This window comes from Acidovorax radicis N35 (assembly GCF_000204195.1).
Taxonomy (GTDB): Bacteria; Pseudomonadota; Gammaproteobacteria; order Burkholderiales; family Burkholderiaceae_C; genus Acidovorax; species Acidovorax radicis.
Map to the genome: position 1 here is coordinate 1 of NZ_AFBG01000006.1, position 56290 is coordinate 56290.

The following is a 56290-nucleotide window of genomic DNA, read 5'->3' on the forward strand; positions in this document are numbered from 1 at the left end:
CGTACCGTACGTACGTAACCGTAACGTACGTACGTCGTTCGTGTTTTTTATGGGGCGACCTGCTGGAGGTCACTGCACAGGCATTAGGCGCCCAGGGCCACTTCCACGCGGCGCGCTTCGGCGTTGCTGCCGGTGGCGGTGGTTTCTTCGGGCTTCTTCAGCTCGATCTTGTCTTCCGCCACGCCCAGGCCCTTGAGGGCGTCGCGCACCGCAAAAGCGCGCTGCTTGGCCAGCTCGGCGTTCAGGGCAGCGTCGCCCGTGGCGTCATGAAAGCCGGAGATCACAGCCTTCTTGCCTTCGGCCACACCCTTGACCACGTCGGCCAGGGCTTCGTTGGCGCCAGTGGCCAGCTCGGCCTTTGCGGTGGCAAAGTAGAACTTCACCACACCGTTTTCTACACGCACGCTGGCGGCGTCGTCAGCGACTGCTGCCGCTGGCGCGTTGCTTGCAACAGCGGTTGCAGCAGGCTTGGCGGCGCCCGAAGCGCCCACGCGCTTGACCACCACGGTGCCGACCACCACCGAGATCACCAGCGCAATCAGCGCAAACAGGAAACCCAGGGCAAAACGTTGTTGGCTATCGTCGTCAGAACTAGACATTGGAGATTCCTGCAGTGATTAAGAAAGAATGGTGGGACTGCTGCGGGACCTGCAAGCACAAGTCCCCAGGGCGCTGAAGCAAAGCTTTCGATTGTAGAGTGAACCCATGACGAATCTTCCCGCTCCGCTTCGCGATCCGGCCCCCATGCTGGAGCGCGCCCTGAATGAATGGGGTGGCCACGCGGACCTGTGGATCTTTGGCTACGGCTCGCTCATCTGGCGCCCGGATTTCGACTACGCAGAGCGCCGCCCCGCCAAGGTGCACGGCTGGCACCGGGCGCTCAAGATGTGGAGCCGCATCAACCGGGGCACGCCCGAATGCCCGGGCCTGGTTTTCGGCATGCTGTCGGGCGGCAGTTGCCGGGGCATGGTGTTCCGCGTGGACAAGGCACACGCCCGGCAGGTCATGATCAATCTGTGGCAGCGCGAGATGGTCACCGCCGTGTACGACCCGCGCTGGCTCACCTGCCACACCCCGCACGGCCCGGTGCGTGCGCTGGCCTTCACCCTGTCTCGCAAAAGCCCCAACCACACGGGGGAGCTGCCCGACCATGAGTACTGCCGTATTTTTGAGCAGGCCCGCGGGAGGTTTGGCACCACGCGGGACTACGCCCAGGCCACCTACGATGAGCTGCGCAGGCACGGCATCCATGACCGGGCCCTCGCCCGTTTGATTGCACTGGCCCAAAAAGAGGCATAGTGCACACTTTCCGCAGCCCGGCAGGGGTGCCTGCGCAGGTCACTGCGCGCAGGCCCGCACAATGCCGCGTCTTTTAACGTGCAAAGGAGTCTGAGTCATGAAGAATGTTCGTCTTGCTGGTGTCCTCTCGATGGTCGCTGTAGCCACACTGGCCGGGTGCGCCGCGTATTCCACCGGCCCCACCGCCACGGCCAAGCTGGAACCCACACGGGGCAACACCGCCGCTGGCGCGGTCACCTTTGTGCAGTCGGGCGACGTGGTGAAGGTGTCGGGCTCCATCACCGGCCTCAAGCCCAATGTCGAACATGGCTTTCATGTGCATGAAAAAGGCGACTGCTCCAGTGGCGATGGCATGAGCACGGGCGGCCACTTCAACCCCGGCGGCAAGTCCCACGGCCACCATGGCATGGGCGACCACCATACGGGCGACCTGCCCAGCCTCAAGGCCGATGCCAACGGCGTGGCCACGTTCAACTTTGAATCCAGCACGATCCGCGTGGGCAGCACCGCCAACGACATCGTCGGCAAGGGCCTGATCGTCCACCGCGACCCCGACGATTACAAGACCCAGCCCACCGGCAATGCGGGCCCGCGCCTGGCCTGTGCCGTGATTGCAGCCAAGTAACGCGGTCTTCGCCGCTACCCGCGCGCTGCCAGCAACTGCGCAGCGCGCTCCAGGTCCTGCACAGTGTCCACATCGGTCACCGTGCCCACATCGTCCACATCCATCCACCGTACCCTGCCCCGCTGCGCTTGCTGGCGCACCACGCTGGCAGCGCCGTGCTCGCCTGTCAATGCCAGCAGCCCCGGTTGGCATTCGGCGGCAAAACCCACGGGGTGACCGCGCTCGCCCTGGTACACCGGCATGGCCACGGCACAGTCCGCCTTCGCAAGGGCAGCAGCAATGGTGCGCAAGGTTTCGGGTAATACCAGCGGCAGATCCCCCGGCAACACCAGCCAGCCCGGCGCATCCGCCGTGGCGCGCACGGCTGCCGCAATCGAATCCCCCATGCCCGAGTGCCCGGCATCCTCCAGATGCCAGGGCAGCCCGCTGGCACGCACGGCGGCCAGGGTGTGCTCCAGCACCGTTTTGTCACCCAAGGGGGTGCGCAGCTTGTGCACCGTGCCGCCCGATGCTGCAAAACGCTCGCCCCGGCCAGAGGCCAGCACCAGCACCACGGGAGGCGAGGGATTGAGAGACATGGAGATAGAACCTGCGTTGGGCAATGGGCCGTGCGGTGCACAGCGGGCGCGATTCTAGGCCGTTCGCCGCACTGCGACTTGACTCAGGCCAGCGTGTACCCACCATCCACCACCAGGTTGTGCCCGCTCACAAAACTGGCCGCGTCCGACAGCAAAAACAGCACCGGCCCGACCATCTCGGCCGGTGCTGCTGGACGGCCCGCCACCGATGCCTGCAAGGTGCTGCGCATCGCATCCTCATTGCCAAAGGCAGCCAGTGCCATGGGCGTGACCGTGGGCCCTGGGCTCACGGCGTTCACGCGGATGCCTTGCTGAAAATATTCCATCGCCGCGTTGCGCGTGAGGCCGAGGGCCGCGTGTTTGCTGGCGGTATAGGCACTGATGCCGTTGAACCCCACCTGGGACGAGATGGACAGGTTGTTCACGATGGCGCCGCCGCCGGTCTTCAGCATGGCCGCAATCTGGTGCTTCATGGCATAGAAGATGCCCATCGTGTTGGCCTGCAGCACCGCCTGCACATCCGCAGCGTTCAGGGTGTGCAAGGGGCCGGCGACCCCCAGGGCACCTGCGTTGTTGAAGGTGCCATCCAGGCGGCCAAAGTGCTCCACTGTGGCCTCGACACTGCGCTCCATGCTCGCCTCATCGGTCACGTCCAGGGCCGTGACCCAGGCCTGTCCACCGGCGGCGCGCACCCGCTCTGCCACGGCCTCGCATTCGGCCGTGCGGCGCGCGGCCAGCACCACGTTGGCCTTGTGGCGCCCCAGCGCCAGGGCGGTTTCGGCACCAATGCCCGAGGACGCCCCACTCACCCAATAGGTTTTGCCGGCAAGGTTCCATTCGCTGTTTTGCATGTTCTCTCCTGTGGTTTTGCAAGTCAGCGGTCAGCTTATTGTTGAATTAATAATAGATAAATGGCCTGAAAATGCACATATCAATGAATTAATTTCACCAATGAGCCTGGACCTCGCCGATCTCAAACTCCTGAGCACCATCGCCCGCCACCTGAGCTTTCGGGCCGCCGCGCAGGACCTGGGCCTGTCGGCTTCGGCCATCAGCCATGCTGTGCGTTCGCTGGAAGAGCGGGTGGGCGTGCGCATGTTCAGCCGCACCACGCGCAGCGTGGCGCTGACCCCTGCGGGGCGCCAATTGCTGGACCGCGTGGGGCCTGCCCTGCAGGACATTGCTGCGGCCATCGACGACATCAACGCGTTTCGCGACACCCCGCAGGGCCAGCTGCGCATCAACGCGCCGCGCTCCGCGGGCGACCTGGTGCTGGGGCCGCTGATTGCGCAGTTTCTGGCGCAGCACCCGCAGGCCGAGGTCGAGCTGGTGCTGGACGACGGGCTGGTCGATATCGTAGAGAGTGGCTTTGATGCCGGCGTGCGCTATGGCGAACGCCTGCAGCAGGACATGGTGGCCCTGCCGTTGGGGCCACCGCAGCGGCTGATGGTGGTGGCCGCACCCGCCCTGCTGGAGCGCGTGGGCATGCCGCACACCCCGCACGATCTGCTGCAGATGCCCTGCGTGCGCATCCGCTTTCCGAGCGGGGCGCGTTATGCGTGGGAGTTTGAAAAAGCCGGCGAGAAGATGGCCGTCGATGTGCAAGGGCGCCTGACCGTGGGCGACATGCCCCTCATCCTGCAGGCGGCCCTGGCGGGCGTGGGTTTTGCGTACCTGTACGAACCCTACGCGCGCGAAGCCCTGGCCCGCGGCGCACTGGTGAGCGTGCTGGACGATTGGTGCCCGCCCATCCCGGGCTTCTACCTGTACTACCCCAGCCGCAGACAGCCCACGGCCACGCTGCGGGCGTTTCTGGCGCTGGTCAAGACGGCCACCGCATCAGCAGCACCCGGGAGAGGGGAAGCGCCCTCCCCCCGGGTGCGCGCCGCACTCAAGCCAGCTTGAACGGCAGCTCGCGCGGTGTTTTGCCCGTGAGCTGGGCAATGGCATTGGCAAAAGCCGGTGCCAGCGGTGGCAGGCCGGGCTCACCCATGCCCTTGGGTGGGTCGGCACTGGGCACGATGTGCACCGTCACCTGCGGCATGTCGGTGATGCGCGGCACGGCAAAGTCGCCAAAGTTGCTTTGCTCCACCACACCGTCCTTGAGCGTGATGGCGCCGCCGGGCAGGCACATCGACAGGCCCATCAGCGCCGCGCCCTGCACCTGGGCTTCCACGCTTTTGGGGTTGACCACCAGATTGCAATGAACGCCGGCCGTGATGCTGTGCAGCTTGGGCGTGCCGTCTTTCACGGACGCCTCGACCACATAGGCCACCACCGATTCAAACGACTCATGCACCGCCACGCCCCAGGCGCGGCCAGCAGCCAGCTTCTTCTTGCCATAGCCCGACTGGGCCACGGCCAGCTGCAGCGCGGCCTTGTGGCGCGGGTGCTTGTCGCCCATCAGGGCCATGCGGTAGGCCACGGGGTCTTGCTTCGTGGTGCGCGCCACTTCGTCGATGAGGGTTTCCATGGCGTAGGCCGTGTGGGTAGAGCCCACACTGCGCCACCACAGCACCGGCACGTTCACGTCGGGGTGGTGCACCGACAGCTTCATGGGCACGTTGTAGGGCTCGCCCATGCCTTCGGTGGTCGTGGCGTCGATGCCGTTCTTGACCATGAAGGCCTCGAACGGCGAGCCCTTGGTGATGGACTGGCCCACGATGGTGTGGTCCCACGCCAGGATCTTGCCCTGGGCGTCGAACCCGATTTCGGCGCGGTGCACGTGCATGGGGCGGTAGTAGCCGCCCTTGATGTCGTCCTCGCGGCTCCACAGGGTGCGCACCGGGGCGGTGATGCCCGCCGTGCGCGCGGCCTTGGCCACGCCGCAGGCCTCCACCACGTAGTCGCTGGTGGGAATGGCGCGGCGGCCAAAGCCACCACCGGCCATCTGGGTGTGGACCTTGACGTTCTGCGGCTGCAGGCCCAGCGTCTTGGCGGCGGCCATCGCGTCCAGGCCGGGCATCTGCGTGCCCATCCACAGCTCGGCCTTGTCACCATCCAGCTTCACGGTGCAGTTGAGCGGCTCCATGGGCGCGTGCGCCAGGTAGGGGAAGACGAACTCGGCGCTGATCTTGTGGGCAGCGCTCGCCAGCGGCGCCATGTCGGCCTGCATGGCCACGTTGCCGGGCTTGGTGGCCAGCTCGCGGTACTGGGCCAGCAGTTGGGCGGTGTCGGGCTTGCCGACCGCGCTGGTGTCCCATTCCACCTTCAGCGCATCGCGCCCTTGTTTGGCGGGCCAGTAACCATCGGCCACGATGGCCACACCTTCGCCGCCCCGGTCGGTGGGCACGCGCAGCACGGCTTTCACGCCCTTGATGGCTTTGGCGGCGCTGTCGTCCAGCGACCTCAGCTTGGCGCCAAACACCGGCGGGCGCGCCACCACGGCCGTCAGCATGCCAGGCAAGCGCACGTCAATGCCGTAGTCCTGCTGGCCGCTCGATTTGGCCTTGGCATCGAGCCGGCCCGTGGGCTTGCCGATGAGGCGGAACTGCTTGGGGTCCTTCAAGGTGACCTTTTCGGGCACCGGCTGTTTCATGGCCGCTTCGGCCAGCGCGCCGTAGCCCAGCTTCTTGCCCCCGGGGCCGACGACGAAGCCGTTGCTGGTGCGCAGTGCCGACGCATCCACGCCCCACTGCGCGGCAGCGGCCGAGACCAGCATGGCCCGGGTGCGGGCACCCAGTTCGCGGTATTGGGTGTACGAGTTCTTGATGGAATTGGAGCCGCCCGTGAGGTGCATGCCCATCATTGGATCGGCATAGGCTCGGTTGGCATCGCCGTGCACGCTGCGCACCTTGCTCCAGTCGGCATCCAGCTCCTCGGCCAGGATCATGGGCAGGCCGGTCTGCACGCCCTGGCCAAAGTCCAGGCGGTTGATGGTGACGGTGACCGTGCCATCGGCGTCGATGCGGACAAAGGCTGAAGGCTGTTCGAACGGTTTGAGGCCTGCGGGGGCTGCTGCTGCGGCACCCTGCGCGGCAGCCACCAGCGGAAACGCGCCCAGGGCAAAGCCCGACGCCGCCGACACCTTGAGGAAGGTGCGGCGAGCCAGGCCTTCAATACCCTCTATTGCGTCGTTTACTCCTGAATTAGTAGCTGCTTGCGCTTTATCCATAAGCGCTAGCAGGTGTTTTGGCATAAAAATATGGGCTTGGCCCTGCAGGGCATGAGCATCAAAGTGCATGGTGTTCTCCTTCAATCAAGCCAGGGTTTTGGCAGCGTCATGGATGGCCGCGCGGATGCGCACATAGGTGCCGCAGCGGCACACGTTGCCTGCCATGGCCGCGTCGATGTCGGCGTCACTGGGCTTCTTCTTGCCCTTGAGCAAGGCGGTGGCGCTCATGATCTGGCCGCTCTGGCAGTAGCCGCATTGCGCCACATCGTGTTTCACCCAGGCCGCATGCACGGCCTTGCCCACCTTGTCGCTGGCCGTCACAGCCTCGATGGTGGTGATCTTCTGGCCCGCTGCCGCCGAAATCGGCGTGATGCACGAGCGCACTGGCGCGCCGTTCAGGTGCACCGTGCAAGCCCCGCACAAAGCTTGGCCACAGCCAAACTTGGTGCCGGTCATGCCCAGTGTGTCGCGCAGGGCCCAGAGGATGGGGGTGGATTCATCGGCATCCACAGCCGTGTCTTTGCCATTGATGTTGAGGGTGGGCATCGTGGGGTTCTCCGTGGGAAAGGTGTTGTAGTGTTGGGGGCGGTTGAGTAGACAGGGATGGCGTCAGCGACGCCATCGGCCATGAAAGGGTTGGAGCGTGGTGCGTGGCATTTTTAAGAGAATATAAATTCGATTAAAAGATCAACCTCGGGCAAAAAAAGCTTCGCTGTCTCCCACTCAGGCCTTCAATGCGTCCCAGCACAGCCCAAAAGCCATCTGGTGTACGGCTTCTTCGTCGGGCAGCACCTTTGTGCGGATCAGGTTGCCCGTCTCGCGCACCGACCCCACCAGGCTGGCCGTGAGCAGCGGGATCGGCACGGCCTTCAATATTTCTTGCTGCTGGCCTTCTTCCATCAACGCAAAAAAACCGGCCATCAGGCGGGTCGAGAATTCGCGGTTCCCATCGGTGAACCAGGGCGAGTTGTAGTACTGCTCCTGGAACACCACTTCGGCATACTGGTCCAGCCGGTGCCGCAACAGGTTGCCCCAGGCGCGCCGCACGCGGGCGCGGTAAGGCATGCCAGGCGCGATGCCTTCCATGATGCGGGCGGCCGTGACCGTCTTGGCATCTTGGTAGAGCTGGCTGATGAGTTCATCCTTGGACGGGTAATACACATACAGCGTGCTGGTGGCAATGCCCGCTGCGCGGGCGATGTCGGCCAGGGTCAGGCCGCTCAGGCCTGTCTGGGCCACCAGCTCGAAGGTGGCCTGGGCGATGGCACGCTGTTTTTCGTCGTCTTTGGGTTTCATCGATGCGGCAATATAAGCGAATAGTTATTCGGTGACAACCGGGGTCATCGAAGACCCCACGTTACCCAGATCCCGCCTGGCCGTCACGCTCTTTGCAGCGTGCCCACCCTTGCTGGCAAGCGCCCTGCCCCGCATGCACAATCACCCCATGACCACCTCCATCGCCGACCTTCGCAAGAGCTACGAGCGCGCCGAACTCAACGAAGACGCCTCGCACGCCGCCCCCCAGCAGCAGTTTGACCAGTGGCTCAAAGAAGCCATCAGCGCCGAAGTGCCCGAGCCCAACGCCATGACTCTGGCCACCGTGGGCAGCGACCTGCGCCCCAGTACCCGCATCGTGCTGATCAAGGGTTATGACGAGCGTGGCATCGTCTGGTTCACCAACTACGACAGCCGCAAGGGCCGCCAGATCGCGGGCAACCCCTACGCGGCCCTGCAGTTCCACTGGGTGGAACTGGAACGTGTGGTGCGCATCGAAGGCGTTGTGGAAAAGGTCAGCGATGAAGAGAGCGACGAGTACTTTGCCAGCCGCCCGCTGGACTCCCGCATCGGCGCCTGGGCCAGCCCGCAAAGCCAGGTGATCTCCGGGCGGGGCGTGCTGGTGGCCAATGCGGCCAAGTACGGCGCGCAGTTTTTGCTCAAGCCACCCCGCCCACCGCATTGGGGCGGGTATCGCCTGAAGCCTGATCAGTGGGAATTCTGGCAAGGGCGCAAGAGCCGGTTGCATGACCGGCTGCGGTACCGGATGGACGGCGGCGAGTGGGTGCGGGAGCGGCTGGCGCCCTGAGCTTTCACCCCCGGTGGCTCAAGCACGGACGAGGAGCAGCATGTTTTCGCACATCTTTGTGGGCGTGACGGATTTTGATCGCGCCATGGCGTTCTACCGGCCAGTCATGGCAGCCCTGGGTATCGCGCAGCGTTTTGTGGACCCATCCCGTCCCTGGGCCGGCTGGCAAAGCAGCCCCGACCCGCGCCCCCTCTTCCTTATCGGCCGCCCTTTTGAAGGTACGCATGCGCCGGGCAATGGCCCCATGACGGCCTTTGCCGCCAGCAGCCGCGCGCAGGTGGATGCCGTGCACGCTGCGGCCTTGGCGCACGGTGGCCATTGCGACGGGCCGCCCGGCCTGCGGCCGGAGTACCACGCCAACTACTACGGCGCGTACTTCCGAGATCCCGACGGGAACAAACTCTGTGTGGCCTTCCATGGGGCCGTAGACGCCTGAGCCGAAGGCGCCCCCGGCGTTTTTTGACTATCTCGCCGCCACGAAATTTCTCGACCCAGCAGTCCGGAGCGTTGGGGCCTGGACGCCGCAGTCGTTCCCAAGAATGATCCTTGGACGAACAAGTTAGAAAATATGATGATCGTAATAATTTCTGTTATAGTTGCGGTGTGAAAAACGCTGTCCCCTCTCGCAAAGAACTGAGCCATGAGCGCATCGTGGCTGCTGCTGCACGCGCCATCCGGCGCAATGGATTCAGCGGAGCGGGAGTGGCGGACATCATGAAGGACGCAGGCCTCACGCATGGCGGCTTCTATTCCCACTTCCCTTCTCGGGAAGCGATGCTCGCGGAGGCCGCAGACAGAGCGGGCGCGGAAACCGTAGGCCTCGCCGAGGCGGCAGCGGCGGCAGCCCCTGCAGATCAGGCGCTGGAGGCCATGCTGGGCGGCTATTTGTCGGAAGAGCACATCAACAATCCAGAATCTGGCTGCCCCATGGCGGCGTTGAGCTCGGAACTGTCCCGGCAAGCCCCTGAGGTGCGACGGGCTGCCACCCGGCGGATGAAAGAGATGGTCGATGTGGTCGCGCGGCAGTTACCCGGCTGGGGATCTCCAGACGCTCATGAACGGGCACTTTTTCTGGTGGCCACCATGGTGGGTGCCGTCTCCCTGGCCCGCGCGGTGGACGACCCATCGCTGGCTGAAAGGCTTTGCAAAGCAGCCTTCAAGTACGCCCGCTCCAATGCTGAAGAGTCGCAAAAATGACTTCCTTTTTTGGGCATTTAATTATGATAGTAATCATATTTACTACCGTAAAATGGAGCCCAAAGGCTTTCAGACAGTCAAGTAATCGTGAGCTTGACCGAAAGGAAACTCGGGCTTTTTTTGAGGTGTAAATATGATGATCGTCATTTTTTCATGTCGAAAGCTAACCTTCAAAGGACCAAACGATTGATTGCAACGACCTAAACCCCTTTCACCACAAACCCCGCAAGGTGACTCGCCGCAAGGCCTGGCACCGTGCATTTTTCGAGGCACGTGAGCCTCATTTCCTTGGAGATATCCACCATGAACACCTTCTCTCGCTTTCTCTCCGCAGCCGTTGTTGCAACGCTCGCCTCGGCCGCAGCCCAAGCAGCTGAATTGGACCCTTCGCAATTTGCAACCAAGTTTGAAACCAACCGCACCCGTGCCGAGGTAGCTGCCGAGGCCTCTCAGGTGCCAGCGACCCGAAGCCAGATCCCCTCCGGTTCCAAAGCTGAGTCCTACAAGTCAACAGCCGATCGAGCCGCCGTCCAGGCGCAGGCTGCCGACGCCGTCCGTACTGGCCAGATCTCCTCTGGCGAAATTGGCGCACGCTAATTCGGCTGCGGGATCGCGCTTTCTTGCTCGGATTTAAATATGATAAACATCATATTTTTTCGACTAAACCGCTCCAACACTTGGCTGCGGCACTTGCGTGCGTTCCCGTTGGCACTGATCGTGGCGATGACACCGCCGTGAGTCCGGACAAGAAGCGCAGCGTGCGCGGGGTTCCAGGCGTTCCTGTGTTGGGCCGTTCACAGACCTGGGTACGCCAGGAGTAAGGAAAACCATGAAAGCATTTGTTCTTGATCGCTACGGCAAAAAAGCGGCTCTCAGATTGGAGGAGCTGCCAACCCCGGAACTGCGCGATGACGAAGCCTTGGTCCAGATCCACGCTGCTGGCGTGAATCTTCTGGACTCGAAGATCCGCAGTGGAGAGTTCAAACTCATCCTGCCTTACCAATTGCCGCTCGTGCTCGGCCACGACGTCGCCGGCGTGATCACCAAGGTTGGCCCAGGCGTGAAGCAGTTCAAGGTGGGTGACGAGGTCTATGCGCGACCGGATGACTTTCGCATCGGGACGTTCGCCGAATTCGTCCCAGTGAAAGAGGCTTCCTTGGCGCTCAAGCCAAAGAACATCACCATGGAGGAAGCGGCGTCCCTTCCCTTGGTGGCTCTGACGGCCTGGCAGGCGCTGGTCGAGAAGGCCAAGCTCAGGAAGGGCCAGAAGGTCTTCATCCAGGCGGGCTCGGGTGGCGTGGGAACCTTTGCCATCCAGTTGGCCAAACATCTCGGGGCCACTGTTGCCACGACCACCAGCACGGCCAATGTCGCACTGGTGAAGGGCCTCGGGGCCGACGTCATCGTGGACTACAAGACGCAGGACTTCGAGGAGATCTTGCACGACTACGACGTGGTGCTGAACAGCCAGGACGGCAAGACCCTCGAAAAATCCCTGCGCATGCTCAAGGCCGGTGGAAAGCTCATTTCCATCTCCGGCCCCCCCGATCCAGATTTTGCAAGGGAGATCAAGGCCCCCTGGTTCGTGAAGCTGGTCGTGCGGCTGCTGAGCGCTGGCGTCAGGCGCAGGGCATTGGCCCGGCAAGTCGGCTTTTCGTTCCTCTTCATGAGGGCCAATGGGAGTCAGCTGCGCGAGGTCACGCGCCTGGTTGAGGCTGGGGTGATCCGGCCTGTGGTGGATCGGATTTTTTCCTTCGATTCCACCAATGACGCACTTGCGTACGTTGAGTCAGGCCGTGCTAAAGGCAAGGTCGTCATCAAGGTCCGTTAGCAACACAAGGGGCAGACATGGCAAGGCCGTTTCAGCCCTGAACCACGAAATTCTGAATCTATCGACTGGAGCTTTTTATGAAGATCGAAAACGCTGTCGCCCTCGTCACGGGCGCCAATCGTGGCATCGGCCTGGCCTTTGCACGTGAACTCTTGAACCGTGGCGCGCGCAAAGTCTATGCCGCTGCCCGAGACCCCGCGTCCATCAGCCTGCCCAGTGTGCATGCGCTGAGGCTCGACGTGACCAAGCCCGAGGAAATCGCCAATGCCGTCGCTCAGGCCGGGGACGTGACCTTGCTCATCAACAACGCGGGCATCGCCCAGCCAGGGGGATTTCTCGCTGACGACAGCGAAGAGGTCGCACGCCGCATCTTCGAGACCAATTTCTTCTCCGTGCTGCGCATGAGCAAGGCTTTTGCGCCCATCCTGAAGAGTAATGGCGGCGGCGCTCTGCTGAATGTGCTGTCCGTTGCCTCCTGGGTAAACGGCGGAGAGCTGGCCGCCTACTCCGCCAGCAAGTCTGCCGCCTGGTCACTCACCAATGCCCTGCGCAACGAGTTGCTGGCCCAGAAAACCCAAGTGTTCGGCCTGCACATGGCGTACGTGGACACCGACCTCACCCGGGGATTCGATGTGCCCAAGTCAAGCCCTGAAAAAATCGTTCAGCGTGCGCTGGATGGCCTCGAGGCGGGTCTCGATGAAGTCCTTGCGGACGAACTCACCATGCTGGTCAAAAACGGCATGACGGCAGCCAGGCCGAGCTACCTCCACCCACTGGGCTGAGCATGCCCCGATACCCCGCCCTTGTGTCTTTGGCCTAGCGAAAGCCCTCCCATGACTCCACTGCTGAAAAAAGCGGCAGCCACGCTGCTTGCGCTGGCCGCCCCTTTTGCCTCCACCCCATCGCATGCCCAACAGGCTGCGCCCGATGGCACAAGCCGTGCCGTGCCAGTCGCAAGCCAAGAGCGGCCGACCTGGGTCAAGGTTCCCACGCAGACCATCTCGGCGGGCGGGGTGGACTTTGCCTACCGTGAACTGGGCAAGCACCACGGAGGGACACCTCTGATTCTGCTTGTCCATCTGGCTGCGGTCTTGGACAACTGGGACCCACGGGTCGTGGACGGGCTGGCCGCACAGCGCCATGTGATCGCATTCGACAACCAGGGGGTGGGTGCATCCAGCGGCGCGCCATCGAACACCGTGGAGCAGATGGCCGACGATGCGATCACCTTCATCAAGGCCAAGGGCTACCAGCAGGTCGATCTGTTCGGTTTCTCGATGGGCGGAATGATTGCCCAGGAGATTGCCTTGAAGGAGCCAGATCTCGTTCGCAAGATGATCCTCGCCGGCACGGGCCCAGCGGGTGGTGAAGGCATCAGCTCCGTTGCGGGGGTCGCCAATCTGGATCTTTTGCGAGGCCTTCTCACGGGCCAAGATCCCAAACAGTTCCTGTTCTTCACCCGTACGCCGGGCGGCATCGAATCCGGCAAGGCGTTCCTGAAACGTCTGTCGGAGCGCACAGACGATCGTGACAAGGACATCACGGTGAGTGCCTACGTGGCCCAGTTGCAGGCCCTGAGCGCCTGGGGCAAGAAGGCGCCCGCCGATCTCTCCCGGATCAGACAGCCGGTGCTCGTCGCCAACGGAGACAACGACCGGATGGTCCCGACGATCAACTCGCACGACCTGGCCCGGCGCCTACCGAACAGCCAACTGATCATCTATCCAGACGCGGGTCATGGAGGGGTCTTCCAGTTCCATGCTGACTTCGTATCCAGCTCGCTCGAATTTCTTGCCCGATAGATCAGATCGAAGCATTCGCTGGTCAAACGCTTAAATCAAATCAATTCAATTGGAAAGCTATCAATGACAAACCCCCATCCTAAAAAAGTCGCCCTTGTCACCGGGGCCTCCTCCGGCATCGGGGCCGTCTATGCAGACCGCCTCGCCGCGCGTGGATACGACCTCATTCTTGTCGCCCGGCGCGCCGACCGCCTGGAAGCCCTCTGCGCCCAGATCGCAAAGGCGCACGGCGTCACGGCCGAGCCCATCGTGGCCGATCTGACCCAAGATCACGATGTGGCGCGCATCGAAACGGTTCTGGCCACCAATGGGGATGTGCAAATCCTGGTGAACAACGCCGGTCTTGCGCGCCTGGCACCGGCCGCCCAGATGGAGGCAAACGACGTGCTGTCCCAAATTGCCCTCAACATCACAGCCCTGACGCGCCTGACGCAAGCTGCGGTGCCTGCCTTCGTGGCGAGGAAGCAGGGCCTGATCATCAATATCGCATCCGCCCTCGCCGTCCACGCGCTACCGATCAGCGCCGTCTACAGCGGCACCAAGGCCTTCGTATTGCAATACAGCAGAGGCCTGCAGCAAGAACTGGCGGAAACTGGAGTGAAGGTTCAGTTGCTCCTGCCCGCATCGACAGCCACCGAGATCTGGGATCTTTCAGGCGTCCCGCTGGCTGCCCTCAACAAGGAGACCTTGATGACGACCGAACACATGGTCGATGCGGCGCTCGCGGGCCTGGACCAGGGCGAAACGATCACCTGGCCATCCGTCGCCGATGCCAGTCTGTGGGAAAAGTACGACGCCGCTCGCTCCGCACTGTTTGCGGGCACCCAAGCTGGAAAGCCCGCCCCTCGTTACCAGATCGCTTGATGCCAGCGAACTGACCGCTGGCTGCTTTTCCCCTTCTCTCTCCCTTCCCCTCTTTGCATTTTCCAAGGACAGCCCATGCTTTTTGAAGCCTTCTCCCTGCGTGCCACCCCGCTCAGCAATCGCACGGTGATGTCGCCACTCACGCGCAGCCGCGCGAGCGACAGCAACACGGCCAATAGCCTGATGGCCACCTACTACGCCCAGCGTGCAAGCGCTGGCCTCATCATCACGGAAGGAACCTCACCGTCACCCAACGGCTTGGGCTATGCCCGCATACCGGGGCTGTTCAATGACGCCCAGGTGCAAGGCTGGAAGTTGGTGACCGATGCGGTTCATGCAAAGGGCGGCAAGATCGTCGTGCAGCTGATGCACACCGGCCGGGTGTCCCATCAGGCCAACCTGCCGGCAGGTGCCGAGGTGCTTGGACCATCGCCCGAAACCTGCCCTGGCGAAATGTGGACCGATGCGCAAGGCAGCCAGCCACACACGCCGCCGCGCGCCATGACAGAGGCCGACATTCAGACCGTGGTCGGCGAGTACGCCACGGCCGCGCGCCTTGCCATCCAGGCTGGCTTCGACGGCATCGAATTGCACGCAGCCAACGGCTATCTGCTGGAGCAATTCCTGAACGCCAATGTCAACCGCCGCACCGATGGTTACGGCGGCACGGCCGAAGGGCGCAACCGGCTGGTGCTGGAGGTCGCCCACGCGGCCGTGAAGGAGATCGGTGCTGAGCGCGTCGGCATCCGCCTTTCGCCCCATGGTGTGGTCAATAGCACTGGCGCATTCGAGGGCGTGGACGAGCAGTACCTGGCGCTGGTCAAGCAACTCTCCGCACTCGGCCTCATGTACGTTCACGTTCTGGACCATTCGGCCATGGGTGCCCCGCCGGTTCCGTCGCAGCTAAAGGCCAATTTGAGGGCTGCGTTCGACGGCCCTTTCATCCTCGCAGGTGGACAGGACAAGGCGAGTGCACAACAGTCTCTGCACGAGGGCCGCGCAGACCTTGTCGCCATGGGCAGGCCTTTTATCGCCAACCCAGACCTGGTCGAACGCATGCGCCAAGACGCGCCTTTGAACGCACCCGACCCCGCCTCGTTCTACACGCCCGGTGCCAAGGGCTACACGGACTATCCGACGCTCGCAGGTTGAGCATCGCATCCAGCGTTCCCGACTGCGCTGGCAGGCCGTGGGATTCCTGGGCCGTTCTACACGACAAGGAGAAGGCTTTGGGTACCTGCTCAACCAGCAACATCGGGAAACGGGCGCAGGTGACCGGAGCGTCCAGCCGCATTAGTGCGGCCTGCTGTGGTTTCACCGCCTGACGGACCTCCTGTTGTCGCAAAAGTGAGGGCAGCATGAACCGCCTGAATGCGCAGAGTTTCCCCGGAGGCAAGGGGCAGCGGAAAACCGCCGTGCAGATCATCCCCTCAAATTCAGTTCGCCACCCAGCGCGTCACTGCCAAGATCACCACCGGCATCGTCACCAGCCCCAATGCCGTAGACACCGCCACACTCGCCGTCACTTCATCCTCGGCCACCGCGTAACGCTGCGCAAACAGGAACACGTTGGCCCCCACCGGCAGCGAGGCCGCCACGATCATGACCGCCAGCGGCATGCCTGCCAGGCCCAGTGCCCAGCCCAGGGCGGCCAGCACGATGGGGTGCAGGACGCATTTGACGAGTGCAATGCGCAGGGCGGCCTTGAAGTGGTGGCCGACCTTGGTAAACGCCAGCGTCACCCCCACCAGCAGCAGTGCAATCGGCCCCAGCGCCTGGCCCAGCAGCAGCAAGGGTTTGTCCACCACCTGTGGCACGACCAGACCGGTCTGTGCAAACAGCAGGCCCGCAATGATGGGAAGTGGCACCGGGTGCACGATGCCGTTGCGCATGGCCTGCAGCACGGTCCGCCACAGGGGCTGCTGCGCCCCGCCCTCGCGGCCTGCATGTTCGCGTGCGGCGGCCAGTTCAAACACCACGGTGGCAGCGGTCAGCAGGATGAGCGAGTGCACCGAGATCAGCGTGAACAGAGTGACCAGCCCCGCGTCGCCAAACACCAGGCCCACCAGCGGCACGCCGATCATCAGCGTGTTGCTGAAGGTGTTGGCCAGCGCCCGCGCCGCTGCCAGCGTGTTAAAGCCCTGCAGTGCCAGCGTGGCCGCGTACACCATGCCAAATGCCACAAAGTAGATGCCCACCGGGCCGAAGTCGAGGTCCTGGATGTGCACCGTGCTCATGGTGCGAAACAGCAGCGCGGGTGTGAGCACCATGAACACCAGGTTGGCCAGGTCCTTCACCGCCGCCGCCCGAATCCAGCCGCGCCGTCCCACGTAAAAGCCGATGGCGATGAACAGGATGACGGGGATCAGCGAGGTGAAGACAGCGGAGTTCAAGGTACAAACCGGCAGGCGAACAATGGGCGGGCCCCTATTGTGGCTTGACTGGCGAAGCACTGCCTCCATTTGCTATTATTTTAATAGCTATTGGCGCAATACCATAAAGCGCTGGAGGGCTATTTTCTTCCAATTCAATCCAATCCTCTCCGAACTGGAAGCAGGACCCGCTCGCGCTTGCACCGATGGCAGCCGATGTGGCGCCGTGAGGTATTCTGAAACACCGCCCTGTTCCTTCCGCCCATGAAGTTCGCCGCCTTCTTCCGCAATCTGAACCTGGGCCATGGCAATGCGCCATCGCGTGCCGCGCTGGAAAGCGCATTTGTGCAAGCCGGGGCCGATGAAGCCGCCTCGTTCCAGACCAATGGCACGGTCGCCTTCAGCGCGCGCGGCGTGCGGCCCGCGCGCAAGATTGCACGGACGGTGCAGCAGGCGTTGGCCACCGGGCATGGATTTGACGAACCCGTATTTGTGCGGACCATGGCCTACCTGCACACGCTGATGGCTCGCGATCCGTTTGTGGGCATGGACAAGGCGCCGCCCATCTACGACTTCTACGTGACCTTTCTGCACGACGACGCGAAGGTATTGCCCGCGCTGCCTACCTGCAATGCCCGCAGAGACGTCCAAGTGCTGCTCTACACCGACGCCGAGCTGCTGTCGCTGAGCCACCTGACCGGCAAGACTCCGGGAAACCCGAACGTGTTTGCCGAACAGCTGCTGGGCCTGCCCGCCACCACGCGCACCTGGGGCACGGTGGCCCGGCTGGTCCGCAAATTTGGCTGAGGCAGGGCCTGCATTTGCGCGATGGCCGCTGCGTTCAGGCCCGCGCGGGCAAGGCGTTCGCCTGCCGCTGGCCGGCCGGCGACAACAGCTTCAACACGCCTTCCAGCCCTTCCACCTGGTGGTCGGCCAGCTCCCAGGGCTGCACACCGGGCCGCACGGTCTGCACGGTGGTGGCCCCCAGAGCGCGCCCAGCTGCCAGTTCGGACAGAGGGTTGTCTCCAATCACCAGGGCCTGCTGCGGTGTGCAGCCTTCGCGCGCCAGGATCTGCTCGAAGAGGGGCCGTTTGCCGTGCAGGGCACCGACTTTGTCCTGGGGGTCATCAATGGCGTCGATGAGCACCTGTTCAAACCACGGCCGGATGCCGAGCGCATCGATCTTGCTGTCCTGCAGGCGCCGAAATCCACTGGTGACCAGGTAGCGCCGCAAGGGAATCCGCGACAGCAGACCGATGTCGGGGTAGCCCTGCAGCGGCGCGCGCACCTGCATCTGGCTGAACTGCTGCCAGCCCGCCGCGCGCATGGCTGGCGTGAAGCGGTAGCGCTCCGCCACCAGGTCAAACGCCGTGAACCAGCATTGGTGCAGGGCCTGCTCCAGCACGGCGGGGGTCAGCGTGTGCCGATTGGCCTGCCGGATGGCTTCAAAAGCAGGCTCGAACAACGGCCCCACGGCCCGCGCGTCGAGCAGGCAGTTGTCCAGGTCAAAGATCGCAACGGCGTAGTGCATGCGGATAGCGCTCCAATAGAAAAATGGAATGGACGAATGGCACTGCGCCTCACCTGCCGACCACGGAGACACCGTGGTCGGCCAGCGTCAGGCTCACGGGGGCCCCCACATCCAGCTCCAATTGCACCTGGGGCGAGACCACGAAGATCTCGCCCAGCGCGCTGGCAAATGTGTATTCCATGATGCTGCCCAGGTAGGTGCGTTTGGTCAGCCGCGCCGCCACCCCGGTAGACGTGGCAGGCCCGATGACCCAGGCCTCAGGCCGCACCGCGATCTTGACGGGGCCAGGCGCCAGCGTGGCGGGCGACGGCACGCGCAAGGGGCCGAGCTGGGCATAGCTGCCGCCTGCCGGGTTTGCCGGATCTGCCGCGTGGTTGTGGCCCTCGAACAGCATGGCCTCGCCCATGAAGCCCGCCACAAACTCGGACGCAGGCTGCTCATACAGCTCACTGGGCGCGCCGCGCTGGGCGATGGCGCCCTTGTTCATCACCACAATCTGGTCGCTGACCGCCAGCGCCTCGCTCTGGTCGTGGGTGACATAGGCCACGGTCAACCGCAGGCGCTGCTGCAGTGCGCGGATTTCCTCGCGCATGGAGCGCCGCAGCCGGGCGTCCAGGTTGGACAGCGGTTCGTCAAACAGCAGCACGGCGGGTTCCAGCGCCAGTGCCCGCGCCAGCGCCACGCGCTGTTGCTGCCCGCCCGACAGTTCGTGGGGCCTGCGCAGGTTAAGGCCATGCAGGCCCACGGTGTCGAGCATGGCGCGGGCCTTGTCGCGCACCTGCTCCTTATCGAAGGGGGCCGTTTGCAGCCCGTAGCACACGTTGTCGATCACATTCATGTGCGGAAACAGTGCATAGCTCTGGAACACCAGGCTCACATTGCGTTGCGCCGGACCGAGGGTGGTGACCTCCTGGCCGTCGATGAAGATGCGGCCCGCCGTGGGTGATTCGAGCCCGGCAATCATGCGCAACGTGGTGGTCTTGCCGCAGCCCGACGGCCCCAGGATGGTGGTGAGCGTGCCACGCGGCACCGTGAAGCTGATGTGGTCCACCACCAGCGGGTCGCTTTCAGAAGCGCCGTAGCGTTTGCACACGCCCTGGAATTCAATGCCGTAGGAAGCAGCGGGGTTCGTCATGGGGCACGCGGTGAATGCGTCAAACACGGAAGGGTAAAAAGCGGTGGATGAAAAACGGACTTGAAATGCGGGGCGGCATGCTGCGGGCTGCGGATGGGTTCTGTGAGCGAATGGGGCTTAGTTCCACGCCACCACGGCGTCCACGCCAATGACCTGGCCTCCATCAAGGCGGTTGAACAGCGTGACCTCGGCACCCATCGACTCCGCGATCTGCCGACAGATCGACAGCCCCAGGCCCACGCCGCCCTTGCCCGCAGAAAACGGCTGGAACAACCGCTGCCGCACGGCATCGTCTATGCCAGGGCCTTCGTCCCACACCAGCACCTCCCGCCGGCCGGTGCAATTGCGCAGCAGCACCCCCAGCCGCCCGTGCGCGGGCGTGTGGTGGATGGCGTTGGCCAGCAGGTTGCGCATCAGCTCCCCCAGCAAGGCCGCATCGCCGGGGGCCGACAGCTCGGGACCTTCCAGCGCAAAGTCGAGCCGCTTGGCGGCGATCAGCGGCGCCAGCTCCATCACGGCCTCGCGCGCAATGGCGTTCAGGTCCACGCTGGGCAGCTCGCCCATGCGCTTGAGCTGCTCCACCTTGCTCAGGCTCAGCAGCTGGTTGGCCAGGCCCGAGGCCCGGTCCACCGTGTGCAGCATCTGGTGCAACGCGTCGGCCACCAGCATGTCGCCAGAAATGGCCGACTGCAGCTGCGTGCGCAGCACCGCCATGGGGGTACGCAGCTGGTGCGTGGCATCGGCCAGAAAGCGCCGCTGCTCCTCGATCCAGCGGTTCTGGCTTTGCTGCAGCTCGCCAAAATGCAGCACGGCCGGCGCAAGTTCGGACGGGCCGTCATACCCATGGCCCGGGCTGCCAGCGCCCGGCTGGGTCAGTGACACATCCGCGTGCCGCAACCATCCCGAGGCCGTGCGTGCCAGCACCACCACCACGGCGGTCATGGCCAGTGCCAGCAGGTACACCGTGCGCAAACCGGCGCCGCCGCCCAGCAGGCGGGACACGCTGGGCACCCGTTCGCTCAATGGGCGGGCGACCTGGCGCACCACGGGCTCGCCGGCGCCCTGCCCGTCCCCCGTTGCCGCAGGCGGCTGGTGCAGTGTGACCGCCACCCGCACCAGTTGGTCCCCCACTTGCGCCAGGTAGAAATGCACACTGCCCTGCCCCTGCGCCGCCTCGGTAGGCGGCACACGCGGCAAGGCGGCGCTGCCAGCCAGGCGCTCGCCATCCACGCGGCTTTCGCGAAACCACGCCGCTGGGGCCGGCCCCAGGGGGGATTCATCGGATGCACCAGGCAAGACCTCTGGCCAGTGCGCCAATGCGGTGCGCAGGGCTTCGTCCTGCGCTGCGGCGCCGTGCCGCACCTGCTGCACCACGTGCGCGGCGGTGATCAGGGCCACCAGCGCCCACAGCGGCCCCAGCAGCCACACCAGCAGCAGCCGTTGCAGCGAGCCGCCGCGCGGGTGCCAGTGCCTCCAATGCACGCTCACCGGGGGGACCCTCCTTTTTCGGCTTTGTCGCCCTTGTCGCTTTTCTCCCCTTTTTGCGCGGCCATGCTGTCGGCATCGCACAGCAGGTAGCCCACGCCGCGCAGCGTGACGATTTCGGCATTGGTGCCCACCAGTTTCTTGCGCAGCCGGTGCACCACCACCTCGACCGCATCGGCCTGCACCTGCTCATCCGTGTTGGCAAACACCTGGGTGCGCAGCTCTTCCTTGCTGACCACCCGGTCGATGCGCGACATCAGGAGCCGCAGCAGTTCAGCCTCGCGCTGCGACAGCTCCAGCGGCAGCGCATCGTTGTAGAACACGCCACTGGCCGGGTCGCGGTACAGCGTGCCGCAGCGCAATTGCCCGTCGCGCCCCACCCGGCGCGTGAGCGCCCGCAGGCGCGCCACCAGCTCGTCCAGATCAAAAGGTTTGGCCAGATAGTCGTCGGCCCCGGCCTCCAGCCCCGCCACCCGGTCGGTCACCGCGGCGCGGGCCGTCAGCGCCAGCACGGGCGTGGTGCTGCCGCCATCGCGCAGGCGCCGCAGCACCTCCAGCCCATCGAGGCCCGGCAAGGACAGGTCGAGCGTGATCACATCAAAAGCCGTGCGCCGCGCCGCCGCCAGGGCCTCTTTGCCGTCGGCACAGCACAGCACTTCAAAACCGCGCGCCACCAGGCTGCGGCTCAAGGCACCGGCCAGATCAAAATCGTCTTCGACCAACAGCAGTTTCATGCTGCGATCATGCCGCCTGCGGGCGGGCTCCGGCCACTGTGCTTTTACCGAGGGGGGATGAAAGCAAGTCGAAAGCCGCAGTGCGCCGAGGCCAGACTATCGGGTCACGCCACCGAATCTGGTAGCCGCCAAACCGGGTGCACCACCGCATGGGACGGTGCGGAGAAGCGCTTTGTCCAGTGGCTGATCTCTCGCAGGCGCAGGCTTTCACGCAATGCATCACCCGCATGGCGGACGTTCTGGGCGCATTGCACGGGGTTGTTTTCGAAAAGATGGAGTTCAGAGGCGATGTGCCCGGCGTCTTGAAGCAGCGCGGTGGCGGCCCCTTCGCGATAGGCCTTGTGGATCATGCGAAGGTCGATGACCACGCACCGATGGCCTGCGCGGAGCTTGGAGACCAGGCCTGTGTAGTGCCTGGAATCCCTGAAATGGGGAGAATCCCCCGCCGCCTGATCCTGAAAGTCGTCGTAGAGCATCCAGCCCAGGGCCTCCAGGCGCCTAGCTGCATGAGACTTGCCTGAACCTGGGAGCCCCCCAAAAAGCACAAGGCGCGTAGCCCCGTGGGGGGAAATCCTGGCACTCTGCGCACCGATCACCACAGACCCCTCCATCAGCGCGACATCCTGCACTGCAGGGCGAACCAATTATTCTTGGCCACGCTGGTTTGGGGAAAGGTCGCCAAAGATATTCGGAGTGAAAAATTAGTCATCGATGTTGATCAACACAATCACCGAAAGATATTGTATTTTACGATGCAGTAGAGGGCTCTTACACCGTCTTTCCATCCGATTTTCTTGCCTTCATCGTAGGTTCTTCCGAAATAGGAAATTCCAACCTCGTAGATGCGGCAGCGCAATTTCGAGACTTTGGCCACGATCTCCGGTTCGAATCCGAATCTGTTTTCTTCAATGCGGATGGATTGGATTATTTCACGTCGGAAAGCCTTGTAGCAGGACTCCATGTCCGTCAGATTCAAGTTGGTGAATACGTTGGAGGCCAATGTCAGGAACCCATTGCCCACGCGATGCCAGAAGTACAACACGCGGTGGCAATTTCCACCGATGAAACGCGAGCTGAACACTACGTCAGCCCTGTTGGATAAAATAGGTTCTATCAAAATCGGATATTCATCTGGGTTGTATTCAAGATCGGCATCCTGAATGATGACGATATCCCCGGTGGCATGTTGGATGCCAGACCTGAGCGCCGCCCCCTTGCCTTGATTGGTTTCATGAAGGACAAGCCTGTCAATCTTGCCAGCCAACTCAGTCGCAAGTATCTCTCTGGTTCCGTCCGTTGAAAAATCATCGACAACAATGATTTCTTTCATCGGAAAAGGTGCCGCGCGCACCGCATCCACAATGGCCCGAATTGTGTTTTTCTCGTTAAAGCACGGAATGACAATCGTCAGCTTCGTCGAGGAAGGCATGCGTTGCATTTCTGAGATTATTTGTGTTTGCACGTTATTTTCATTGGCAACAATAGACCATTATCAAAAATGGCAGCGATTTTTTTTACGCCAAAATCACAAAAACGACCATGCCGATGCCGATGCCCGCGTAAAGCACGCGATAGCGCGCCTGTAGGCGACGCACAGCCTCGAACGTGAGGCCTTCGCGCAGCGCCTGCAGCATCCAATACAAATGCACGGGGTAGATCGCTGCAACAAGAAGGGCCAGCAACTGCGGGACCGTCCCCTTCATGGCCAGCGCGATCAACAGGGCATCGGCCAGCGTGAAAAGCACGAAGCTGGCAATGAAACTCTGTTTCTTGCCAAATTTCACGGCATTGGTTTGAATGCCGTTGCGGAAATCTGCATCGCAGTCGCGTACTTCTTGCGTCAGGTGTCCTGCACTGAATATGGTGGCAAAAAATAATCCGATCTGAAGGCCATTCATGTCAGGGTTTTTAAATACCGAGTAGCCCAGCAAAAAGTGCAGCAACCCACTGACCATATGGAGCAGTGAGTTCGCAAGCGGGATGCCCTTCATGTAGACATGGGGGACGGAATACAGTGCGCTCGCGACCGCGATCATCAGCCCAATCACCAGCGTTGTACGGCCCAACTGGCTGAAAGCCATCAGGCTCAGCAAGAGCAGGATGAGCAGCAACGCTCCGATCTCATTGCGCCGGATACCACGATTCAGAAAAACCCCTGCCGATCGGGTCGGGTCCCGAAGATCCTGGTGAACGCCAGACCAATCGTTGAGCATGAAGACGTGGGCCACCAGGAAGGCGTTTCCAGCAGCCAGCAGCAACAGCAGCGCCGCGCTCTGGTGCGTGAAGTGGCCCATGGCAAACACGGCGCCCAGCAAGGGCGCACCCTGGAGCACCAGCACCTCGTCGAATCGAATGCACGACAACAAGCGCAAAAACCACCGGGCTCTTTTGGGGCTGTCCATCATGGCGTTTTCTGAACCGTGCGCGCGCCATCGGCTGCATTGCTGTTGTTGTTGCTGTCATTGGCGGCCAGAAGGCCCAGGCGCACGCTTTCCAGATACAGCTTCAGCCAGATCGCATACCCCACGTCTTCCGACCAATAGAACCTGCGTACCGAGGCGGTGAGATCGTTGTGGTACAGCAAAGGCGGATTCAGCTTGACCAGCGAGAAGTCATTTTTCGACAGCTCCTGCAACAACCCAAGAACCTCCGCTGACGTGGGCGCCTTGCCGGTGCCCCCCTCCAGCCGCTGCAGCATGTGGCCCGCGTTCAGCCAGATTTCTTGCCCTGGTACGGCCGTTTGCAAACGCGATGGGGGCAGGTGCAAATCACAGCCAACGGCTTTCATGTCGGCCTGGCGCATGGCGGGTACCAGCGGAGCCCTTCGGTAATAAACCCAGAGGCGGTCCTGGTCGATGGCGTGGCGAAGTGCGCTGCACAGCGGCTGGGCCGCCGGTGGGTCGGCCTGCGCCAGCCACATCAGCACATGCATCTGGATGGCCACGTCGGTGGGATTCGGGTCGGCGCCCGGGTCGATGCACCGGTATTCATTGCGTTGCCCCAGCCAGGTTTTGTACAGGCCTTCGGCGGTGCGGTACTGCATCAGCGCCGCCAGGGCGGGTGATCGCAGTGCATCGGCGCCGGGCGCCAGCCTCCAAACCAGGGCGGTATCGTCGGAATCGGGCGTGATGGGGCACAGCCCGTGTGCGGTCATGGCAGCGCCGTCAGGCCGGCCGTGGTATCGAACGAGTCCGTTGGCCTCGATCTGGTTGCGCAGATGGGTGCGTGCCCGTTCCAGGCTTCCTCCCAGCCCGGCGGGGCCAGGCTTTGGGCCGAGAACATCGACCACCATCGATGTGACGTAGGTGTTCATCTCCAGCTTCGGCTTTTCAAAGCGCTCTTCGCTGGTGTAGGAGGTCAGCCAGTAGCCTTCAACCTGCTGGCGGCGGCTGATCAGGCCCACCGCCTTGAGCGCGCTGTGTGCCAATTCGCCGTGGCGCGTGGGGCTGGGGTCTTGCCCCCCTTTGTCGGGCGAAGTTGACCGCGTCGCGCCCGCGGCCGCAACTTGCGCCTGTTCGATGCGAATCTCGTGAAGGCCGATCACCAGGTTCCGGGTATCTCCATTGGGCAGCGGCTTGATCGTGGCGGTATCCGTTGCAAAGAAACTGAGGGTGTTCCGCCCCGCATGGAGACGGGTGCGTGCCACGACGGAAGCCTTCCCCCGGAAGGTGTGTTCACCACTCACAGGGATGCCGCCATGCAGCACCATGACCCGGCGGTCGGGCGCCGTCAGGCCGTGGCCCGGGGATACATCGAACCGGATGTCCACATCGCGGTCTTCCCGGGACCACAGCGCGAACTCGATGCCCTCGGCATGCCCCTGCCCCATCCACAGGAACCCATGCTCTCTGCGCCCAAGATTCTCAATGGGCCACGGTGTCTCCAGTGAGGCTGGGTCGATCCCCACCTTGGTTTTGAGGGCGTCGTCGATCCTGATCAATGGCGCAGCGGGGGGCGCTTCCGCCGTCTGGAAGGGCCGCTCGTTCACCAAAGCGGTGCCGCTGACTTCGAACAACCGCATGCTGGGTGTCTTGAGGGGGATGGCCTTCAGTCCGGCTTGTACGGTCAGCCACTTCACCATTTCGCGGGTATCGACGGTCGGGAACCACTCGAAGAACACCTGGTTGTCGTTCTGGATCAAGACGTGGGTCACTTTTTCCGCTGCAATCAACCGGCCCATTCGTTCCGGATCAAAAGGCCCCGTGCCCCAAGGGATCACCGCATTGGAAAAACCTGTTTCTGGTGAAAAGAGTGAATAGTCGCGGGCATCCTGGTTTCCTACGAAAAGAATGCGGGAGCCCGTCGGCATCATCGACCCGGTAATTTCCTCGAAAGGCTCGCTGCGCAGTTTTTCCGACGCGGGTGCTGCAATCGCCTGTACGGCGTCGTAAGCCAGCGCCCTCATGGGTTGGTATGCAGAATAGGCGACCACCATCGCAACGAGAGCCTGGGCAAATTTCTTTGTCGAAAGGTGCGGTGCGACCAAGGCAATGCCGATGGGCAGCAGCAATGCATAAGGGCCGATGAGAAATCGCCCAGGCACTTCAGACTGGGCCATCCACCGCGCGCCAAAAAGAACGGCTCCCAGCAACGGAATGGCCAGCAGCGTTTGTGCTGAAACCGCAGTCAGCCTCACGTGTGGCCAGGTTGTCACCACGTTGCGAATCAGAAGCGGCGCGGCGATCAGCAACACAGGAATCCACAGCAGCCCCCACAACGAAAACCGTGTGGAGTGCTCTGGCAACGAATACACGAAACTACCTGGCCACGAGCCCTTGTTTTCACCCGCCAGGGGGGCACCTGCGCCCACGGAATAAATGAATTGGTTGGCTGCGCTGCTGATGCGGGACCGTGTTTCGGACGAAGCCGGAACGTCCGGCAACTCCAGGAGCAAGAATACAAAACGAACGGCGTGTGTGTAAATCACCTGCGGTGTGATATCCGCCTGCACAACCCGCCAGACTTCCTGGGGGCCCAGGGGATGCTGGTACAGCGCCGTGTTGAATGCCAATGGAATGAGCAGCGAACTCAAAACACCCGCACACACCCATCCTGCGGCGAGGGCCTTGAATCGCACCGTGAATGGAAATGGACCCGGTGCCCACCACAAGATCAGCAGCAAGCTGGGGATGATCGATACAGGAAAAGACCGGACATTGATGCTCAATACCGTAAAAATCCCCAGGAAAAAATACTTGAGCTTCGATCCGTCAGGCTGGGTGCAAATGGAAACCACCCAATAGGCAACACCCAGCAAGGTGACGATGGACCAGATTTCTGGCTTGAGCCCCGTTGCACTGAATGCTACAAGCGGCGTGGATATCAAAATCAGCACACCCACCAGAGCAACCGTCTGGCTTAATTTCAACGCACGCAATAGATAATATTGGCCCATTGCGGCCAGCGGGAATGCCAGCCAAAACACAAGGCGGCCCACGGCCTCGGCTTTCGTCAGCAGCACCGGCCACAGAAAAAACAACTCACTGCCAAAGGGAATCATCGTCTGCCGGATGTTGTGCGTGTCAAACGGGAATACCGTCTGGTGCTGAATCCAGTAGATGACCCGTGAGGCGTGGTACATCCTGTCGTCGTAATTTTGAATAGGGGTTGCGGCCTGCATCACCAGCGACACGAAGAGGATCGCGCAAATGGCAACCAGTGTTATCACCCCCCACTGTGACAATCCCATCCAAAATGCTGCCAGCCTTGCGCGCTGCCCTCCCCACGCCTCCAGAAAACCACGAAGCGTGGGCCGGCCCATACTCTTGGTGAATTGCAAGGTGGCAATACAAACAAGCACTTGAAGCAGCATCCACGCCGCTGGATTCAATTTGTGAACCAGGGAAGTCAGGCTTGCAAGCGCGCCAACCTGAAGCATCACGCTTGCAATAAAAATCCAGAAACCGTCGGCCGGCGACCTGGCAAAGCGTGAGGCCCAACGCTGCGAAGGCCATATAATCAACAGAAAAGAAATGAAGAAAATCATATATTCATGCGATATTTATATCAATTCGCATTAATATAAAATTATCAATCAGCACTGTTGATTTTATAAAACAGATGGTTACCAGTGTGAATATAACATGCCGCCTCACTGCGCATCATCTCGTGGTTATCCGAAAGATCGGCGCAAATACTCCGCAAGCATGCCGTGAGCGGGTGCGAAAGGCCATGCCCGTGGGGGAAACCCACTCCATCGGTCCCGCAATTTGGCACTGGCACATGAACGAAACGGCCGATCTGCGCCAACCGTCCCCGGGAAAGCACTTCCTTGCGTCGCACCCGGTCTGCAAGACCGCGCCGCTCAGCCGGTGTAGGGTCCTTTGACTTCGCCCCATCCCCACCGGGGCATCGGGGCGTTCTCGTCGACGGATGCGCCCGGCTGCGAATTGATCACGGCCAGGCGCGAACCCCATTCCAGGTAGCCCACCAGCGCGGACCGGAACTCCGGGTCTTCCGGCATGCCCAACTCGTCTGCCGTGTCCAGCAGAAGGCCCACCCATTGCCGCCGCTGCGCCTGCGTGAGGTGCCGGTTCAGGTGCTGCTGGATCATGTGGGGGTGCCCGCCGTGGTGCGCGGAATAGGCCGCCGGGCCACCCAGCACCTCCGCCAGAAATGCCGCCACATGGGCCGGATGCTCGGCCCCCATGTGTGCGAAGACCGGCGCCAGCACCGCATCGTCGTGAACACGCTCGTAGAAACGGGTGGTCAAGCGGGTGAGTGCCTCCATGCCGCCAAGCCATTCATAGAGGGTGGGGATCTGTGGATCGGTCATGTGCGGAAATGGGTGGTGGTGAGGACGAACGGGGGAGATCGCTCAGCAGGCCGGGACAGCCTCTCCGAAACATGGCGTTTTTGGGCGAGGTGCGGCGGGATCGCTCCCCCGAGCTTCGATGATTTGCACCTGTCGAGCCACCAGCTCCGCCAAAAGAGGTGCGCTGAACGGATGTGCGACCAGCACCGTATTGTTGTTGTTGTTGTTGTCAGCGCTGCCCATGCGCCAAGCGCTTGCCGTCACGGCGCTGCAGCCGCTGAAATGCAACTATCACCATCCACCCCGCCATGGCCATCAACGCCCACTCGGAAAGGGTCGGTATGGAGGAAGCTGCCACCGCAGCAGACCACACCAGCGAAACAGGGATTGCAGAAGAGGTGCTGGTATCGCTGCCGGCGAAGCCGCATGAATCTGCCACGCCGGCGGTGGAAACAGCGATCCCACTGCAGAACATGTTGTGCCTTGCAGCTGTGGTGCTGGTCTCGAAGAAGGAAAACCGGTCGCCGATGTTGTGGGGCGCTGCGCCCGAAATCCAGCGCTGGATAAGAATGTTCACCCCCGTAATTGCCCCGCTCGCATCGGTCGTGACCCGGAAGTTCCAGACCCGGGTATTCGGGTCTGTATGGGTGTATGTGGTCAGGCCATCTGAAAAACTGAAGGCCGACACCAAGGCGCCCAACTGCGCAGACGCCAGGTTGGCTGCCAGCGGCGCGGTGGTGGTGAACGAGCCAGACGTGCTCATCGCCGCGGTGAAGTTCTGGCACGGTGGCGTGCCGCACACCGTGAAGTTGGTGAAACCCGTGTAGTTGCCTGCAGCGGTGGCCACGTAAGTGGTGGACTGCGCTTGGGCAGCCCCCACTGCGCCCAGCAAACAAGCAAGTGATCCCAGCCACTTCCAGACACTTTTTTTGAACATTTTTTGGTTTCCACGGTTGTGAGCACGTTGCGCCGCCCCGGGTACTTGGTCCCCGTTGACTGCTCCGATCGCTGCCCCTGCCAGCCTCGGCGCCTCAATATGTTACCCGTGCGGGCCGCGCGCGTGCCCCTCCGGATTCGGGCTCGGCGTATCCCGCTTGACCCGCCTCTGCTCTGGGCATCGTGACCGGTCTTCCAACCAGCATCTTTGAATTCGTCGCAGACGTGCTGGTGTTCAGGTGCCAGCGCGCCAAACTCTGGAGAGCCAGTTTTTCGTCCTGATCAAGGCAAGGCCCCTTGGATTGGCTGGCGCCAAGCGTGCCCCATCCGTCAAGGCCTGCCACGGTCAACGCAAAGCCGGGGTACTATTGTTTGCTATGTTTACGATAGCTAATGGCGCTTGATGAACAAGCGCAGAAGTCCAAAAACATGTTCGATTACCGGCATCCAATGGAGGCAGCAGCCATCGACCAGCAATAACCCCCTGGTCCCAGGCACAAGCGCACTGGAAGCACCCCAGCGAAACCACCGAAAACCAGAAGGGGATGAGGAAGGCAAGCCATGCGACAGCCTCGCAGGCAATTGTCCCTGACACGCTTTATTGAAACACGCACACGCCCAATGACTGACTTTTGGCCCGGTACATGGCGGTGTCTGCAGCGCGCAGGTAGTCGTCGACCGTCGCCAGCCTGGATGCGCTGCTGGCCAATCCGATACTCGCACCACTGATCACGGTGTGCCTGCCAATCACGTAAGGCACTTCCAGGGCGGCGGCAATCTGCCCAGCGCGTTGGCTGGCTTCAGCGGGATCAATGGACTCCAACAGCACATTGAACTCGTCGCCACCCATGCGGGCGACCAGATCCACCGCCCGCACGCAGGATTCGAGCCGCCGTGCCACCTGTTGCAACAGCTGGTCGCCCACATGGTGCCCGTAGCTGTCATTGACGGCTTTGAAACTGTTGAGATCCAGCAGCAGCACGGCGAACATCGTGGCTCCATCGCGTGCCGGCACGCCATCACCGTTCACCACCTCGTTCTGGTGCAGTGCGATGAGATGCGCGAGGCGATCGCGGAACAACGGCCGGCCGGGCAAGTTGGTCAGCGCATCGTAGGAACTGCCACGTTCGGCCAGATCGCTCAACGACCCTGCCATGCGCACCGCAACGCCGTCTTCGAACTCGGCGAGCCCGCGCCAATTGACCCACACCAGCCGCCCCGCCCCGTGGAACGCGCGGAAATCCACCGAAAAGTTCGGGCTGTTCCCCGATAGGTGCCTGCGGTAGGCCTCCTGCACGCGCACGCGATCCTCGGGATCGATAAGCTGCTCGAGAAAGCGCCAGCCTCCGTCATGCACATGATCGCGGCTACCCAGCCCGACGATCTGGAGAAAACGCCCGGACACATGCAGGGCGTCCGTTCGCAAGTCCCAATCCCAGATGCCGTCATTGGATCCGCGCGTCGCCAGCGAATAGCGGTTTTCGGAGCGCAACAACTCGAGTTCGGTGTTCTTCTGCTGGGTGACGTCGATCATCAGGCCGATCATGCGGTTCGGCCGCCCCGGCTCGACCACTGCACGGCACAGATCACGCACCCACACGACCTTGCCGGACTTGGCAATCAGCCGATAACTCATCTCGTAGGCATGGCTGTGCGTGGCGTTGTATGCGGCATCGTCGATCAGCAGGGCCTGCTCCAGATCATCGGGATGCACATGCGCCCGCCAGAAGCCCGGGTCAGACCGCCACTCCTCCACGGAGTAACCGAACAACCGTTCGACCTGCGGGCTCAGGAAGGTATTGCCCACGCCGATTTCAGCTTCCCACACCACGCCATCAATGGTTTCCAGCAAGCGCAGAAAGCGCTGGCGAATTTCCACCAGCACCTGCTCGGTGACCTCGGTGATCTCGATCAGGACACCCTGGCGGCTTATCACCCGATCCGCCGCATCCGTCTCCGGGTGGAGCTGCAGACGCACCCAGCGATAGTCCGCGTCGGCAAAGCGCAAGCGGAATACTGGCATGCCCGAGCGCATGGTGCCGATGTCGTCGGGATGCACGAATTCAAGCAATGACCTGCCAAGCGCCGACGCCACCGAATGGCCGGTGAGCTTGTGCCACGCCGGATTCAGATAAGTGATCTCCCACAGCGCATCGGTTTGCACCACCGCCTCGGGTAACAATTGCAGCAGTTTTGCGGACGGCGTGGGAGTGGTGGGCATGCAGGGCTATTGCAAATGGGTCAGATTCATGCAGGGCCGCGCCGAACAAGTCCTTCGCGCGTCGCGCAACCCGGCGTTGGGCGGCCTGCTGCGGTGCCAATCCCATTTCCGAATCGGGTGCGCGTCATCACCGGGACTGAGGCAGCGTCGCCTTGGCGGATCGAAAAATCAACCACGTCAAAGCGAGTATGGCATGCATCCAAGTCACCTTTGGACTCGGTGGCTTGGGTGGTTTGGGGCCGGGAGGCGTGCGAGCCAGTAACGCCCTCCTCCGCCGCTGGCTCGCTCACATCACGACGGCATCCCCGTCAAAACGCCACCTTCACCCCCACCGTCAAATTCCGCCCCATCAACGGCGCAGCATTCTTGATGAAGGAGGTGTGCGCATACGCCAGGCGGTCCGTCAGGTTGTTGGCCTTCAGGTACACCTGCCACGGCGTGCCACTGCTGAACTGGCCGTTGTAGCTGACGCCCAGGTTGAGCATGCCGTAGCCGGGTGTGGCGGTTTCAAACTCTGCCACGCGGTTCTGGCGGGCCACTTGCACCCATTCGACCTGGCCTTCCCAGGCGTTCCAGTTGCCGTCCAGGCGGAGACCGGCGCGGGTGGCGGGGATGCGGGGCAGCAGCCCGCCGCCAACCAGACGGGCGCGCACGGTGTCGCCGAACAGGGTGATTCCCAGGTTGCGGTTCAGGCGCTGGCGCACCTGGCCTTCGATGCCGGTGAAGGTGGCGTCCGCCTGGCTGTACTGCAGCAGTTGCAGGCCCTCCACTTCATCGAGCGTGCGGCCGTAGATGTAGTTGTTGATGCGGTTGCGGAAGACGCTGACGCCGAAGGTGGTGTCGCCGCTCGTTTTCTTCAGGCTCAAGTCGATGTTTTGCGAGATCTCGGACTTCAGGTCCGCGTTGCCGCGTTCGTACGTGCTGGTGGCCATGTGCAGGCCGTTGGCGTACAGCTCTTCGGCCGACGGCGCGCGGCTGGCGCGGGTGAACGAGGTGCCGACCTGGTAGCCGGGCGTGAACTTCCACACCGCGCCCAGCGACGCGGACGTTCCGTTGTGGCTGCGTTCGATGCTGCTGGTTTGGGCTTCTGCCGTCTGGCGGTCGTGGCGCAGGGCGGCTTCGAAGCGCCAGTCGCCCAGGCGGTATTCCTCCAGCGCAAAGAAGCCCAGCTTGCGGGTGATGGTGGGCTCCACATAGGCCTCTTCGCCCTCGGCGCTGAACTTGCGCTGCGAGGTCTGCAGGCCGATCAGGCCCTTGAAGCCACCAATGGGCTCGTGCTGCAGCTCGATGCGGGTGTCGTAGGCCTTGTTCTTGAAGGTGGTGCTGATGGCGCCGTCCTCGACCTCGTCGTGCACGTAGTCGGTGACGCCGGCGCGCAGGCGAAGGGCCGAAAAGCCAGCGAACGGGTTGCGCAGCTCGCCGCGGATGTCAAAGCGTTCGCTGCGCAGGTCGACCACGGGCACATCGCCCGCCTCGGCGCCGTGGTCGTGGCCGTCTTCCTCGTCACCTGCATGCGCACCGCAGTGCAGGTGGTCGCCGTGCGTGTGGCAGCCTTCAAAGCTGTGGTTGTGGCCCGGCAGGCCGTACTTGGCGGTCTGGCGGGTGTAGGCGGCGCCCAGGTAGCCCTGGTCGCCCACCCACGACAGGCCCACGCTGCCGGTGTCTGTGCGGTTGAAGCTGCCCAGCACCTTGCGGGTGGGTTCGCCCTCGGGCGCCCAGCCTTTGCCGACGCGGTAGTCACCGGCGTCGCGCGCCACGCCTTCCACGTGCACGGCCAGGTTGCCGGTGCCGCCGGTCAGTGAGAAGGCGCCCGCTTTTTCACCCGCGCCGGTGTTGGCGCGCAGCTCGGCACTGCCCTCGTAGCCCTTCTTGGGGATGGCGGTGGGGATCTTGCCGTCGAGCACATTGACCACGCCACCCACGGCACCGTTGCCATAGACCAGGGCCGAGGGGCCGCGCAGCACTTCGATCTGTGTGGCCAGCAGCGGCTCGGACACCACGGCGTGGTCGGGGCTGTTGGTGGAGGCGTCATGCAGCTCGGCACCGTCGCTCAGCACCTTGACGCGCGGGCCGTCCATGCCGCGAATGATGGGGCGGCTGGCGCCCGCGCCGAAGTGGCTGCTGGTGATGCCGGGCTCGCTGTTGAGCGTCTCGCCCAGCGTGGCCTCGCGGCGGCGCACGAGTTCGTCGCCCTCCAGCACGGTGACGGGGGTGGTCATGTCATTGGCACCCAGTTGCAGGCCGCTGGCAGAGACGGTGACGGGAGGCAGGCTGGGCGCGGCGGCACTATTGTCGGCAGGCGCGGCACCCGGTGCGGCCTGCGCGTGCGCCACGCCGGTGCCAGACAGCGCCAGCATGGCAGCCAGGGCCACGGGGTGGAGGGCGGGACGGCCGCGAAGAACTGCAGCCAGGTGGCGGGAAGTGCGGATGGTGCGGGTGGCATTGCGCGCGGTATCGGGAGCGGTGTGTGTCATGGTGCGGTGTCGCAACGGGTGCGTGTACGTCGATGGGGTCGGGTGGGGCGTGGCGCATGGGCCGGTGCTGGCGGGGCCAGGCAGGCACATGGTTTCCACGCACGGGGCGCAAAAATAGGAATAAAAATGGCTTCCAGCGCTTTTCCATCAAGCGCTGATAGCTATTAATTCATGAGCAATTCGGGGGCGGGTGCGCAATGCGCCGCAGGCGCCACGGGCTCCTTACGCAGCCCTGCAAGGCGGCGAAAAGGGGGGGCCAGCCGGCGCTGGACTCGGATGCGGCTTTGTCAGGCCGTGGGCGGGCCACGCGCCTGGAACAGCGCAACGTGCGGGGCTGTAGAGCGCCCGGCATGTTGTACCGGTGGTGCCTGCGCGGGCACCTGTGCGGGCAGCGCCTGGGGTGCGCTGTGCAGGGCATCGCCCAGCGCAAGCTGGTCGAGCAAAAGGCAATCCACCGGGGCGTGGGGCGCCAAGAGCAGTGAGAGCAGCCCGTGGGCGTGGCCTGTCTCTGGGGATGCAGCGGCGGGCGTTGCCGCTTCTGCGAGGGAAACGGCAGAGAGCCCGTGGCGCACGGTGGCTTGTTGCGCACCCTGCAGCGCGTGGCCTGCGCGCATCTGCTCCAGCGCCCCCGCATGCTCCACCTGGTGCAGGCGCCCCAGCGTGGGCACCACGACCAGGGCCAGCAGCAGCCAGGCCAGGGCCGCCTGCGCGGGCAGCTGCTGGCGCAAGCGGCGCCACAGCGCGGTCAGCCGGGGGGGGAGCAACGGGTTCACGGGTGGAAAAAAGACTTTGAGCAGGCTCTAGGAGAGCTACTTCACCGGCACGGCTTCCACCACGCGGTAGTACAGGCCGTATTGGTCGTTCGTGAGCACGGAGAACTTGCCCTCCACCACCACAGGCTCCAGCGAGTAGCGCACGGGGGTCTTGGCCTTGACCTCGACCATGCTCTCGGGCCCGCCGGGCAGGCAGAACGAGCAGGTCAGCGGCACGGAGGTGAGCAAAAAGTGCGTCTGCGTGCCCTTGGCATCCAGCGGCACCATGAAGCCCTGGATGCGCTGCGTGGTCTTGTCCATGCCCTTTTGTGCGTCGTTGAACACGGGCAGGATGCCATCCTTGGTGGTCTTTTTGGTCAGGTCGGTCAGCACGGACCACGGCACCACGTCATTGCGCTGGGGCAGCGGGGCAATGGGGCTGTTGGGGCTGTGGTAGCCCGCGCCGGAGCCCGATGGCATGGCGGTGCCCGCGCCCGCAGGCAAGGGGGAAGAGAGCGCGGGTGCGGTGGTGGCGGCCAGGGCCGCTGCGGGGGTTTTGCCCGTGGCACGCTCGAAAGCGCCGGGCTCCGGCTTGCTGGGCTGCTGCTGGGCCAGTGCCGCACCGGCCCATGCCAGCACCACCATCGCCCAGGCGCGCCGGGCAGCGCGGGGCCGGCTGGCTTCGGAATCGGGTGATGCGGCGGGGTGAAGGTGGATGCGGGGGATTGCCATGGCGGTAAACCTGACCTGTTGCGTTCTCAGAAATGGTAGCGGGCCGGGAGGCCCATCGCCTCAGTGACCTGTGCCGTGACCTGTAAGTCGTGCTCAGTGCGCGTGCTTCATGCCGCAGTATTTGCCAATCCCAAGACCCTTGCAGGCAGTCTGGAGTTCCTTCTGGCAGATGTCCTCGCCCTTGCCGGATTCCAGGCACTTGGCAGCAGCCTCGTGCGCGGCGGCCATGGCGCGGTGGCGGGCGATGTCCTCTTTGGTCTCTTTGTCGTTGTGGGCCTGAGCGTGCGCCAGGGCACCGACGAGGAGCATGGGGGCCAGGGCGAGTGCGGTGAGGAATTTTTTCATGATGTTGGGTCCTTCAAGGGGATGCTGAGAAAACAAGGGATTGAAACTGGCGTGGCCCAAGTCAGCGGCGCCGATGGACGTTTGAACTAGCGGCTGCATCAATCGCGAAGCGATGGATCGGTCGCTTGAGTGAATAGTTAGGCGTTCCAAAACTGCCAGAACGCCGCCAACGTGACACGGCCAGCAGGCCAAGATGAAGTGCGCCAGCTGCCAGCCCATAGGGCAACCCTATGTGCAGCAAGCCGAGAAACGCTACATCGATGCGCCACGGCCCAGCCAGTGCGCTAGCAAATGCATAGCCGCCAAAGACCACGAAGACAACCAGAAAGCTCAAGAGTGGAGCGCGCCATAGCGAGCCAGACCTGGCTGGCTCCACATCTCGGCGGTGGAGCGCGAAGCCCTCACTACCGTCCAAGAAGGAAAGCCAAAGATGGCCGTGGCTTTGGAGTTCTCGGACTTCGACCACCTCACCGACTTGGGCATTGAGACGAGCAATGTCCTCCTCGGGGAGGTCGTGGGTGAGCCACTCGGGAATCGCCAGAACTCGAACTTGGTCGCCGACTTTCATGTTCTTAGGGGGCTTTCATGCTTCGCCGAGCAGATCCGCAACGTCCGTGCGGTACGCCTGCATGGCCGGCAACAATGCTGCCAGCGCCGCCACACCCGCCGCCAGCAGGGGCACACCCGCCTCGGCAGGCAGCCAGACCCAGCCAGTGACGGGCAGCAACCCCTGCGCCTGCAGCGCCCAGCCCAGGCCATGGGCCAGGCCGTGACCCAGCAGCAGGCCCAAAACAGACGCCATTGCGGCCAACCACAGGGCCTCCCACAGCACTAGCCCCGCCACGCGGCCCGGGGGAGCGCCCAGCATGCGCAGCATGGCCAGGTCGGCCCGGCGCTCGCGCACGGCGTTCCACAGGGCGATGAACACACTCAGCGCGGCCACGGCCAGCAGCACGCCGCCGAAGGCGCGCAGCACATCGGCGCCCACGCCCAGCAAGCGCAGCAGGCGCGTGACCTCGATGGCGGGCGCCGCTGCCTGCATGGCAGTGTCGGCATTGATCTGGCGCGGCAGTGTGATGGCGGCCATGGGCGTGCGGTAGCGCACCAGGGCCACAGTCACTTCGCGCTCTTCTTTCAGGATCTCCAGGTCCTCGGCGTCGTTGGCTGTGGCCGTCTCGTGCACCATCCAGACGGATTCGGTGCTGGTGAGGATCAGCCGGTCGAGCACGCAGCCGCAGGGCGCCAGCACGCCACTCACGCGGTAGGGGTGGTCGCCGTGTGCATGCCCTCCTCCCCCCAGCCCATGGCTGCCGACGAACGGGGCCCCCACCAGCGGCGTACCGCCATGGTCGGCCTTGACGATGCTGCGGGCCACCGTGGCGCCCAGCACCGCATCCATGGGCTGCTGCCACAACGCGCCCTTGGCAAATTGGACTTCGTAGTGCAACAGATAGTCGGGCGTGGTGCCCACGATGCGAAAGCCCTGGTAACTGTCGCCCAGGCTTAAGGGGATGACCTGCGCCACCAGCGGGTTCTTCTGCAGCGCCTGCACCTCCTGCAGCGGGATATTGCCCGTGGGCACGTCGATGTGGAACACGCCCGCCAGGATGAGCTGCAGCGGGCTGCCCTTGGCGCCCACCACCAGGTCGATGCCCGAGAGGTCGCGCTCAAACGCCTTGTCGAGCTGCGTGGCCACCAGCAGCACCAGGGTGATGGCAGCCAGGCCCAGCGTGAGCACCAGCAGGTTCAGCACCGCCGCCAGCGGGCGGGACCACAAGTAGCGCCATGACAGGCGCGCCAGTTTGAAGACTCCTGAATTCATAGCTGCTCGCGCTTATCTGTCAAGCGCTGGACGCCCATTTCATTCAAATCCAGCGTCTGCACATCGGCCAGGGCTTGCACCACACGGTGGTCGTGCGTGGCAATCACCAGGCTGGCATCACAGGCGGCAGCGCTTTGCTGCAGCAGCGTGAGCGCGTCGGCAGCGGCCTCGTCGTCCAGGCTGGCCGTGGGCTCGTCGGCCAGCAGCAGTTGTGGCGCCAGCAGCACGGCCCGCGCCAGCGCCACACGCTGCGCCTGCCCGCCCGAAAGCTGGTGCGGCTTGCGCGCCGCCAGCTCTGCTACGCCCACCTGCGCCAGAGCGCGGCGGATGGCTGCATCGTCGCGCGGCAACCCGGACGCAAAGTAGACCAGCGCCAGGTTGTCGGCCACCGAAAGCGCGCTGCTGAGGTACAGCTTCTGCGGCAGAAAACCAATGTTGCGCGCGCGCCAGGCATCGATCTCGGCCCCGCGCTGCGTGCCCAGCTGGGTGCCCGCGACAAACAGGTCGCCCCCGCTGGCACCGCGCAGCCCGGCCATCAGCGAAAGCCAGGTCGATTTGCCCGAGCCAGAACGCCCGCGCAGCAGCAAGGTGCCGCCTTGGCGCAAGTCCACGTCGGGGAAGCGCAGCGGCGCAGCGCCGCCCGTGGCGTAGGTATAAGCAAGGCCCCGGGTGCGGATCATGCGGCGGCGCTCTCGGAAGGGTGCGCGCAGTCTGCACAGCGCCCGTGGACCGCAATGTCCACCGCCAGGCTCTCATGCCCGGCCGTGGCCAGCGCCTGCAGCACCTGCTTGAGGGCGGTCTGCACCTTGGCGGAGTCCTGCGACAGGCGGAACTGGCGGTGGCAGTCGTCGCATTCAAAACGTGGGGCGGCGCCCTCTTCACCTTGGGGGGCCCGTGCGTAACGGGTGACGCGGGCGGCATCGACCTGCTTGTGAAGCAGGCCCGCAGTGGCAAAACGGTCGAGCATGCGGTACACGGTGACCTTGTTGATGGGGGCGCCAGCCATGGCGAGGGCGGTCTCGACCTCGGGTTCGGAGAGCGCTGCGTCAGGACGCGCCTCGTACAGCGCCGCCAGCGCCCGCGTGGCGCGGGTGGCGCGCATACCGGGCGGGAGCGACCAGGGCTGGCGGTGTGGGGATGAAGGAGCTGAGGGTGGCATAAACGCTGAGATAGCCATAACGCAATTGTGTTGCATTATGCACCGCTGCACACCGTTGGATGCTACCAAGCACATTTCGACTGCGCGCTCTTAGCTCCTTGTTGCGCCCTTCTCAACAGACACGCAACGGTTGCTGAAATCTACAAGATGTTTATAGTGACAGTCAATTTAAAAAGCCGCACAAATTGAACGCACTTCTCGCTTATAACTTGGGAAAGCCATCACTATTAATCCGTTGGAATTTAAGTAAAACCGAATTGCATTTAAATAGTAATTTAAATCAACAACTTCACACTAACAGGCAAAAAAATGGACAGAGTCGAATATCAATCCTTGATCATCCAGGACATACTAAATCTTCACAAGTCGAGCGAACTTGATCTGGCTCCCTGGTACCAAAGAAGATCCGTGTGGAATAATCCACAAAAATCATATTTAATAAATACCTTGCATGAACAAAAACCAATTCCTGCTGTTTATATACGACATGCTATCGATTTGGAAAAATCAAAAAGCATCAGAGAGGTTGTCGATGGGCAGCAGCGGATGCGAGCCATCATTTCCTACCACGCCAACGAATTTCCATCAAAACACCCATCGCACGCAGGAAAAGTAAAATTCAGTCAGCTTTCCAAAGATCAACAGCAAAAGTTCTTATTAACCTCTTTGCCTGTTGGAAATCTTCTCGGGGCTACCGATTCGGATGTTATAGACATTTTCGGGCGCATTAACTCTATAAGCAAATCACTTAATGATCAAGAAAAAAGGAATGCTGCGTATAGTGGCGACATGAAACAATTTTGCCTTGCACAAGCCTCATCTAGAATGTCTTTCTGGCGAAACTATGGAATATTTTCCGCCACCGACATATCTAGAATGAATGAGGTCTTGTTTATATCCGATGTGATACTAAACCTAATAAAGGGCCTCTCAGATTACAGTCCAAAGGCACTGAATGATCTATATAAAGAATATGATGAAGATTTTCCCGAGTCACTCGCAACTGAAAAAAGACTAGATCAAATTTTTGATTTGATCGCTTCTGCCGATCCAAGACTTATCTCAGATACCATTTTTCAGCGGCAGCCACTTTTCTTTTCCTTGGTGCTGGCGATTGATCAAAAGAAGAAATTAACAGTAAAAAAGATCAGCACTGCCATTCACCAGATCGATGCTCGTTTTAACGCCGAAGAAAATACAACAAAAGAAGACGAGGCTTTCAAAATAGCCAGCACGTCAACAACCCAACGTATTGCACAAAGAAAAATAAGAAATTCTTATATTCTGAGCTTTCTTTGAAATGGCTGCTCCAAATCTTGCTGCAACTGTGAACGTGGCAGAAGCACAGATTGCCAAACTACAAAAATACAGAATTGAAGCGAGCTGTCTCGATGCAAAATATCAGCACATCATTTCGGAAATGATAATGCTGAGATTGTTCTCGGTATTTGAAGACGCAGTTGCGGAAATTGCGTTCAAAATTGTGGCTGGAGCAATCTATACCAATGGCAAAATTCCGGCAGTCAGTATAAAAGCAAGACGCTTCTCGGAATCAAGGGCACTTCTCCTGACATATGGAAGAAGTAAGCCTGAATCCAATTTAAAATGGACCAAAGCGCAGTACATAAAGCAAAGTGTCGAATATATTATTTCAGTAAATGAAAGTTATATAGTAAACGCTCAAGCGCATGGTCAAATTATTGATGAAATGCGGCGGGTTAGGAATTTTCTAGCGCACAACACAAAAACAGCCAAAGCCGATTTCAAGGTGATTGTGCGGCAAACCTATGGGGCTAATGTGAGTATTTCAGTCGGCGCATTCCTTACATCCACCCGTCGCTCTAATATATCTAACATCGAGAAATATATGACCGCCTCAAAAGCAATTATTTCATCACTTGCGCGGGGGCAATGATTTAAGCAATTTGTAATAATATTATTATAAATCTCTTACAACAAGACTTTAGCCCCTCAAATACCGCACAAACGTCTTCCTGAACTTCTCCACCTTCGGCCCCACCACAAACGCGCAATATCCTGCGTTGGGGTTGTTGGCAAAGTAATCCTGGTGGTAGGCCTCGGCCGTGCTGTAGTTGGCCAGCGGCTTCACCTCAGTGGTGATGGGCGCGCCAAACAACTTGTCTTGTGACATCTGGCGGACCATGTCGTTGGCGATGTCACCGTGCTCGGGGGTTTCGTAATAGATGCCGCTGCGGTACTGCGTGCCCACGTCGTTGCCCTGGCGGTTGAGGGTGGTTGGGTCGTGGGTGTGGAAGAAGATCTCCAGGATCTCCTCCAGGCTGATCTCATCGGCATCGAACGTCAGGCGCACCACCTCGGCGTGGCCGGTGTCGCCCTGGCAGATCTGTTCGTAGCTGGGATTGAGGGTGTGGCCATTGGTGTAGCCGCTTTCCACGTCGGTGATGCCGCGCACGCGGTCAAACACGGCTTCGGTGCACCAGAAACAGCCGCCGCCCAGAGTGATGGTTTGCAAAGTCATGGTGGTCCTTGGGTACAAAACCTGAAGATTATGAATTGACGCTCCAGTTCATGCTTGCTACATTACTAACCGGTCAGTCATTAACGAAATTCATCCCTTGTCCCCCACATCCACCCCACCCAATGCCCCTGCTGGCACCAAACGCGAGCGCCGCAAGGAAGCCCGCCCGGGTGAGCTGCTGGAGGCCGCGCTGGATCTTTTTGTGGAAAAGGGGTTTGCTGCGACGCGGGTGGATGAAGTGGCGGCGCGGGCCGGGGTGTCCAAAGGCACGCTCTTTCTGTATTTCCCCAGCAAGGAAGAGCTGTTCAAGGCCGTGGTGCGCCACAACATCGCGGGCCGCTTTGAAGAGTGGCGTGGGGAGCTGGAGTCCTTTGAGGGCAACACAAGCGAACTGCTGCAGTATTGCTACCAGGTGTGGTGGGAACGCATCGGCGCCACCAAGGCCTCGGGCATCACCAAGCTGATGTTCAGCGAGGCCCAGAATTTCCCGGAGATTACCGAGTTCTACCAGCAGGAAGTGATTTTGCCGGGGCAGGCGCTGATCCGCCGCATCGTCGAGCGCGGCATCGAGCGCGGCGAGTTCCGCCCCGTGCCACTGGACTACATCGTGCACGTGGTGCTGGCGCCCATGATCTTCCTCATGATGTGGAAGCACTCGGTGGGGGCCTGCATTCCAGACTCGCTGGGCCTGCGGCCTGAGTTGTATATCGAGGCGCAGATCGACAACGTGCTGCATGGGCTGCTGGTGCGGCCCCCGGCGTCGCCTCCCATCCCCTCCCCTTCCTCTCCTTCTTTGCCGCCCTCACGCGGTACCTGACCATGAAACGCTGGATTCTCTGGATGGCAGCAGCCGTCGTTGTTGTCTTGCTCGGTGGCGGCGTGTGGCGTGCCATGGCGGCGCGGCAGGCGCAGCAAAAGGCGCTGACCGAAGCCACGGCGCAGCGCGCCCAGGCGCCGCTGCAAGTGGCCGCCGATGAGGTGTTGCCAGTGCGGCGGCAGAACCTCTCGCTCGGGGTGCCGGTGTCCGGGGCCTTGCGCGCGGTGGATTCGGCCATGGTCAAGGCCCGCGTGGGCGGTGAATTGCAAGGTCTCACGGTGCGTGAGGGCGACAGCGTGAAAGCCGGGCAGGAAGTGGCCCGCATCGACCCCACCGAAGCCCGCGCACGGTTGCGCCAGGCGCAGCAGCAGGCCGACGCCGCCAAATCCCAGGTGGAGATCAACCAGCGCCAGTACACCAACAACCGGGCACTGGTGGACCAGGGATTTATCTCGGCCACGGCACTGGTCACCTCGCAGGCCAGCCTCGAGGCGGCCCAATCCAGCTACCAGGCCACCGTGGCAGCGGCCGACGTGGCACGCAAGGCGCTGGAGGACACGGTGCTCAAGAGCCCCATCAGCGGGCTGGTGGCGCAGCGCCTGGCCCAGCCGGGCGAGCGCGTGGCGGTGGACGCCCGCATCATCGAGGTGGTGGACCTGTCGCGGCTGGAGCTCGAGGCACTGCTCAATCCGGCGGATTCGGTCGCGGTGCGGGTGGGCCAAAAGGCGCAACTCACCATCGAGGGCATCGCGGCCCCGGTGCCTGCCACCGTGGTGCGCATCAACCCCAGCGCCCAGGCCGGCAGCCGCACGGTGCCCGTCTACCTGCGGGTGGAGCAGGCCTCCGGCGCCACGCCACTGCGGCAAGGCCTGTTTGTGCAGGGCACGCTGGATACCGGGCGGGCCGACGTGCTGGCCGTGCCGCTGGATGCCGTGCGCACCGACAAGCCCACGCCCTATCTGCAAACACTGAAGGATGGCCGCGTGGCCTATGCAGAGGTCAAGACCGGCACGCGTGCCGTGGTGGGCGGCCAGACCCTCGTGGCGGTGGAAGGTGTGCCCGAAGGCACGGTGGTCATTGCGGGCCGGATCGGCCAATTGCGCGAGGGCACTGCCGTGGCGGTGGCTGCCGCAGCGGTCCCCACGGCGTTGCCAGCAGCATCCCGCGCAGCCCCCTGACAGCACTGACGCACCATGTGGTTCACCAAAGTCAGCCTGAAAAACCCCGTGTTCGCCACGATGGTGATGCTTGCCATCGTCGTGCTGGGCCTGTTCTCCTACCAGCGCCTCAAGGTCGATCAGTTTCCGAACATCGACTTCCCGGTGGTGGTGGTCACCGTGGACTACCCCGGTGCGTCACCTGAAATCGTCGAGAGCGAAGTCACCAAGAAGATCGAGGAAGGCGTCAACTCGATTGCGGGCATCAACGCCCTCACCTCGCGCAGCTATGAGGGCACGGCCGTTGTCATCATCGAGTTCCAGCTCCACATCGATGGCCGCAAGGCCGCTGAAGACGTGCGCGAGAAGGTCGCCACCGTGCGCCCCTTGCTGCGCACCGAGGTCAAGGAGCCGCGTGTGCTGCGCTTTGACCCCGCCAGCAGGGCCGTGTGGTCGTTGGCCGTGTTGCCAGACGACACGGCGGGTGCCAAGCCGCGCAGCGCCGTCGAATTGACCACCTGGGCCGAGCAGATCCTGAAGAAGCGCCTGGAGAACGTGCGCGGCGTGGGCGCCGTGAACCTGGTGGGCGCCACCAAGCGCGAGATCAACATCTACCTGAACCCGCAGGCGCTTGAAGCCTTTGGCGTGACACCCGACCAGGTGGCCACCGCCGTGCGGAACGAGAACCAGGACCTGCCCGTAGGCTCCATCCGGTCTCTCGCGCAGGAGCGCGTGGTGCAGATCGATGCGCGCATGGAGCGCCCTGAAGATTTCGGCAAAATCATCGTGGCCCGTAAAAACGGGGCCCCTGTGCGGCTGGACCAGGTTGCCCGTGTGAACGATGGCGCGCAGGAGGTCGAGAGCCTGGCCCTGTACAACGGCCAGCGCACGCTGCTGCTGTCGGTGCAGAAGTCGCAGGGCGAAAACACCATTGAAGTGGTGGATGGCCTGAGCGCCGCCGTGGTGGAGCTGAAAAACCAGCTGCCCCCTGGCGTGCGGCTGGAGACCATCGGCGACAGCGCCCGCCCCATCCGCGTGGCGGTGAACAACGTGCGCCAGACGCTGATTGAGGGCGCCATCCTCACGGTGTTGATCGTCTTCCTGTTCCTGAACTCCTGGCGCTCCACCGTGATCACCGGGCTGACCCTGCCGATTGCGCTGATCGGCACGTTTTTGTTCATGAACATGTTTGGCTTCACCATCAACATGATCACGCTGATGGCGCTCTCGCTGTGCGTGGGCCTGTTGATCGACGATGCCATCGTGGTGCGCGAGAACATCGTGCGCCATGTGCAAATGGGCAAAGGCGCCTACGCCGCCGCCATGGACGGAACGCAGGAGATTGGCCTGGCGGTGCTGGCCACCACGCTGTCCATCGTGGCGGTGTTCATGCCCATCGGCTTCATGGGCGGCATCATCGGCAAGTTTTTCCACGAGTTCGGCATCACCATTGTCGCGGCGGTGATGATCTCGATGTTTGTGAGTTTCACGCTCGACCCCATGCTGTCGAGTATCTGGCATGACCCGAGCATCCACGCCCACGGCCAGAAGACAGAGCCTGTCACCTTCTACGACAAGACCATCGGCCGCGTCACCGGCTGGTTCGACCGAGCCACCGACGCGCTGGCAGAGGGCTACCAGCGCATCCTGCGCTGGTCGCTGGTGCACAAGCTGGCCACGATGGGCATTGCGCTGGCCATTTTTGTGCTGAGCGTCTTCATGGTGCCGCTGCTGGGCACCGAGTTCGTGCCCAAGGCCGATTTCTCTGAAACATCGCTCAATTTCTATACCCCCGTGGGCTCGTCGCTCGAAACCACCGAGGCCAAGGCGCGGCAGGTGGAAGGTATCTTGCGCGAGATGCCCGAGGTGCGCTACACGCTGGCCACCATCAACACAGGCAATGCCCAGGGCAAGATCTACGCCAATATCTATGTGCGCCTGGTGGACCGCAAGGACCGCAGCCGCAGCGTGGACCAGATGTCTGACGTGCTGCGCGAGCGCCTCAAGACGGTACCGGGCATCACCATCACCCACGTGGGCCTGCTCGATGCGGTGGGTGGCCAGAAGCAGGTGGAGTTTTCGCTGCAGGGGTCTGACCTGCAGGAGCTGGAGCGCCTGACGAAGGTGGTCACCGAAAAGATCCGCGACATCCCCGGCCTGGTGGACCTGGACACCAGCGCAAAGCCCGACAAGCCCGTGATCGCCCTCGACGTGCGGCGCGAAGTGGCATCCGACCTGGGCCTTTCCGTGGCACCCATGGCCGCATCGCTGCGCACCTTGGTGGCAGGCACCACGGTGGGCAACTGGCGTGCTCCTGACGACCAGACCTATGACGTGAATGTGCGCCTGGCCCCCGAGGCCCGCACCGCCCCGGCCGACCTGGAGCGCCTGCCCTTTGCCCTGACGGCCGCCGATGGCACCACGCGCATCGTGCGCCTGAACCAGGTGGCCCGCGTGACCGAATCCACCGGTGCCAACCAGATCAACCGGCGCGACCTGACCCGCGAAGTGGCCGTGAACGCCAACGTGGCGCAACGCTCGGCGGGCGAGGTGTCCAATGACATCAAGAAGGCGCTGGAGAGCGTGAGCTTCCCGCCCGGCTACCGCTACCAGTTCAGCGGCTCCACCAAGAACATGGCGGAATCGTTTGGCTACGCCATCTCGGCGCTGGCCATGGCGATCATCTTCATCTACATGATCCTGGCGAGCCAGTTCAAGAGCTTCCTGCAGCCGCTGGCGCTCATGACCTCGCTGCCGCTCACGCTGATTGGCGTGGTGCTGGCGCTGCTGATGTTCCGCTCCACGCTGTCGATGTTCTCGATCATCGGCGTGGTCATGCTCATGGGGCTGGTCACCAAGAACGCCATCCTGCTGGTGGACTTTGCCATCCGAGCCCGCGAGGAGCATGTGAACGACGAGGGCCAGACCGTGCCGGGCCTGCCCCGTGCGGACGCCCTGTTGCTGGCCGCCCGCGTGCGGTTGCGCCCCATCCTCATGACCACGCTGGCCATGATCTTCGGCATGGTGCCGCTTGCTTTTGCGCTATCGGAAGGCTCGGAGCAGCGCGCGCCCATGGGCCAGGCCGTGATTGGCGGGGTGATCACCTCATCTTTGCTGACGCTGGTGGTGGTGCCGGTGGTGTATTGCTACATGGACGACTTGGCACAGTGGGCGCTGCGCAAGTTCGGCCGGGCCCCGGCAGCGCCTAAAATCAAGGGTTTGTCCTGATCGTCCCGACACCTGCCTCCCACGGAGAAATTCCATGAACATGCCCCTGAACACGTCCGCCAACATCAGCGATCCTATTGCGCAGGCCCGCTACAACATGATCGAGCAGCAGATCCGCCCCTGGAACGTGCTCGACGCCGATGTGCTCGACCTGCTGGCCGTGGTGCGCCGCGAAGACTTTGTCCCCCCGGCCTACCGCAGCCTGGCGTTCATGGACATTGAAGTGCCCCTGCTGGGCAACGACGCCGAAGAGGCCGTGCGCCTGGGCCACAGCATGCTGCAGCCGCGCGTGGAAGCCCGCATCCTGCAGGACCTGCAGATCAAACCGACCGACCGAGTGCTGGAGATTGGCTCCGGCTCGGGTTACATGGCCGCCCTGCTGGCCCACCGCGCCGAGCGTGTGGTATCCCTCGAAATCAACCCCGAACTGGCCGAAATGGCCCGCGAGAACCTGCGCGATGCGGGCATCCAGAACGCCGATGTGCGCCTGAACGACGGCGCCCGTGACGCCATTCCCGACGGCCCTTTTGACGTGATCGTGCTCAGCGGATCGGTGGCCCAAGTGCCCACCGCCCTGCTCTCACTGCTGCGCGACGGTGGCCGCCTGGGCGGCATTGTGGGTGGCGAACCCGTGATGCGCTTCACGCTGACCCGCCGCACCGGTGACCGTTTCGAGACCACGTCGCCCTGGGACACCATCGCACCACGCCTGGTGAACTTCCCCGAGCCGTCCGGCTTCACGTTCTGAGTCTGATTTCATCCTTCGGAGTTCTGCATGATCGATCACGTCCGCCCCGCCCAGCTGTCTGCCTGGTTTGCCGCCGCACCCGAAGGCAGCCAGCCCCTGGTGCTGGACGTGCGCGAACCCTGGGAGCTGCAGACCGCCAGCGTGCGCGCGGACGGCTTTGAGCTGGTGGCCATCCCCATGGGGGAGCTGGCAGCGCGCCTGGCCGAGCTGGACCCTGCCCGCCCCATTGCCTGCCTGTGCCACCACGGCGCACGCAGCCTGCGCGTAGCCACCTTCCTGCAGCACAACGGTTTTGAGCAGCTGGCCAATATCACGGGCGGCATCGATGCGTGGTCGCATGAAAACGACCCCGCCGTACCCCGCTACTGATGGAGGGTCGCACGTGCCGCCTCGCCACCCTCTGACCTGTTTCGCTCCCATTTCGAACCGCAGACTCTCCCGAAGGACCCCCATGACACCGCTACGGCCCCGCTCCCTGTCTCTTCTGTCCCTGGCGCTCGGCGCGGCGCTGAGCGCCCCGGTGCACGCCCAGAGCCTGGTGGACCTCGTGGAATCGGCCCGCACTTATGACACGACCTGGCAGTCGGCCCGCGCCCAGCTCGATGCGGCGTCCCGCCGCGCCGACCAGGCCCGCGCAGGCCTGCTGCCCAGCGCCGGGCTCACGGCCGGACTCAGCCGCGCCAATGTGGAGCTGAGCCGCCCGCCCATCGAAAACACCGGCACCACGCAGACCCTGGGCGTGCAGGCATCGCAGCCGCTGTACCGTCCCGCCAACCGCATCACGCTGGAGCAAGGCCAGCGCGGCATCGACGTGGCGCAGGCGCAGCTCGACGCCGCCACGCAGGACCTGCTGGTGCGTGTGAGCCAGGCTTACTTTGACGTGCTGGCGGCGCAAGACACCCTGGCCTTCGTGCAGGCACAAAAAGCTGCCGTGTCGGAACAGCTCGCCTCCGCCAAGCGCAACTTCGAGGTGGGCACCACCACCGTCACCGACTCGCGCGAGGCCCAGGCCCGCTACGACCTGGTGGTTGCACAGGAAATCGCCGCTGAAAACGACCTGCGCGTGAAGCGCCTGGCGCTGGACCAGCTGGTGGGCATCACGGGCACCAAGCCCCAGCCACTGGCGCTGCCCGTGCAATTGCCCACGGCGCAGCCCGACAACGTGGCGACCTGGGTCGATACAGCACGCGACCAGCAGCCCGGCGTGCGCCAGGCCGCGATCGCGCTGGACATTGCCCGGCTGGAAACCAAAAAGGCCGAAACCGGCCACCTGCCCACCCTGGACCTGCAGGTGGGCTACAACATCACGCGCAACCCGAACGGCACCATCACCTCGCCCGGCGTGAACAACCGCACCAACAGCGCCAGCGTGGGCGTGGCTTTTAACCTGCCGCTGTTCGCTGGGTTCTCGGTGCAAAACCGTGTCAAGGAAACGCTGGCGCTGGAAGAAAAAGCCGCAGCCGACCTCGAAACCGCCCGCCGCAACGTGGCCCAGGCCACGCGCGCCGCCTTCTTTGGCGTGCAGTCCGGCCAGGGCCAGGTGCAGGCCCTGGAAGCGGCCGAAGCCTCCAGCCAGAGCGCGCTGGACGCCAACAAGCTCGGTTACCAGGTGGGTGTGCGCATCAACATCGACGTGCTGAACGCCCAAAGCCAGCTGTTCCAGACCAAGCGCGACCTGGCCCAGGCCCGCTACAACGTGCTGCTGGGCACGCTCAAGCTGCGCCAGGCAGCAGGCACGCTGACGCAGCAGGACGTCGAGGCGATCAACGCGCTGCTGGTCAAATAAAGGGGCTATAGGGCAGCACGGCGCAGAGCGAGAGAAGGCCGGTTGCCGGCCCTCGGCTATCCGCTACCTGTAGCGAGGAACCTCGCCACAAAGTCCGCTTGCCCCCGAACCCCGGGCGCTGATTCAGCCAAGCCCAAGCGTTTTCGCAGGTTTGCATCGACGGGGCCTGCGGGTATGCGGTCTTTGCAAGATTGCGGGCGGTGCCAAAAACCCGGCAGCCTTGCTCTGAGAATTTGGTGGCCATGGCGCGGCCAATGCCCAATGAGACACCGGTCACAACGACAACTGGGGAGTTCGACACAGCGCTGGCTCCTTGGGGGGGGTGGTGGTTATGCAGACTGCTCAGCGGCACACGAGGGCCGTTGGGCACAGTTTCCGGGTCTGCCGACGGGCGCTTTCGCCCGTTCACACCGGTGTCTCCCTGGCCACAAGGGGTTTGTTGTCGTCGGGCCGAATCCGGAACCAGATGGAATACATGGCGGGCAGGAATACAAGCGTCAGAACCGTCCCCGCCAATGTGCCCCCAATCAGCGTGTACGCAAGAGCCCCCCAGAACACCGAATGGGTCAGAGGGATGAAGGCCAGGATCGCCGCGAGTGCCGTCAGGATCACCGGGCGTGCACGCTGCACGGTCGCCTCAACCACCGCTTGGAACGGTTCCAGTCCCTCTTGCTGGTTGTGATCGATTTGTCCTATCAGGATGAGCGTATTGCGCATCAGGATGCCTGACAGCGCAATCAGGCCCACCAGCGCATTGATGCCGAACGGCTGGCCGAAGACCAGCAGGGTGGGTACTACGCCAATCAGACCTAGCGGGCTCGTCAAAAAGACCATGACCATCGCGGAGATCGAGCGCACCTGGAAGATGATGATGAGCAACGTGGCCGCCAGCATGATGGGAAAGAGGGGCAACATGGCTTGGGTCGCCTTGCCCGACTCCTCGATGGAGCCGGCTTCTTCGATGCGGTAGCCGCCTGGCAACTTGTCCATGACGGGCCGCAGCTGCGCGGTGATGGAGGTGGAAACATCTGGAGGCTGCACGCCATCGGCGATATCGCCATGCACGGTGATCGTCGGCATCCGGTCGCGCCGGCGCAGGACGGGCTCCTCCATGCGCACATCGACTTTCCCAACCTGAGACAGTGGTATGCGTTGGCCATTGGCGCCAGACAGCGTGAAATCCGCAATCCTTGCAGGGTCGAGCCGGACGTCACCCACCGAGCGGGCTACCACCGGCACCGTGCGAATGTCCTCGCGCACGGCGGTGACAGGCACACCGTTCAGGAAGAACTGCAGTTGCTGCGCCACCGCGCTGGAGGTCAGGCCTAGCGCTTGCAGCCGGTCCTGGTTCAAAGTGAAGTGCAGAGTGGGCGTGCGCGTACCCCAGTCGGTATTGACTGTGCGCATCATCGGACTGGTGGTCATGACCTGTTGCACTTCGGCCGCTATTTCGCGAAGCTTGTCGGTGTCGGGGCCTATGACCCGGTAGGCGACCGGAAACGGTGAATACGGGCCGAACACGAGCTGAGTAACTCGCACCCGCGCCTCAGGGGCCAGCCCGTCGGCAACTGCTTGGCGCAGCCGGTGCTTCAACGCATCACGCTCTTCCTGGCTGCCCGTGCTGACCACGATCTTGGCAAACGAAGGGTCGGGAAGCTCTGGGCTCATCGCCAAGTAAAAACGCGGCGCGCCCTGTCCGACATAGGCTGTGACGATGCTGGCTTCTGCCTGCTTCGCCAGCCATGCCTCCACCTTTGCGGTTGCGTCGCTGGTCTGCGTGATCGATGTGCCGTAGGGCATCTGTACCTCGACCAGAACTTCTGGCCGGTCCGAGATCGGGAAGAACTGTTTTTTGACGATACCCATGCCCAGGATGGCCACCACGAAAAGACCGACCACGGCGCTGGCGACGAGCCATTTGCGGGCGATCACGCGCCCCAACACCTGGCGCAAGCGGTTGTAGCGCTGCGTGTCATAGATCGCGGCATGGCCTCCCTCGACCTTTTTGAAGTTGGGTAGCAGCTTGACACCCAGGTAGGGCGTGAAAACCACCGCAACGACCCAAGACGCGATGAGCGCAATGCCGACGATCCAGAACATGTTGCTGGTGTATTCGCCCGCAGTCGATGCTGCGAAGCCATTGGGCATGAAACCAACCGCCGTGACCAGTGTGCCGGAGAGCATGGGGGCAGCGGTGTGGCTCCAGGCGTAAGCGGACGCGGCCACACGGCTGTAGCCCTCTTCCATCTTCACGACCATCATTTCGATCGCGATGATGGCGTCATCCACCAAGAGTCCGAGTGCCAGAATCAACGACCCCAGCGTGATGCGGTCGAAGTTCTTGCCCGTCGCAGCCATCACCACGAAGACGATCGCCAAGGTCAGTGGCACGGCAGCCGCGACCACCAGGCCTGCGCGCCAGCCCATGCTGACAAAGCTCACCAGCATGACCACGAGCAGTGCGGCAAAGAACTTGACCATGAACTCATCGACCGAGGCGCTGATGTTGACGGCCTGGTCCGTGACCTTGGTCAGGCCCATACCCAACGGCAGGTCAGCGTTGATGGCGCTCACCTCACCATCCAGCGCCTTGCCCAGGTCCAGCCCATTCCAGCCCTCGCGCATGACAACGCCGAGCAGCAACGCAGGCTCGCCACCATTGCGGATCATGAAGGTCGCCGGGTCTTCATAGCCGCGCTGGACCGTGGCTATGTCCGACAGCTTGAGGGTACGGCCTTGCGCTGACACCGGCGTGTCGCGGATCTTCTGGAGTTCGTCGAACGGGCCATCCAGGCGGATGAACACTTGCGGGCCCTTGGTGTCAACGGACCCTGCAGGTGTCAGGGCGTTCTGGCTGTGGAGTGCCGCGAACACGTCCTGCGGGCTGATGCCCAGAGTGCCCAGGCGTTCGTGCGAAAACTCGACATAGATGCGCTCGGATTGTTCGCCCGTAATGTTGACCTTCTTCACCCCAGGCACATGCAAAAGCCGCTGGCGCAGCGTCTCGGCGTCCCGCACCAGCAGGCGCTGTGCTTCGCCCTTCGCCTTGAGCGCGTACAGCGCAAACGTCACATCCGCGTATTCGTCGTTGACCATGGGCCCGATCACACCCAACGGTAGGTTGCCCGCTTCATCCCCCACCTTCTTGCGGGCTTGGTAGAACTGCTCCTGCACCAGTGAAGGCGGTGTGCTGTCGAGCAACGTCAGCGTCGTGAACGCCAGGCCAGGCCGGGTGTAAGTTTCGGAGCGGTCGTACCAACGCAACTCTTGCAGCCGCTTTTCGATCTTTTCGGCGACCTGGTCCTGCATTTCCTGCGCGGAGGCGCCGGGCCACGCGGTCACGATGGTCATCACCTTCACGGTGAAGGCTGGGTCTTCCGCCCGGCCCAGTTGGAGAAACGCCACCAGTCCCGCCAGTGTGATGAGGGCGATCAGGAACAGGGTGATGGAGCGTTCGCGCACCGCGAGCGCCGACAGGTTGAAGCGGCTTGCGCTCACGGGCGGACTCCTGCTGCAGCGGCATCGGCCCGGTCGGCCACCGTCACTTGATCACCTTCGTGCAACAAATGCGCACCCAGCGCAACGATTTGCTCCCCTTGCTGGAGTTTGCCGGTGATGCGCGCGCCACTGTCCGTCAGGTGGCCGACCGCAACGGGCTGCCAGTAGACTTTGGCGGGCGCGCCGCGGATGACCCAGACTCCCGGGCCCTTGCCCATGTCGATCAGCGCGCCAATAGGCACCAGTAGATCGTCAGGCGCAGCAGACGCTGCATCCAGAATCCGGACACTGACCGTGGCGCCCAGGGGGGCGTTGGCGAGTTCGCCTTTGAGCACATAGCGCGCCTCAAAGGTGCGGGTCAACCGGTCGGCGGCATCCGAAAGCTGCCGCAGTGTGGTGGGCACCACCACGCCCTCTTTGCCAAACAATGTGGCCTGCCCGGCGGAACCGACTGCGGGGCGCACGGTTTCCGGGAGTTGTACGACGGCTTCGCGCGGACCTCCCCGCGCCATTCGCACCACCACTTGAGCGGCGTTCACGACCTGGCCGGGTTCGGCCAGCGTTTCCACGACCACGCCATCGCTGTCTGCCACCAGCTCTGCATAGCGGCGCGCGTTGAGAGCCAGGTCGGCCTGCGCCTCGGCGGCACTGAGTTGGGCTTTCGCAGCGTCCGCCGCCGCCTTGGCCTGATCGTAGGCCGTGGCCGATATCGCGCCCGTGCCCCGCAGATCGCGGTAGCGGGCCTCGTCGCCTTCCGTCTGCAGAGCACGTGCCCGGGCTGCAGCCACCGCCTCCTGCTGCGCATGGACGGCGAGCCTCAGATCAGCGGGGTCGATGCGCATCAGCACCTGGCCCCGTTTGACGGCCTGCCCTGTGTCGACCAGCCGCTCCAGCACCTTGCCTGGCACGCGAAAGCCCAGGTCGCTCTGAACCCGGGCCGCTACGGTTCCGGTGAAGGTTCGCGACGAGGCGCCGGCCTCTTGGACCGTGGCGACGCGTACTTGCGGTGATTGAGTGCGCGGATCGGGCGGCGACTCATGGCCGCAAGCGATCAGCGCAAACGGCAATGCGCAGAGGACGGCAGAGATAGAAAGGCGGCGCCAAAGCATGAAAGTCCCAGTGACGAAGTGATCAGGACTTTCATTTTGTTTCTTGTGACTAATTTAGTCAATAGTCACAAGCGGATTTTTGGATCAAGGGGACAAACTTCGCAGAACCAAGCTCGACAAATGTGCCGGCGCCTCCTGGTTGTAGTCAAAACTGTGCTGCAACAGCAGAGGGTTGAGATAGGGCCGGATCACGAGGTAGACCGCTAGCGCCGTTTCGTCCACGGGCGTCTTGCGCTCAAAGTCTCCGCTCTGCCGCCCCTCCTGAAGGATGTCCTGAATCAGCTTCTGCGTGCGCTCCTCATAGGCCACGACCGAAGGCCACCGCTCGCTGGCGGCCGACGTGGCAATCTCAAACAGTTTGCGGTCCTGAAAAAACAGGCGCAGGCTTGCCTCAATGATGGTCTTGAACATCCGCCTCAGTTTTTCGGGGGGCAGATCGGTTTGTGCCACCGCCGCCCTCACCTCCCCTTCGATCTCGCGCAGGCAATTGGCGCAAATCATCTCGCCAATGGCCTGCTTCGATTCGAAGAATTTGTAGATGTAGGCCTTGGAGAAGCCGATGGCTCTGGCAAGGTCCGAGACGGTAGTCTTCTCATAGCCGTACCGGCTGAAGTGCTGGGTGGCTGCTGCGACGACTTGGTCTCTCACTTCATGGTCGGCCGGGCCGCGGGTCAGGACAGCCGGGGTGTCTGATTTTTTCATGGATGCAGCTTAGCCGTAGTTTCCTCAATGAACAACCAGTGACCATTTGGTATTATGGTCACAAATTCACACTTGGAAACTGCCATGCCAACCAAACACACCCTCGCCGCACTCACTGCTGCCTGCCTTTTGGCCGGTTGCGCGGTGGGCCCGAACTACGCGCGCCCTCACTGGCATGCGCCGGAACGGTACCCTGGCCAGACGACCGTCGAGCAACGGGCTGCGGCTGGCACAGTGGATCTTGCCGTCTGGTGGGATGGCTTCGGTGATGCGCAGCTGAGCCGGTTTGTGTCACTGGCGCTCGAACAGAACCTTGATGTCGCGCAGGCGTTCGCCCGCGTCACACAGGCGCGTGCAGGGCTGGGGGTCGCGAATGCTGCGCTGCTACCGTCCGGCTACGCCAGCGGCCAGGCCGCCAAGGCATACCAATCCGTGGAGACACCTCTTGGACAAGTCTTGGATTCCACGCCCGATTTCAACCGCCATGGCAGCGCTTACGAAATGAACGGTGGCGCCAGCTGGGAGCTGGACTTGTCCGGAGGCCTGCGCCGTGGGCGCGAAGCCGCACTGGCCGAGTACCAGGCGTCAGAAGCGGCCGCAGTGGCGGTACGGTTGGCTGTGGCCGCGCAGACGGCCGATGTCTACATCACCGTCCGAGGACTTCAAACGCGCCTTGACCTCGCACGGCGGCAGATTCAGACCCAGGAAGAGCTGTTTTCGACGGTCTCGCTCTTGCACAGCAAAGGGCTGGCGGCCGAACTTCAGCGCAGGCAGGCCGAAGGTGCGCTTGCCCAAGTCCGGGCGGCCTTGCCAGTGCTGGAGGCGGGGCTGGACACGGCCATGAACGCCCTGGATGTCATGCTGGGCTCACACCCCGGAACCCACCGGGCCGACCTGGCGACTGCTGGGGCCTTTCCCGCCGCTCCGCGAATTGTCAGCACCGGATCGCCGGGCGAATTGCTCACGCGCCGGCCTGACCTGATTGCGGCCGAGCGCCGCCTTGCGGGATCGAACGCGCGCATCGGTATCGCGATGGCCGAGTACTACCCCAAGCTTTCGTTGAGTGGCTTGATCGGCAGTGCGACCTCCCTTTCCGGGGGCAACCTTTTCAGCAGCGGTGCCACGCAGTCCGCCGGCGTGCTGGGCCTGCGCTGGCGATTGTTTGATTTCGGGCGCATCAACGCACAAATCGAGTTGGCCAAAGGCCGGGAAGCCGAGCTGCTGGCCGCATACCGCTTGGCCGCCCTGCGCGCAACACAAGAAGTGGAGGATGCGTTTTCGGCGCTCGTGAAACGCGAAGAGCAGGCGGCGGCGCTGAGCCAAGGGGTTGACTCGCTGGGCCAGGCGCGAGCCGCTTCATTTGCTGCGTATCAGAAAGGTGTGGTGAGCCGGATCGAAGTCCTGCAAGCCGACGAAAGCCTGCTGCGCGTGTCGGATGCGCGGGCACAGGCACGCACAGAGTCCGCCCGTGCTGCGGTGGCGGTGTTCAGGGCCCTCGGTGGGGGCTGGCAGCCTCACCAATCCTGAAGTGGCATGTCCGGTTGCACGATGCCCAAAATGGCCTGCACCGTGGCCCGTGCGGCCCCCCGGTGTGCCGTGGCAAAACGGGTGGCGCGGCCGCTGGCGGCGGCCTGCTGCGTGGCATCCGTCGCCAGCCTGGCCGCCAGGGCCATGCCCGCGGCCATGTCGGGCACGCGCTGGGCGGCCCCCGCCGCACAGGCCAGTTCGGCCGCCTCGGCAAAGTTGAAGGTGTGGGGGCCCAGCACCACGGGGCAGCCACAGGCGGCGGCCTCGATCAGGTTCTGGCCGCCCAGGGGCGCAAAACTGCCGCCCAGCAAGGCCACATCGGCCAGGCCGTAGTACAGCGCCATTTCTCCCAGTGAATCGCCCAGCCACACGT

54 protein-coding genes and 1 pseudogene (1 of these 55 cut by a window edge) are annotated in these 56290 nt (G+C 62.9%); 23 read left to right on the forward strand and 32 right to left on the reverse strand.

The features are described from left to right. Window positions 1-83: 83 nt before the first annotated feature. Window positions 84-599, reverse strand: coding sequence for an OmpA family protein (locus ARADN35_RS0101280; protein WP_010458198.1), 516 nt, complete (start codon window positions 597-599; stop codon window positions 84-86). A gap of 106 nt (window positions 600-705) precedes the next feature. Between ARADN35_RS0101280 and ARADN35_RS0101285 the strand changes: the two genes are divergently transcribed. Further along, window positions 706-1299 carry a gamma-glutamylcyclotransferase gene (locus tag ARADN35_RS0101285; RefSeq protein ID WP_029412868.1) on the forward strand — a complete coding sequence of 198 codons (594 nt, stop codon included), beginning with the start codon at window positions 706-708 and terminating at the stop codon, window positions 1297-1299. Between the two features lie 97 nt (window positions 1300-1396). Continuing rightward, window positions 1397-1924, forward strand: coding sequence for a superoxide dismutase family protein (locus ARADN35_RS0101290; protein WP_010458202.1), 528 nt, complete (start codon window positions 1397-1399; stop codon window positions 1922-1924). Between the two features lie 14 nt (window positions 1925-1938). On the opposite strand, the gene ARADN35_RS0101295 is transcribed toward ARADN35_RS0101290, so the two are convergent. After that, a complete protein-coding gene (locus ARADN35_RS0101295; protein WP_010458204.1) occupies window positions 1939-2502 on the reverse strand; it encodes a nucleotidyltransferase family protein in 564 nt (187 codons plus the stop codon). Between the two features lie 83 nt (window positions 2503-2585). After that, window positions 2586-3353, reverse strand: coding sequence for an SDR family NAD(P)-dependent oxidoreductase (locus ARADN35_RS0101300; protein ID WP_010458206.1), 768 nt, complete (start codon window positions 3351-3353; stop codon window positions 2586-2588). 100 nt (window positions 3354-3453) lie between these two features. On the opposite strand from ARADN35_RS0101300, the gene ARADN35_RS0101305 reads away from it, so the two are divergent. After that, a complete protein-coding gene (locus tag ARADN35_RS0101305; RefSeq protein WP_010458209.1) occupies window positions 3454-4407 on the forward strand; it encodes a LysR family transcriptional regulator in 954 nt (317 codons plus the stop codon). Here the strand turns inward: ARADN35_RS0101305 and ARADN35_RS0101310 are convergent. The 3 genes from ARADN35_RS0101310 to ARADN35_RS0101320 all read right to left on the reverse strand — a co-directional run bounded on the left by ARADN35_RS0101310 (window position 4394) and on the right by ARADN35_RS0101320 (window position 7912). Further along, a complete protein-coding gene (locus tag ARADN35_RS0101310; protein ID WP_029412870.1) occupies window positions 4394-6685 on the reverse strand; it encodes a xanthine dehydrogenase family protein molybdopterin-binding subunit in 2292 nt (763 codons plus the stop codon). The genes ARADN35_RS0101305 and ARADN35_RS0101310 overlap by 14 nt on opposite strands. Window positions 6686-6700: 15 nt before the next feature. Continuing rightward, window positions 6701-7162, reverse strand: coding sequence for a (2Fe-2S)-binding protein (locus ARADN35_RS0101315; RefSeq protein ID WP_010458214.1), 462 nt, complete (start codon window positions 7160-7162; stop codon window positions 6701-6703). 177 nt (window positions 7163-7339) lie between these two features. Further along, entirely contained in the window at window positions 7340-7912 is a 573-nt protein-coding gene (locus ARADN35_RS0101320) for a TetR/AcrR family transcriptional regulator (RefSeq protein ID WP_010458216.1), read from the reverse strand. A 148-nt stretch (window positions 7913-8060) separates the two neighbouring features. Here ARADN35_RS0101320 and pdxH point away from each other — a divergent pair, with 148 nt between their 5' ends. The 9 genes from pdxH to ARADN35_RS0101365 all read left to right on the forward strand — a co-directional run bounded on the left by pdxH (window position 8061) and on the right by ARADN35_RS0101365 (window position 15545). After that, a complete protein-coding gene (gene pdxH, locus ARADN35_RS0101325) occupies window positions 8061-8699 on the forward strand; it encodes a pyridoxamine 5'-phosphate oxidase (protein WP_010458218.1) in 639 nt (212 codons plus the stop codon). 40 nt (window positions 8700-8739) lie between these two features. Continuing rightward, on the forward strand, window positions 8740-9135 hold the full coding sequence (locus ARADN35_RS0101330; RefSeq protein ID WP_010458220.1) for a VOC family protein: 396 nt from the start codon (window positions 8740-8742) through the stop codon (window positions 9133-9135). Window positions 9136-9302: 167 nt separating this feature from the next. Continuing rightward, on the forward strand, window positions 9303-9896 hold the full coding sequence (locus ARADN35_RS25620) for a TetR/AcrR family transcriptional regulator (protein ID WP_035198006.1): 594 nt from the start codon (window positions 9303-9305) through the stop codon (window positions 9894-9896). A 303-nt stretch (window positions 9897-10199) separates the two neighbouring features. Beyond that, complete coding sequence (locus ARADN35_RS0101340) at window positions 10200-10493, forward strand: hypothetical protein (RefSeq protein WP_029412874.1); 294 nt, start codon at window positions 10200-10202, stop codon at window positions 10491-10493. A gap of 232 nt (window positions 10494-10725) precedes the next feature. Beyond that, window positions 10726-11727, forward strand: coding sequence for an NADP-dependent oxidoreductase (locus ARADN35_RS0101345; protein WP_010458226.1), 1002 nt, complete (start codon window positions 10726-10728; stop codon window positions 11725-11727). Between the two features lie 77 nt (window positions 11728-11804). Continuing rightward, a complete protein-coding gene (locus ARADN35_RS0101350) occupies window positions 11805-12509 on the forward strand; it encodes an SDR family oxidoreductase (protein ID WP_010458227.1) in 705 nt (234 codons plus the stop codon). A 51-nt stretch (window positions 12510-12560) separates the two neighbouring features. After that, window positions 12561-13529: an alpha/beta fold hydrolase gene (locus ARADN35_RS0101355; RefSeq protein ID WP_010458229.1), complete on the forward strand. Its 969-nt coding sequence runs from the start codon at window positions 12561-12563 to the stop codon at window positions 13527-13529. A gap of 63 nt (window positions 13530-13592) precedes the next feature. Further along, on the forward strand, window positions 13593-14393 hold the full coding sequence (locus ARADN35_RS0101360; protein WP_010458231.1) for an SDR family NAD(P)-dependent oxidoreductase: 801 nt from the start codon (window positions 13593-13595) through the stop codon (window positions 14391-14393). Window positions 14394-14468: 75 nt separating this feature from the next. Beyond that, window positions 14469-15545 carry an alkene reductase gene (locus ARADN35_RS0101365; protein ID WP_010458233.1) on the forward strand — a complete coding sequence of 359 codons (1077 nt, stop codon included), beginning with the start codon at window positions 14469-14471 and terminating at the stop codon, window positions 15543-15545. Window positions 15546-15829: 284 nt separating this feature from the next. Here the strand turns inward: ARADN35_RS0101365 and ARADN35_RS0101370 are convergent, their stop codons facing one another. Further along, window positions 15830-16786: an AEC family transporter gene (locus ARADN35_RS0101370; protein WP_010458236.1), complete on the reverse strand. Its 957-nt coding sequence runs from the start codon at window positions 16784-16786 to the stop codon at window positions 15830-15832. Window positions 16787-17029: 243 nt separating this feature from the next. Between ARADN35_RS0101370 and ARADN35_RS0101375 the strand changes: the two genes are divergently transcribed. Further along, on the forward strand, window positions 17030-17572 hold the full coding sequence (locus tag ARADN35_RS0101375) for a DUF1697 domain-containing protein (RefSeq protein ID WP_010458237.1): 543 nt from the start codon (window positions 17030-17032) through the stop codon (window positions 17570-17572). Between the two features lie 34 nt (window positions 17573-17606). Here the strand turns inward: ARADN35_RS0101375 and ARADN35_RS0101380 are convergent, their stop codons facing one another. From ARADN35_RS0101380 to ARADN35_RS28775, 10 genes are all read right to left on the reverse strand, one after another. Further along, window positions 17607-18296, reverse strand: a complete 690-nt coding sequence (locus tag ARADN35_RS0101380) for an HAD family hydrolase (protein WP_010458239.1) — start codon at window positions 18294-18296, stop codon at window positions 17607-17609. A 49-nt stretch (window positions 18297-18345) separates the two neighbouring features. Then, complete coding sequence (locus tag ARADN35_RS0101385; RefSeq protein ID WP_010458240.1) at window positions 18346-19431, reverse strand: ABC transporter ATP-binding protein; 1086 nt, start codon at window positions 19429-19431, stop codon at window positions 18346-18348. Between the two features lie 117 nt (window positions 19432-19548). After that, on the reverse strand, window positions 19549-20919 hold the full coding sequence (locus tag ARADN35_RS0101390) for a sensor histidine kinase (protein ID WP_010458242.1): 1371 nt from the start codon (window positions 20917-20919) through the stop codon (window positions 19549-19551). Then, entirely contained in the window at window positions 20916-21650 is a 735-nt protein-coding gene (locus ARADN35_RS0101395; protein ID WP_010458244.1) for a response regulator transcription factor, read from the reverse strand. The genes ARADN35_RS0101390 and ARADN35_RS0101395 overlap by 4 nt, the downstream gene beginning before the upstream one ends. A gap of 104 nt (window positions 21651-21754) precedes the next feature. Continuing rightward, window positions 21755-22126, reverse strand: coding sequence for a hypothetical protein (locus ARADN35_RS27720; RefSeq protein ID WP_139019147.1), 372 nt, complete (start codon window positions 22124-22126; stop codon window positions 21755-21757). Window positions 22127-22377: 251 nt separating this feature from the next. Then, on the reverse strand, window positions 22378-23088 hold the full coding sequence (locus tag ARADN35_RS0101405) for a glycosyltransferase family 2 protein (RefSeq protein ID WP_208856804.1): 711 nt from the start codon (window positions 23086-23088) through the stop codon (window positions 22378-22380). A gap of 76 nt (window positions 23089-23164) precedes the next feature. Then, window positions 23165-24055, reverse strand: a complete 891-nt coding sequence (locus ARADN35_RS0101410; protein ID WP_081474536.1) for a UbiA family prenyltransferase — start codon at window positions 24053-24055, stop codon at window positions 23165-23167. Beyond that, a complete protein-coding gene (locus ARADN35_RS0101415; RefSeq protein ID WP_139019148.1) occupies window positions 24052-27636 on the reverse strand; it encodes a hypothetical protein in 3585 nt (1194 codons plus the stop codon). The genes ARADN35_RS0101410 and ARADN35_RS0101415 overlap by 4 nt, the downstream gene beginning before the upstream one ends. Before the next feature lie 318 nt (window positions 27637-27954). Then, a complete protein-coding gene (locus tag ARADN35_RS0101420; RefSeq protein WP_010458255.1) occupies window positions 27955-28425 on the reverse strand; it encodes a group II truncated hemoglobin in 471 nt (156 codons plus the stop codon). A gap of 208 nt (window positions 28426-28633) precedes the next feature. Continuing rightward, the gene (locus ARADN35_RS28775; RefSeq protein ID WP_373404756.1) at window positions 28634-28720 is read right to left on the reverse strand and encodes a hypothetical protein; all 87 of its coding nucleotides are present in this window, start codon (window positions 28718-28720) and stop codon (window positions 28634-28636) included. Here ARADN35_RS28775 and ARADN35_RS28420 point away from each other — a divergent pair. Then, window positions 28713-29231 (forward strand): hypothetical protein, encoded by a 519-nt coding sequence (locus tag ARADN35_RS28420; protein WP_010458257.1) that lies wholly within the window; start codon window positions 28713-28715, stop codon window positions 29229-29231. The two genes, ARADN35_RS28775 and ARADN35_RS28420, sit on opposite strands and share 8 nt — an antisense overlap. Before the next feature lie 707 nt (window positions 29232-29938). On the opposite strand, the gene ARADN35_RS0101440 is transcribed toward ARADN35_RS28420, so the two are convergent. From ARADN35_RS0101440 to ARADN35_RS0101475, 9 genes are all read right to left on the reverse strand, one after another. Then, the gene (locus tag ARADN35_RS0101440) at window positions 29939-31561 is read right to left on the reverse strand and encodes a sensor domain-containing diguanylate cyclase (RefSeq protein WP_010458260.1); all 1623 of its coding nucleotides are present in this window, start codon (window positions 31559-31561) and stop codon (window positions 29939-29941) included. A 308-nt stretch (window positions 31562-31869) separates the two neighbouring features. After that, complete coding sequence (locus ARADN35_RS0101445; protein WP_244265832.1) at window positions 31870-33918, reverse strand: TonB-dependent receptor domain-containing protein; 2049 nt, start codon at window positions 33916-33918, stop codon at window positions 31870-31872. Between the two features lie 404 nt (window positions 33919-34322). Next, entirely contained in the window at window positions 34323-34808 is a 486-nt protein-coding gene (locus ARADN35_RS25625; protein ID WP_181147561.1) for a hypothetical protein, read from the reverse strand. Window positions 34809-34844: 36 nt separating this feature from the next. Beyond that, complete coding sequence (locus tag ARADN35_RS0101455; RefSeq protein WP_010458266.1) at window positions 34845-35432, reverse strand: DUF3299 domain-containing protein; 588 nt, start codon at window positions 35430-35432, stop codon at window positions 34845-34847. Between the two features lie 180 nt (window positions 35433-35612). Beyond that, window positions 35613-35864 carry a hypothetical protein gene (locus tag ARADN35_RS0101460; protein WP_010458268.1) on the reverse strand — a complete coding sequence of 84 codons (252 nt, stop codon included), beginning with the start codon at window positions 35862-35864 and terminating at the stop codon, window positions 35613-35615. A 61-nt stretch (window positions 35865-35925) separates the two neighbouring features. Beyond that, window positions 35926-36432 carry a hypothetical protein gene (locus ARADN35_RS27730; protein WP_139019150.1) on the reverse strand — a complete coding sequence of 169 codons (507 nt, stop codon included), beginning with the start codon at window positions 36430-36432 and terminating at the stop codon, window positions 35926-35928. Window positions 36433-36447: 15 nt separating this feature from the next. Continuing rightward, a complete protein-coding gene (locus ARADN35_RS0101465; protein WP_010458271.1) occupies window positions 36448-37686 on the reverse strand; it encodes an ABC transporter permease in 1239 nt (412 codons plus the stop codon). Beyond that, entirely contained in the window at window positions 37683-38366 is a 684-nt protein-coding gene (locus ARADN35_RS0101470; RefSeq protein WP_010458273.1) for an ABC transporter ATP-binding protein, read from the reverse strand. Before ARADN35_RS0101470 ends, ARADN35_RS0101465 begins: the two co-directional genes overlap by 4 nt. Continuing rightward, a complete protein-coding gene (locus ARADN35_RS0101475) occupies window positions 38363-38788 on the reverse strand; it encodes a Fur family transcriptional regulator (RefSeq protein ID WP_010458275.1) in 426 nt (141 codons plus the stop codon). The genes ARADN35_RS0101470 and ARADN35_RS0101475 overlap by 4 nt, the downstream gene beginning before the upstream one ends. 366 nt (window positions 38789-39154) lie before the next feature. Here ARADN35_RS0101475 and ARADN35_RS27105 point away from each other — a divergent pair, with 366 nt between their 5' ends. Both ARADN35_RS27105 and ARADN35_RS27735 read left to right on the forward strand, forming a co-directional pair. Then, window positions 39155-40144: a DUF262 domain-containing protein gene (locus ARADN35_RS27105; protein WP_081474537.1), complete on the forward strand. Its 990-nt coding sequence runs from the start codon at window positions 39155-39157 to the stop codon at window positions 40142-40144. A 1-nt stretch (window position 40145) separates the two neighbouring features. Then, window positions 40146-40760 carry a hypothetical protein gene (locus ARADN35_RS27735; protein ID WP_139019151.1) on the forward strand — a complete coding sequence of 205 codons (615 nt, stop codon included), beginning with the start codon at window positions 40146-40148 and terminating at the stop codon, window positions 40758-40760. A gap of 48 nt (window positions 40761-40808) precedes the next feature. Here the strand turns inward: ARADN35_RS27735 and msrA are convergent, their stop codons facing one another. Beyond that, entirely contained in the window at window positions 40809-41345 is a 537-nt protein-coding gene (gene msrA / locus ARADN35_RS0101480; RefSeq protein WP_010458277.1) for a peptide-methionine (S)-S-oxide reductase MsrA, read from the reverse strand. Window positions 41346-41442: 97 nt separating this feature from the next. On the opposite strand from msrA, the gene ARADN35_RS0101485 reads away from it, so the two are divergent. From ARADN35_RS0101485 to ARADN35_RS0101510, 6 genes are all read left to right on the forward strand, one after another. Continuing rightward, on the forward strand, window positions 41443-42162 hold the full coding sequence (locus ARADN35_RS0101485; RefSeq protein WP_010458279.1) for a TetR/AcrR family transcriptional regulator: 720 nt from the start codon (window positions 41443-41445) through the stop codon (window positions 42160-42162). Window positions 42163-42164: 2 nt separating this feature from the next. Further along, window positions 42165-43340: an efflux RND transporter periplasmic adaptor subunit gene (locus tag ARADN35_RS0101490; protein WP_029412888.1), complete on the forward strand. Its 1176-nt coding sequence runs from the start codon at window positions 42165-42167 to the stop codon at window positions 43338-43340. A 15-nt stretch (window positions 43341-43355) separates the two neighbouring features. Continuing rightward, window positions 43356-46547, forward strand: coding sequence for an efflux RND transporter permease subunit (locus ARADN35_RS0101495; RefSeq protein WP_010458283.1), 3192 nt, complete (start codon window positions 43356-43358; stop codon window positions 46545-46547). A 34-nt stretch (window positions 46548-46581) separates the two neighbouring features. Next, complete coding sequence (locus tag ARADN35_RS0101500) at window positions 46582-47295, forward strand: protein-L-isoaspartate O-methyltransferase family protein (RefSeq protein WP_010458285.1); 714 nt, start codon at window positions 46582-46584, stop codon at window positions 47293-47295. Window positions 47296-47322: 27 nt separating this feature from the next. Next, window positions 47323-47664, forward strand: a complete 342-nt coding sequence (locus ARADN35_RS0101505) for a rhodanese-like domain-containing protein (RefSeq protein ID WP_010458287.1) — start codon at window positions 47323-47325, stop codon at window positions 47662-47664. Between the two features lie 82 nt (window positions 47665-47746). Then, a complete protein-coding gene (locus tag ARADN35_RS0101510) occupies window positions 47747-49081 on the forward strand; it encodes a TolC family outer membrane protein (RefSeq protein WP_010458289.1) in 1335 nt (444 codons plus the stop codon). Between the two features lie 181 nt (window positions 49082-49262). On the opposite strand, the pseudogene ARADN35_RS27740 reads toward ARADN35_RS0101510, so the two are convergent. The 4 genes and pseudogenes from ARADN35_RS27740 to ARADN35_RS0101525 form a co-directional block, all read right to left on the reverse strand. Further along, window positions 49263-49382 (reverse strand): annotated as a pseudogene (locus ARADN35_RS27740) (SDR family NAD(P)-dependent oxidoreductase); the annotation flags it as partial. A gap of 104 nt (window positions 49383-49486) precedes the next feature. Further along, window positions 49487-52579, reverse strand: coding sequence for an efflux RND transporter permease subunit (locus ARADN35_RS0101515; protein WP_010458291.1), 3093 nt, complete (start codon window positions 52577-52579; stop codon window positions 49487-49489). Next, a complete protein-coding gene (locus tag ARADN35_RS0101520; RefSeq protein ID WP_029412890.1) occupies window positions 52576-53688 on the reverse strand; it encodes an efflux RND transporter periplasmic adaptor subunit in 1113 nt (370 codons plus the stop codon). Before ARADN35_RS0101520 ends, ARADN35_RS0101515 begins: the two co-directional genes overlap by 4 nt. 84 nt (window positions 53689-53772) lie before the next feature. Beyond that, window positions 53773-54390: a TetR/AcrR family transcriptional regulator gene (locus tag ARADN35_RS0101525; protein ID WP_010458298.1), complete on the reverse strand. Its 618-nt coding sequence runs from the start codon at window positions 54388-54390 to the stop codon at window positions 53773-53775. Between the two features lie 84 nt (window positions 54391-54474). Here ARADN35_RS0101525 and ARADN35_RS0101530 point away from each other — a divergent pair, with 84 nt between their 5' ends. After that, the gene (locus ARADN35_RS0101530) at window positions 54475-55917 is read left to right on the forward strand and encodes an efflux transporter outer membrane subunit (RefSeq protein ID WP_010458299.1); all 1443 of its coding nucleotides are present in this window, start codon (window positions 54475-54477) and stop codon (window positions 55915-55917) included. Here the strand turns inward: ARADN35_RS0101530 and ARADN35_RS0101535 are convergent. Then, window positions 55905-56290 carry the end of a 3-deoxy-D-manno-octulosonic acid transferase gene (locus tag ARADN35_RS0101535; protein ID WP_010458300.1) on the reverse strand. 970 nt of this gene lie beyond the right edge of the window, so 386 of the gene's 1356 nt are visible here — the last part of the coding sequence; its start codon lies beyond the right edge, outside the window; the stop codon is at window positions 55905-55907. The two genes, ARADN35_RS0101530 and ARADN35_RS0101535, sit on opposite strands and share 13 nt — an antisense overlap.

Bases quoted from the DNA above. Each gene is read 5' to 3' on its own strand.
- ARADN35_RS0101280 (WP_010458198.1), bottom strand. From the start codon at position 599: ATGTCTAGTTCTGACGACGATAGCCAACAACGTTTTGCCCTGGGTTTC.
- ARADN35_RS0101285 (WP_029412868.1), top strand. From the start codon at position 706: ATGACGAATCTTCCCGCTCCGCTTCGCGATCCGGCCCCCATGCTGGAG.
- ARADN35_RS0101290 (WP_010458202.1), top strand. From the start codon at position 1,397: ATGAAGAATGTTCGTCTTGCTGGTGTCCTCTCGATGGTCGCTGTAGCC.
- ARADN35_RS0101295 (WP_010458204.1), bottom strand. From the start codon at position 2,502: ATGTCTCTCAATCCCTCGCCTCCCGTGGTGCTGGTGCTGGCCTCTGGC.
- ARADN35_RS0101300 (WP_010458206.1), bottom strand. From the start codon at position 3,353: ATGCAAAACAGCGAATGGAACCTTGCCGGCAAAACCTATTGGGTGAGT.
- ARADN35_RS0101305 (WP_010458209.1), top strand. From the start codon at position 3,454: ATGAGCCTGGACCTCGCCGATCTCAAACTCCTGAGCACCATCGCCCGC.
- ARADN35_RS0101310 (WP_029412870.1), bottom strand. From the start codon at position 6,685: ATGCACTTTGATGCTCATGCCCTGCAGGGCCAAGCCCATATTTTTATG.
- ARADN35_RS0101315 (WP_010458214.1), bottom strand. From the start codon at position 7,162: ATGCCCACCCTCAACATCAATGGCAAAGACACGGCTGTGGATGCCGAT.
- ARADN35_RS0101320 (WP_010458216.1), bottom strand. From the start codon at position 7,912: ATGAAACCCAAAGACGACGAAAAACAGCGTGCCATCGCCCAGGCCACC.
- pdxH (WP_010458218.1), top strand. From the start codon at position 8,061: ATGACCACCTCCATCGCCGACCTTCGCAAGAGCTACGAGCGCGCCGAA.
- ARADN35_RS0101330 (WP_010458220.1), top strand. From the start codon at position 8,740: ATGTTTTCGCACATCTTTGTGGGCGTGACGGATTTTGATCGCGCCATG.
- ARADN35_RS0101340 (WP_029412874.1), top strand. From the start codon at position 10,200: ATGAACACCTTCTCTCGCTTTCTCTCCGCAGCCGTTGTTGCAACGCTC.
- ARADN35_RS0101345 (WP_010458226.1), top strand. From the start codon at position 10,726: ATGAAAGCATTTGTTCTTGATCGCTACGGCAAAAAAGCGGCTCTCAGA.
- ARADN35_RS0101350 (WP_010458227.1), top strand. From the start codon at position 11,805: ATGAAGATCGAAAACGCTGTCGCCCTCGTCACGGGCGCCAATCGTGGC.
- ARADN35_RS0101355 (WP_010458229.1), top strand. From the start codon at position 12,561: ATGACTCCACTGCTGAAAAAAGCGGCAGCCACGCTGCTTGCGCTGGCC.
- ARADN35_RS0101360 (WP_010458231.1), top strand. From the start codon at position 13,593: ATGACAAACCCCCATCCTAAAAAAGTCGCCCTTGTCACCGGGGCCTCC.
- ARADN35_RS0101365 (WP_010458233.1), top strand. From the start codon at position 14,469: ATGCTTTTTGAAGCCTTCTCCCTGCGTGCCACCCCGCTCAGCAATCGC.
- ARADN35_RS0101375 (WP_010458237.1), top strand. From the start codon at position 17,030: ATGAAGTTCGCCGCCTTCTTCCGCAATCTGAACCTGGGCCATGGCAAT.
- ARADN35_RS0101380 (WP_010458239.1), bottom strand. From the start codon at position 18,296: ATGCACTACGCCGTTGCGATCTTTGACCTGGACAACTGCCTGCTCGAC.
- ARADN35_RS0101385 (WP_010458240.1), bottom strand. From the start codon at position 19,431: ATGACGAACCCCGCTGCTTCCTACGGCATTGAATTCCAGGGCGTGTGC.
- ARADN35_RS0101395 (WP_010458244.1), bottom strand. From the start codon at position 21,650: ATGAAACTGCTGTTGGTCGAAGACGATTTTGATCTGGCCGGTGCCTTG.
- ARADN35_RS27720 (WP_139019147.1), bottom strand. From the start codon at position 22,126: ATGCTCTACGACGACTTTCAGGATCAGGCGGCGGGGGATTCTCCCCAT.
- ARADN35_RS0101405 (WP_208856804.1), bottom strand. From the start codon at position 23,088: ATGCAACGCATGCCTTCCTCGACGAAGCTGACGATTGTCATTCCGTGC.
- ARADN35_RS0101410 (WP_081474536.1), bottom strand. From the start codon at position 24,055: ATGATGGACAGCCCCAAAAGAGCCCGGTGGTTTTTGCGCTTGTTGTCG.
- ARADN35_RS0101415 (WP_139019148.1), bottom strand. From the start codon at position 27,636: ATGATTTTCTTCATTTCTTTTCTGTTGATTATATGGCCTTCGCAGCGT.
- ARADN35_RS0101420 (WP_010458255.1), bottom strand. From the start codon at position 28,425: ATGACCGATCCACAGATCCCCACCCTCTATGAATGGCTTGGCGGCATG.
- ARADN35_RS28420 (WP_010458257.1), top strand. From the start codon at position 28,713: ATGGCCATCAACGCCCACTCGGAAAGGGTCGGTATGGAGGAAGCTGCC.
- ARADN35_RS28775 (WP_373404756.1), bottom strand. From the start codon at position 28,720: ATGGCCATGGCGGGGTGGATGGTGATAGTTGCATTTCAGCGGCTGCAG.
- ARADN35_RS0101440 (WP_010458260.1), bottom strand. From the start codon at position 31,561: ATGCCCACCACTCCCACGCCGTCCGCAAAACTGCTGCAATTGTTACCC.
- ARADN35_RS0101445 (WP_244265832.1), bottom strand. From the start codon at position 33,918: ATGCTGGCGCTGTCTGGCACCGGCGTGGCGCACGCGCAGGCCGCACCG.
- ARADN35_RS0101455 (WP_010458266.1), bottom strand. From the start codon at position 35,432: ATGGTGGTGCTGGCATGGGCCGGTGCGGCACTGGCCCAGCAGCAGCCC.
- ARADN35_RS0101460 (WP_010458268.1), bottom strand. From the start codon at position 35,864: ATGAAAAAATTCCTCACCGCACTCGCCCTGGCCCCCATGCTCCTCGTC.
- ARADN35_RS27730 (WP_139019150.1), bottom strand. From the start codon at position 36,432: ATGAAAGTCGGCGACCAAGTTCGAGTTCTGGCGATTCCCGAGTGGCTC.
- ARADN35_RS0101465 (WP_010458271.1), bottom strand. From the start codon at position 37,686: ATGAATTCAGGAGTCTTCAAACTGGCGCGCCTGTCATGGCGCTACTTG.
- ARADN35_RS0101470 (WP_010458273.1), bottom strand. From the start codon at position 38,366: ATGATCCGCACCCGGGGCCTTGCTTATACCTACGCCACGGGCGGCGCT.
- ARADN35_RS0101475 (WP_010458275.1), bottom strand. From the start codon at position 38,788: ATGCGCGCCACCCGCGCCACGCGGGCGCTGGCGGCGCTGTACGAGGCG.
- ARADN35_RS27105 (WP_081474537.1), top strand. From the start codon at position 39,155: ATGGACAGAGTCGAATATCAATCCTTGATCATCCAGGACATACTAAAT.
- ARADN35_RS27735 (WP_139019151.1), top strand. From the start codon at position 40,146: ATGGCTGCTCCAAATCTTGCTGCAACTGTGAACGTGGCAGAAGCACAG.
- msrA (WP_010458277.1), bottom strand. From the start codon at position 41,345: ATGACTTTGCAAACCATCACTCTGGGCGGCGGCTGTTTCTGGTGCACC.
- ARADN35_RS0101490 (WP_029412888.1), top strand. From the start codon at position 42,165: ATGAAACGCTGGATTCTCTGGATGGCAGCAGCCGTCGTTGTTGTCTTG.
- ARADN35_RS0101495 (WP_010458283.1), top strand. From the start codon at position 43,356: ATGTGGTTCACCAAAGTCAGCCTGAAAAACCCCGTGTTCGCCACGATG.
- ARADN35_RS0101500 (WP_010458285.1), top strand. From the start codon at position 46,582: ATGAACATGCCCCTGAACACGTCCGCCAACATCAGCGATCCTATTGCG.
- ARADN35_RS0101505 (WP_010458287.1), top strand. From the start codon at position 47,323: ATGATCGATCACGTCCGCCCCGCCCAGCTGTCTGCCTGGTTTGCCGCC.
- ARADN35_RS0101510 (WP_010458289.1), top strand. From the start codon at position 47,747: ATGACACCGCTACGGCCCCGCTCCCTGTCTCTTCTGTCCCTGGCGCTC.
- ARADN35_RS0101520 (WP_029412890.1), bottom strand. From the start codon at position 53,688: ATGCTTTGGCGCCGCCTTTCTATCTCTGCCGTCCTCTGCGCATTGCCG.
- ARADN35_RS0101525 (WP_010458298.1), bottom strand. From the start codon at position 54,390: ATGAAAAAATCAGACACCCCGGCTGTCCTGACCCGCGGCCCGGCCGAC.
- ARADN35_RS0101530 (WP_010458299.1), top strand. From the start codon at position 54,475: ATGCCAACCAAACACACCCTCGCCGCACTCACTGCTGCCTGCCTTTTG.